56 protein-coding genes, 1 tRNA gene, 1 other RNA gene and 1 pseudogene (1 of these 59 only partly in view) are annotated in these 54,558 nt (G+C 66.1%); 22 read left to right on the forward strand and 37 right to left on the reverse strand.

Annotation, left to right across the window (positions count from 1 at the left end):
* Nucleotides 1-107: 107 nt before the first annotated feature.
* Together CKY51_RS12080 and CKY51_RS12085 are read right to left on the reverse strand one after the other, a co-directional pair.
* A non-coding RNA gene (locus tag CKY51_RS12080) (sX9 sRNA) lies at nt 108-184 on the reverse strand.
* A gap of 176 nt (nt 185-360) precedes the next feature.
* Nucleotides 361-1,317, reverse strand: a complete 957-nt coding sequence (locus tag CKY51_RS12085; protein WP_022972332.1) for a LysR family transcriptional regulator — start codon at nt 1,315-1,317, stop codon at nt 361-363.
* A 129-nt stretch (nt 1,318-1,446) separates the two neighbouring features.
* Here CKY51_RS12085 and CKY51_RS12090 point away from each other — a divergent pair, with 129 nt between their 5' ends.
* From CKY51_RS12090 to CKY51_RS12100, 3 genes are all read left to right on the forward strand, one after another.
* Nucleotides 1,447-1,845 carry a Rid family hydrolase gene (locus CKY51_RS12090; protein WP_022972333.1) on the forward strand — a complete coding sequence of 133 codons (399 nt, stop codon included), beginning with the start codon at nt 1,447-1,449 and terminating at the stop codon, nt 1,843-1,845.
* Between the two features lie 182 nt (nt 1,846-2,027).
* Entirely contained in the window at nt 2,028-2,489 is a 462-nt protein-coding gene (locus CKY51_RS12095; RefSeq protein WP_022972334.1) for a MarR family winged helix-turn-helix transcriptional regulator, read from the forward strand.
* A 41-nt stretch (nt 2,490-2,530) separates the two neighbouring features.
* The gene (locus CKY51_RS12100) at nt 2,531-3,727 is read left to right on the forward strand and encodes an FAD-dependent monooxygenase (protein WP_022972335.1); all 1,197 of its coding nucleotides are present in this window, start codon (nt 2,531-2,533) and stop codon (nt 3,725-3,727) included.
* 18 nt (nt 3,728-3,745) lie between these two features.
* Here CKY51_RS12100 and CKY51_RS12105 read toward each other — a convergent pair whose 3' ends face one another.
* The 3 genes from CKY51_RS12105 to CKY51_RS12115 all read right to left on the reverse strand — a co-directional run bounded on the left by CKY51_RS12105 (nt 3,746) and on the right by CKY51_RS12115 (nt 7,481).
* Nucleotides 3,746-5,539 carry a chloride channel protein gene (locus CKY51_RS12105; protein WP_022972336.1) on the reverse strand — a complete coding sequence of 598 codons (1,794 nt, stop codon included), beginning with the start codon at nt 5,537-5,539 and terminating at the stop codon, nt 3,746-3,748.
* A 267-nt stretch (nt 5,540-5,806) separates the two neighbouring features.
* On the reverse strand, nt 5,807-6,706 hold the full coding sequence (locus CKY51_RS12110) for an SDR family NAD(P)-dependent oxidoreductase (RefSeq protein ID WP_022972337.1): 900 nt from the start codon (nt 6,704-6,706) through the stop codon (nt 5,807-5,809).
* A 28-nt stretch (nt 6,707-6,734) separates the two neighbouring features.
* Nucleotides 6,735-7,481, reverse strand: coding sequence for an SDR family oxidoreductase (locus CKY51_RS12115; RefSeq protein WP_022972338.1), 747 nt, complete (start codon nt 7,479-7,481; stop codon nt 6,735-6,737).
* Nucleotides 7,482-7,584: 103 nt separating this feature from the next.
* Between CKY51_RS12115 and CKY51_RS12120 the strand changes: the two genes are divergently transcribed.
* Nucleotides 7,585-8,481 (forward strand): LysR family transcriptional regulator, encoded by an 897-nt coding sequence (locus CKY51_RS12120; protein ID WP_022972339.1) that lies wholly within the window; start codon nt 7,585-7,587, stop codon nt 8,479-8,481.
* 165 nt (nt 8,482-8,646) lie between these two features.
* On the opposite strand, the gene CKY51_RS12125 is transcribed toward CKY51_RS12120, so the two are convergent.
* From CKY51_RS12125 to CKY51_RS12155, 7 genes are read right to left on the reverse strand one after another with little or no spacing between them, the layout of a single operon-like run.
* Nucleotides 8,647-10,035, reverse strand: a complete 1,389-nt coding sequence (locus CKY51_RS12125; RefSeq protein ID WP_022972340.1) for a sensor histidine kinase — start codon at nt 10,033-10,035, stop codon at nt 8,647-8,649.
* The gene (locus CKY51_RS12130; protein WP_022972341.1) at nt 10,032-10,721 is read right to left on the reverse strand and encodes a response regulator; all 690 of its coding nucleotides are present in this window, start codon (nt 10,719-10,721) and stop codon (nt 10,032-10,034) included. Before CKY51_RS12130 ends, CKY51_RS12125 begins: the two co-directional genes overlap by 4 nt.
* A 22-nt stretch (nt 10,722-10,743) precedes the next feature.
* Entirely contained in the window at nt 10,744-11,415 is a 672-nt protein-coding gene (locus CKY51_RS12135) for a tetratricopeptide repeat protein (RefSeq protein ID WP_238319489.1), read from the reverse strand.
* Nucleotides 11,412-12,233, reverse strand: a complete 822-nt coding sequence (locus CKY51_RS12140; RefSeq protein ID WP_022972343.1) for an SDR family oxidoreductase — start codon at nt 12,231-12,233, stop codon at nt 11,412-11,414. Before CKY51_RS12140 ends, CKY51_RS12135 begins: the two co-directional genes overlap by 4 nt.
* Nucleotides 12,233-12,907: an iron-containing redox enzyme family protein gene (locus tag CKY51_RS12145; RefSeq protein WP_022972344.1), complete on the reverse strand. Its 675-nt coding sequence runs from the start codon at nt 12,905-12,907 to the stop codon at nt 12,233-12,235. Before CKY51_RS12145 ends, CKY51_RS12140 begins: the two co-directional genes overlap by 1 nt.
* Nucleotides 12,904-14,400 carry an AMP-binding protein gene (locus CKY51_RS12150; protein ID WP_022972345.1) on the reverse strand — a complete coding sequence of 499 codons (1,497 nt, stop codon included), beginning with the start codon at nt 14,398-14,400 and terminating at the stop codon, nt 12,904-12,906. The genes CKY51_RS12145 and CKY51_RS12150 overlap by 4 nt, the downstream gene beginning before the upstream one ends.
* Nucleotides 14,397-15,056, reverse strand: a complete 660-nt coding sequence (locus tag CKY51_RS12155) for a thermostable hemolysin (RefSeq protein ID WP_022972346.1) — start codon at nt 15,054-15,056, stop codon at nt 14,397-14,399. The genes CKY51_RS12150 and CKY51_RS12155 overlap by 4 nt, the downstream gene beginning before the upstream one ends.
* Nucleotides 15,057-15,435: 379 nt before the next feature.
* Here CKY51_RS12155 and CKY51_RS12160 point away from each other — a divergent pair.
* The 5 genes from CKY51_RS12160 to CKY51_RS12180 all read left to right on the forward strand — a co-directional run bounded on the left by CKY51_RS12160 (nt 15,436) and on the right by CKY51_RS12180 (nt 17,608).
* A tRNA-Ile gene (locus tag CKY51_RS12160) sits at nt 15,436-15,511 on the forward strand.
* A gap of 461 nt (nt 15,512-15,972) precedes the next feature.
* Complete coding sequence (locus CKY51_RS12165) at nt 15,973-16,383, forward strand: PAAR domain-containing protein (RefSeq protein WP_152249289.1); 411 nt, start codon at nt 15,973-15,975, stop codon at nt 16,381-16,383.
* A gap of 1 nt (nt 16,384) precedes the next feature.
* A complete protein-coding gene (locus CKY51_RS12170) occupies nt 16,385-16,843 on the forward strand; it encodes a DUF4123 domain-containing protein (RefSeq protein WP_152249290.1) in 459 nt (152 codons plus the stop codon).
* Nucleotides 16,836-17,195 (forward strand): hypothetical protein, encoded by a 360-nt coding sequence (locus CKY51_RS12175; protein ID WP_152249291.1) that lies wholly within the window; start codon nt 16,836-16,838, stop codon nt 17,193-17,195. Before CKY51_RS12170 ends, CKY51_RS12175 begins: the two co-directional genes overlap by 8 nt.
* Nucleotides 17,195-17,608 (forward strand): hypothetical protein, encoded by a 414-nt coding sequence (locus CKY51_RS12180; protein WP_152249292.1) that lies wholly within the window; start codon nt 17,195-17,197, stop codon nt 17,606-17,608. Before CKY51_RS12175 ends, CKY51_RS12180 begins: the two co-directional genes overlap by 1 nt.
* Here the strand turns inward: CKY51_RS12180 and CKY51_RS12185 are convergent.
* A protein-coding gene (locus CKY51_RS12185) for an IS3 family transposase (protein WP_152249293.1) occupies nt 17,582-18,738 on the reverse strand; the annotation gives its coding sequence in 2 pieces (ribosomal slippage) (nt 17,582-18,498 and nt 18,498-18,738; 1,158 coding nt in all). The genes CKY51_RS12180 and CKY51_RS12185 overlap by 27 nt on opposite strands.
* Before the next feature lie 230 nt (nt 18,739-18,968).
* On the opposite strand from CKY51_RS12185, the gene CKY51_RS22830 reads away from it, so the two are divergent.
* The gene (locus tag CKY51_RS22830; protein WP_280524701.1) at nt 18,969-19,091 is read left to right on the forward strand and encodes a hypothetical protein; all 123 of its coding nucleotides are present in this window, start codon (nt 18,969-18,971) and stop codon (nt 19,089-19,091) included.
* A gap of 504 nt (nt 19,092-19,595) precedes the next feature.
* On the opposite strand, the gene CKY51_RS12190 is transcribed toward CKY51_RS22830, so the two are convergent.
* The 5 genes from CKY51_RS12190 to CKY51_RS12220 all read right to left on the reverse strand — a co-directional run bounded on the left by CKY51_RS12190 (nt 19,596) and on the right by CKY51_RS12220 (nt 26,218).
* Complete coding sequence (locus CKY51_RS12190) at nt 19,596-20,012, reverse strand: SymE family type I addiction module toxin (RefSeq protein ID WP_022974328.1); 417 nt, start codon at nt 20,010-20,012, stop codon at nt 19,596-19,598.
* A 913-nt stretch (nt 20,013-20,925) separates the two neighbouring features.
* Nucleotides 20,926-21,573, reverse strand: a complete 648-nt coding sequence (locus CKY51_RS22460; RefSeq protein WP_155758287.1) for a hypothetical protein — start codon at nt 21,571-21,573, stop codon at nt 20,926-20,928.
* On the reverse strand, nt 21,570-22,268 hold the full coding sequence (locus CKY51_RS12210) for a hypothetical protein (protein WP_170292318.1): 699 nt from the start codon (nt 22,266-22,268) through the stop codon (nt 21,570-21,572). The genes CKY51_RS22460 and CKY51_RS12210 overlap by 4 nt, the downstream gene beginning before the upstream one ends.
* Before the next feature lie 634 nt (nt 22,269-22,902).
* Nucleotides 22,903-23,100 (reverse strand): hypothetical protein, encoded by a 198-nt coding sequence (locus CKY51_RS22710; protein ID WP_022972245.1) that lies wholly within the window; start codon nt 23,098-23,100, stop codon nt 22,903-22,905.
* A 19-nt stretch (nt 23,101-23,119) separates the two neighbouring features.
* The gene (locus CKY51_RS12220) at nt 23,120-26,218 is read right to left on the reverse strand and encodes a TonB-dependent receptor (RefSeq protein ID WP_022972244.1); all 3,099 of its coding nucleotides are present in this window, start codon (nt 26,216-26,218) and stop codon (nt 23,120-23,122) included.
* 496 nt (nt 26,219-26,714) lie between these two features.
* Here CKY51_RS12220 and CKY51_RS22465 point away from each other — a divergent pair, with 496 nt between their 5' ends.
* A complete protein-coding gene (locus CKY51_RS22465) occupies nt 26,715-26,873 on the forward strand; it encodes a hypothetical protein (protein WP_170292319.1) in 159 nt (52 codons plus the stop codon).
* A 43-nt stretch (nt 26,874-26,916) separates the two neighbouring features.
* On the opposite strand, the gene CKY51_RS12225 is transcribed toward CKY51_RS22465, so the two are convergent.
* From CKY51_RS12225 to CKY51_RS12235, 3 genes are all read right to left on the reverse strand, one after another.
* Nucleotides 26,917-27,573 (reverse strand): hypothetical protein, encoded by a 657-nt coding sequence (locus CKY51_RS12225; RefSeq protein ID WP_031339709.1) that lies wholly within the window; start codon nt 27,571-27,573, stop codon nt 26,917-26,919.
* Between the two features lie 20 nt (nt 27,574-27,593).
* On the reverse strand, nt 27,594-28,118 hold the full coding sequence (locus CKY51_RS12230; protein ID WP_022972242.1) for an RNA polymerase sigma factor: 525 nt from the start codon (nt 28,116-28,118) through the stop codon (nt 27,594-27,596).
* 520 nt (nt 28,119-28,638) lie between these two features.
* Nucleotides 28,639-29,388: an SDR family oxidoreductase gene (locus CKY51_RS12235; protein ID WP_022972240.1), complete on the reverse strand. Its 750-nt coding sequence runs from the start codon at nt 29,386-29,388 to the stop codon at nt 28,639-28,641.
* A gap of 96 nt (nt 29,389-29,484) precedes the next feature.
* On the opposite strand from CKY51_RS12235, the gene CKY51_RS12240 reads away from it, so the two are divergent.
* Nucleotides 29,485-30,435: an AraC family transcriptional regulator gene (locus CKY51_RS12240; protein WP_022972239.1), complete on the forward strand. Its 951-nt coding sequence runs from the start codon at nt 29,485-29,487 to the stop codon at nt 30,433-30,435.
* A gap of 214 nt (nt 30,436-30,649) precedes the next feature.
* Here the strand turns inward: CKY51_RS12240 and CKY51_RS12245 are convergent, their stop codons facing one another.
* Nucleotides 30,650-31,558 carry a LysR family transcriptional regulator gene (locus CKY51_RS12245; protein WP_022972238.1) on the reverse strand — a complete coding sequence of 303 codons (909 nt, stop codon included), beginning with the start codon at nt 31,556-31,558 and terminating at the stop codon, nt 30,650-30,652.
* Nucleotides 31,559-31,707: 149 nt separating this feature from the next.
* Here CKY51_RS12245 and CKY51_RS12250 point away from each other — a divergent pair, with 149 nt between their 5' ends.
* The 4 genes from CKY51_RS12250 (at nt 31,708) to CKY51_RS12265 (ending at nt 33,452) form a co-directional block, all read left to right on the forward strand.
* Entirely contained in the window at nt 31,708-32,010 is a 303-nt protein-coding gene (locus CKY51_RS12250; protein WP_238319485.1) for an SDR family oxidoreductase, read from the forward strand.
* A 135-nt stretch (nt 32,011-32,145) separates the two neighbouring features.
* Nucleotides 32,146-32,358 carry a hypothetical protein gene (locus CKY51_RS12255; RefSeq protein WP_152249297.1) on the forward strand — a complete coding sequence of 71 codons (213 nt, stop codon included), beginning with the start codon at nt 32,146-32,148 and terminating at the stop codon, nt 32,356-32,358.
* On the forward strand, nt 32,348-32,839 hold the full coding sequence (locus tag CKY51_RS12260) for a DUF1097 domain-containing protein (RefSeq protein ID WP_022972235.1): 492 nt from the start codon (nt 32,348-32,350) through the stop codon (nt 32,837-32,839). The genes CKY51_RS12255 and CKY51_RS12260 overlap by 11 nt, the downstream gene beginning before the upstream one ends.
* Before the next feature lie 109 nt (nt 32,840-32,948).
* Nucleotides 32,949-33,452, forward strand: a complete 504-nt coding sequence (locus tag CKY51_RS12265) for a DoxX family protein (protein ID WP_022972234.1) — start codon at nt 32,949-32,951, stop codon at nt 33,450-33,452.
* 64 nt (nt 33,453-33,516) lie between these two features.
* Here the strand turns inward: CKY51_RS12265 and CKY51_RS12270 are convergent, their stop codons facing one another.
* The 8 genes and pseudogenes from CKY51_RS12270 to dtd all read right to left on the reverse strand — a co-directional run bounded on the left by CKY51_RS12270 (nt 33,517) and on the right by dtd (nt 40,674).
* The gene (locus CKY51_RS12270; protein ID WP_022972233.1) at nt 33,517-34,062 is read right to left on the reverse strand and encodes a hypothetical protein; all 546 of its coding nucleotides are present in this window, start codon (nt 34,060-34,062) and stop codon (nt 33,517-33,519) included.
* Between the two features lie 403 nt (nt 34,063-34,465).
* Complete coding sequence (locus CKY51_RS12275) at nt 34,466-35,725, reverse strand: lipase family protein (protein WP_152249298.1); 1,260 nt, start codon at nt 35,723-35,725, stop codon at nt 34,466-34,468.
* A gap of 635 nt (nt 35,726-36,360) precedes the next feature.
* On the reverse strand, nt 36,361-37,095 hold the full coding sequence (locus tag CKY51_RS12280) for a hypothetical protein (RefSeq protein WP_031340035.1): 735 nt from the start codon (nt 37,093-37,095) through the stop codon (nt 36,361-36,363).
* 181 nt (nt 37,096-37,276) lie between these two features.
* A pseudogene (locus CKY51_RS22715) lies at nt 37,277-37,372 on the reverse strand (CPBP family intramembrane glutamic endopeptidase); the annotation flags it as partial.
* Nucleotides 37,369-37,602, reverse strand: a complete 234-nt coding sequence (locus CKY51_RS22720; RefSeq protein WP_022972858.1) for a hypothetical protein — start codon at nt 37,600-37,602, stop codon at nt 37,369-37,371. The gene CKY51_RS22720 and the pseudogene CKY51_RS22715, both read right to left, overlap by 4 nt.
* A 182-nt stretch (nt 37,603-37,784) precedes the next feature.
* Nucleotides 37,785-38,030, reverse strand: a complete 246-nt coding sequence (locus tag CKY51_RS12290) for a DUF6566 family protein (RefSeq protein WP_081641408.1) — start codon at nt 38,028-38,030, stop codon at nt 37,785-37,787.
* A gap of 221 nt (nt 38,031-38,251) precedes the next feature.
* Nucleotides 38,252-40,126, reverse strand: coding sequence for an RNA polymerase sigma factor RpoD (rpoD, locus tag CKY51_RS12295; RefSeq protein WP_152249299.1), 1,875 nt, complete (start codon nt 40,124-40,126; stop codon nt 38,252-38,254).
* A gap of 107 nt (nt 40,127-40,233) precedes the next feature.
* On the reverse strand, nt 40,234-40,674 hold the full coding sequence (dtd, locus tag CKY51_RS12300; RefSeq protein WP_022972856.1) for a D-aminoacyl-tRNA deacylase: 441 nt from the start codon (nt 40,672-40,674) through the stop codon (nt 40,234-40,236).
* Nucleotides 40,675-40,776: 102 nt separating this feature from the next.
* Between dtd and CKY51_RS12305 the strand changes: the two genes are divergently transcribed.
* On the forward strand, nt 40,777-41,691 hold the full coding sequence (locus CKY51_RS12305) for a lauroyl acyltransferase (protein ID WP_022972855.1): 915 nt from the start codon (nt 40,777-40,779) through the stop codon (nt 41,689-41,691).
* Nucleotides 41,692-41,720: 29 nt separating this feature from the next.
* Here the strand turns inward: CKY51_RS12305 and CKY51_RS12310 are convergent, their stop codons facing one another.
* Nucleotides 41,721-42,242 (reverse strand): GNAT family N-acetyltransferase, encoded by a 522-nt coding sequence (locus CKY51_RS12310; RefSeq protein WP_022972854.1) that lies wholly within the window; start codon nt 42,240-42,242, stop codon nt 41,721-41,723.
* Between the two features lie 242 nt (nt 42,243-42,484).
* Here CKY51_RS12310 and ribA point away from each other — a divergent pair, with 242 nt between their 5' ends.
* The 4 genes from ribA to CKY51_RS12330 all read left to right on the forward strand — a co-directional run bounded on the left by ribA (nt 42,485) and on the right by CKY51_RS12330 (nt 46,561).
* Nucleotides 42,485-43,618, forward strand: a complete 1,134-nt coding sequence (ribA, locus tag CKY51_RS12315; protein WP_022972853.1) for a GTP cyclohydrolase II RibA — start codon at nt 42,485-42,487, stop codon at nt 43,616-43,618.
* Nucleotides 43,619-43,729: 111 nt separating this feature from the next.
* On the forward strand, nt 43,730-44,209 hold the full coding sequence (locus tag CKY51_RS12320; protein ID WP_022972852.1) for a PH domain-containing protein: 480 nt from the start codon (nt 43,730-43,732) through the stop codon (nt 44,207-44,209).
* Complete coding sequence (locus CKY51_RS12325; RefSeq protein WP_022972851.1) at nt 44,206-45,714, forward strand: PH domain-containing protein; 1,509 nt, start codon at nt 44,206-44,208, stop codon at nt 45,712-45,714. The genes CKY51_RS12320 and CKY51_RS12325 overlap by 4 nt, the downstream gene beginning before the upstream one ends.
* A 25-nt stretch (nt 45,715-45,739) precedes the next feature.
* Nucleotides 45,740-46,561: a hypothetical protein gene (locus tag CKY51_RS12330; RefSeq protein ID WP_170292320.1), complete on the forward strand. Its 822-nt coding sequence runs from the start codon at nt 45,740-45,742 to the stop codon at nt 46,559-46,561.
* A 28-nt stretch (nt 46,562-46,589) separates the two neighbouring features.
* On the opposite strand, the gene CKY51_RS12335 is transcribed toward CKY51_RS12330, so the two are convergent.
* Nucleotides 46,590-47,651 carry a CDP-glycerol glycerophosphotransferase family protein gene (locus tag CKY51_RS12335; protein ID WP_031340029.1) on the reverse strand — a complete coding sequence of 354 codons (1,062 nt, stop codon included), beginning with the start codon at nt 47,649-47,651 and terminating at the stop codon, nt 46,590-46,592.
* Between CKY51_RS12335 and CKY51_RS12340 the strand changes: the two genes are divergently transcribed.
* On the forward strand, nt 47,652-48,485 hold the full coding sequence (locus tag CKY51_RS12340; RefSeq protein WP_022972848.1) for a glycosyltransferase family 2 protein: 834 nt from the start codon (nt 47,652-47,654) through the stop codon (nt 48,483-48,485).
* Here the strand turns inward: CKY51_RS12340 and CKY51_RS12345 are convergent.
* From CKY51_RS12345 to def, 5 genes are all read right to left on the reverse strand, one after another.
* Entirely contained in the window at nt 48,470-49,744 is a 1,275-nt protein-coding gene (locus CKY51_RS12345; RefSeq protein WP_022972847.1) for an O-antigen ligase family protein, read from the reverse strand. The genes CKY51_RS12340 and CKY51_RS12345 overlap by 16 nt on opposite strands.
* A 136-nt stretch (nt 49,745-49,880) precedes the next feature.
* Nucleotides 49,881-51,602, reverse strand: coding sequence for an ArnT family glycosyltransferase (locus CKY51_RS12350; RefSeq protein ID WP_022972846.1), 1,722 nt, complete (start codon nt 51,600-51,602; stop codon nt 49,881-49,883).
* Nucleotides 51,603-51,624: 22 nt separating this feature from the next.
* Nucleotides 51,625-52,932, reverse strand: coding sequence for a 16S rRNA (cytosine(967)-C(5))-methyltransferase RsmB (rsmB, locus tag CKY51_RS12355; protein WP_152249300.1), 1,308 nt, complete (start codon nt 52,930-52,932; stop codon nt 51,625-51,627).
* The gene (gene fmt / locus CKY51_RS12360; RefSeq protein WP_031340026.1) at nt 52,929-53,855 is read right to left on the reverse strand and encodes a methionyl-tRNA formyltransferase; all 927 of its coding nucleotides are present in this window, start codon (nt 53,853-53,855) and stop codon (nt 52,929-52,931) included. Before fmt ends, rsmB begins: the two co-directional genes overlap by 4 nt.
* Nucleotides 53,856-54,155: 300 nt before the next feature.
* On the reverse strand, nt 54,156-54,558 hold the 3' portion of the coding sequence (gene def, locus CKY51_RS12365) for a peptide deformylase (RefSeq protein ID WP_022972843.1). 110 nt of this gene lie beyond the right edge of the window; the window shows 403 of its 513 coding nt (coding positions 111-513); the start codon falls outside the window, past its right edge; it ends in the stop codon at nt 54,156-54,158.

Consider the following 54,558-nt stretch of genomic DNA (forward strand, 5'->3'; position numbering starts at 1 on the left):
CCTCGTGGGCTCGGAGATGCTTATAAGAGACAGCAGCACGGCTCATGCCCCTGCAGGGAAGCGGACATCGGATGCCTCCCGTCCTCGGTCAACTCATGCCTTAGAGCGGCTAACACTACGTAGCGAGCAAGCCGTCAGGTGGGCGCGGACGGCGCGCAGGAACCGCAGTGTACGCGTGGTACATGAGGATTCCGAGCACCGGCCGCGTCCGCCTGGCGGCTGCGCAGTCGTTTTATTGGCTGCTCTAAGCAGGCACCGCGCTGCCATGCAAGGCCGTCGCACGGTCAGTGCCGTGCGATGGCCAACGCGCTTGGCCTACACCGCGTCGGTGTGCCGCCCACCACACGCCGACGATGCGCATCAGACGCCGTCAGCAACGCCTGGCCGGCCCGCATGCAGCCCTGGGCGCGTGGTCACCGGTGCGTGCTCGCTCATCAATCCCGTCACCCAATCGATAAAGACCCGCAGCTTGGCACTGACATGCCGGTTGGCAGGGAACGCGATGAACATCGGCATCGGCGCCAACGCCCAGTCGTCCAGTACCGGCACCAGCGTCCCCCGGGCCAGGTCAGCGGCGGCGATGTACTGCGGCAGCCAGAGCACGCCCATGCCGGCCAGACCCGCAGCCAGATAGGCATTGCCATCGTCGGTCGCCACCACATGGCGCCCCCGCAACTGCACCGTTTCCTCGCCACGCCGCAATCGATGAGCCAACACGTGGCCATCGCCGCGCAGATAGCCCACGCAATGATGCGGCGCCTGCGCGAGGGCACCGGGATCGGCCGGCATGCCGTGCCGTGCGAGATACGCCGGCGCCGCATATAGGCCGGCCTGCAGATCGCCGATATGCCGTGCACTCAGCGATTGCTCGGCAATGGCGCCGCCGCGCACGACGCAATCCACGTTCTCGCCGATCACATCCACGTTGCGGTCGCTCACGCCCATGTGCAACTGAATCTCCGGATAGCGCGCGTGAAACGCCGGCAACGCCGGCATCAGCACCAGCCGCGCCAGCGGGCTGGGCACGTCCACGCGCAGCCGCCCACGCGGCACGGCGGCCGCCGCGGACAGACTGCTTTCGGCATCTTCCAGCTCGGCCAACAGACGCAGCGTGCGGGCGTAGAACGCAGCGCCGTCGGCGGTGACCTGCACCTTGCGCGTGGTGCGATGGAGCAACTTCACACGCAGGCGCGTTTCCAGTTGCTGCACCAACTGGGTCACGCTGGCCCGGCCGAGCTGCAGGGTTTCTGCCGCCTTGGTGAAGCTTCCGGTCTCCACCACACGGGCGAACGCCAGCATTGCATCGAACCGATCCATCGCACGCTCCTGTCAGATTGTTTGGATTTTACAAACAGTGCTGTGGTCGGCGGCCGATTTATCCGCTGCACCGACGCGCGTACGGTGCGTGCTTTCGAGAGGCGGCATTGGCCGCAACGGAGCTCATCCATGGCAACACGTGACGTGGTTTTCCCGCAGGACCGGCAGGACCTGTACGCGCGCAATCGCTATTCGCCCGCCGTCCGCAGCGACGGCTTGTTGTTCGTCTCCGGCCAGGTCGGCAGCGGCGAAGACGGCTCGCCCGCACCAGGACTGGAGAACGAGATCGCACGCGCATTCGCCAACCTCGATGCGATCCTGCAGGCGGCCGGCTGCAGCCGCGATGATGTGGTCGATGTCACCCTGTTCCTGGTCGAGCCCCAGGCCATCCTCAACACCGTGCTGCAGGCGTGGGCGGACTACTGGGGCGCAGCGCCTTATCCCACCCTGACCGCGGTGGGGGTGACCTGGCTGTATGGCTTTCAGTTCGAGATCAAGGCAATCGTGCGCCAACCCAGCGCCGCGTAGCCCCCGGCCGAGGCAGGTGGCCGCGCGTCGATCCGCGAGCGGGCAGGTCTGGGCCTGCTCGCAGGGCCGGCGCGCGCCTGCATGCCGGTCCCTGACCGACGTGCCTGCAGTGTATGCCACGGCTGCAGAGCCGCGCCCGCCTTGGGTAGGATGCACGCTTCGTTCGCTGCGGAAACCGTGTCATGAGGGACGAGGAGGCCGAGGACTGCGCCGAGGCGCAGGTCGCACCCGGCTATCTGGCCAACCACGCCAGCCGCCTGTTCAATCGCCAGGTGGATGCGCTGTTGCGCCCCAAGGGTCTATCGCTGGCCTTGCTGGGGCCGTTGCTGCTGCTGCAACGCCATGGCGCGATGCTGCAGAAGGATCTGGTACGCGGCTCGCCGGTCGGCCAGCCAGCGATGGTCGCCCTGCTGGACAAGTTGCAGGCCCACGCATGGATCACCCGCACGCCGGATCAACACGATCGCCGCGCCGCTCACGTCCGGCTGACGCCGCGTGGACGCAGCATGGCCGCGTTCGGTGCCAAGGTGCTTGGCGAGGTCAACCAGTCCTGCCTGCACGGCATGAGCGCGAGCGAGCGCATCCAGCTGACGCAGCTCCTGCATCGCTTGATCGCCAATCTGGAAGGCGACGGGTTGCAATAAAACATCACTCGTGATGTTATTGGGCGCATGGAGGTTCCACCATGACCCGTCGCATTCTCATCACCGGCGCCAGCATCGCCGGCAATACCGCTGCCTGGTGGCTGGCCCAACACGGTTTCGCTGTCGATGTGGTGGAGCGCGCGCCAGCGTTCCGCGGCGGCGGCCAAAACGTGGACGTGCGCGGCGAAGGGCGCCAGGTGCTACGACGCATGGGCCTGGAAGCCGCCGCACTGGCGCGCGCCACCGGCGAGCAAGGCACCGATTGGGTGGATGCGCAGGACCGGGTGATCGCCCGTTTCGCCGTCGCCGACCTGGGCGACGGCCCGACCGCCGAGCTGGAAATCCTGCGCGGCGACCTGGCCGAACTGATCCATGCCCCGACCAGCGAACGGGTGACGCATCGCTTCGGCGACCACATCACCGCGATCGCCCAGGACGCCGACGCGGCGACGGTCACGTTCGCCAGTGGCCAGCAGGCGCGCTATGCACTGGTGATCGTTGCCGAAGGCGTGGGCTCCAGTACCCGCGAGCTGCTGTTTCCCGGCGAAAACCAACCGCGCTGGCTGGATATCACCCTGGCCTATTTCTCGCTGCCAGCCGTCCCCGGCGACGGCACCTTCGCGCGCCAATACAACACCACCGGCGGCCGTGGCGCGTCGCTGAAGCCGGGGCCGGACAACAAAGTGCATGCCTACATCGGCGTACAGAAAAAGCCTGGCGATGAGCTGGAGTGGAACACTGCGCAACAACGGCGCTTCCTGCGCGAGACGTTCGCCGACTGTGCGTGGCAGTTCCCTCGATTGCTGGCCGGCATGGAGACGACCGAGGATTTCTACTTCGAAGTGCTACGGCAGGTGCGGATGCCGCGCTGGTCGCAAGGACGGGTGGTGTTGACCGGCGATGCCGCCTGGTGCGCCACTCCGATGTCCGGCATCGGCACCACCTTGGCCGTGGTCGGCGCCTACGTGCTGGCCGGCGAAATCGCCAGCCATGCCGATCATCGCGATGCCTTTGCCGCCTATGAGCGCCGCATGCGGCCGTTCGTGCGCGAAGGCCAGGGCGTTCCGAAGTTTCTCCCGCGGCTGCTGTGGCCGCATTCGCGCGCGGGTCTGGCCTTGTTGCGCGGAGCGATGCGCGTGGCCGGCACGCCGTTGGTGCGCAAGAGCTTCAGCACTTTCTTCCTGCGCGACTCCAGCAAGATCCAGTTGCCGGACTATCCGCTGCCTGCCACTGGCTAGAGCGTGCGCACCGGCCTCTCACTCTTCGCCGGTGCGTTCGCCCATCAGCTCGCGCTCGCGCCGCTCCAGTTCTTCGGCATAGCGCTTGCGCACGAAGCTCTCCGACAGCACGCCCAATACCTGCCGCTGTGGGTCGACCACCGCCAGTTCGTCGGCCTGGGTGGCATCGAAGACCTTCATCACCGAGACGATGTCGGCATCGGCCGGCAACGCCGCGTCCAGGTGCTGGGCGTATTGCGCCACCGGCGCATCGACCTGCACCTTGTCGGCGTACAGCGCCGCCAACGGCACCACGCCGGCATAGCATCCGCTGTCGTCCTCCAGCACCACGCGCTGGGTCGAACCGAGCGGGAAGCGCCGGCGGAACTCGGCCACACTGAGCGTGGCCGGGGTGTGGTTGGCATCCTTGCGCATCATCTTGCCGGCCGATAGATGCCGCACCCAGCCGACATCGCGCGCACTGCGGATGCTCTCTCCACGCAGGTGCAGGCGCCAGGTCGAGAACGAATAGCCGAACACCTGCCGCACCAAGGTATTGGCCACCAGCACCGCCACCATGACCGCACTGGCCAACACGAAGTCGTGCGTGCCTTCCAGGATCAGCATGGCCATGGTCATCGGTGCACCGACGATGGCCGCCGCCAGTGCCGCCATGCCGACCAGGGCGGCGCTGGTGCTATCCACCACCGGCGCGTCGACCAGCAAGTTGATGCCTGCGGCGAACAACCCGCCCACCAGCGAGCCCATGAACAACGAGGCGAAGAACAATCCACCGCGGAATCCGAACCCCAAGGAAATGCCCGAGGCAATGCACTTGAGCACCAACAACCCGGCCAACAGTTGCAAGGTGTTGCTGCCGGTCAAATCCAGATGCAGGGCGCCGTGCCCGGAGGACAGTACCTGCGGCGAATACCAGGCCAGCGGAATCAGCAACAGCCCGCCCACCACCGGCCGCCCCCAGACCGGCAGGTTGATCCGCCCCACGCTGCGCTCGATGCCGGCCACCAGCCGCATCACCGCGATGCCGACCAGGGCACAGGTCAGGCCCAAGGCGATGTAGACCGCGTAGTCGCGTGGTTGCAACTGGTAGGCGGTGGCCGCCGGCAGCGAATACGGCGCAGCGCCGAGCGCATTGGCCAGGAACGCGCCGGCCAGCGCCGCAGCAGCGACCGGCGCCAGTGCGGCCGGCGTATAGGCGCCAATGACGATCTCGAAGGCATAGAAGGCCCCGGCCAAGGGCGCGCCGAAGGCCGCCGCGATCGCACCGGCCGCGCCGGCGCCGACCAAGGTGCGCATATCGGCGCGGCGCACCCGCAGCACCCGGCCCAGCTGCGAGCCGGCACCGGCCCCCATCTGGGTATACGCCGCCTCCAGCCCCACCGAGGCACCGAAGCCGTTGGACAACAGCGTCTGCAACGACACGATCAGATTGTCGCGCATCGACATGCGGCCGCCGTGCAACGCGTTGGCCTCCACCGCATCGACCAGCGGGCGTTGCCGCCGCCGCGCGGCCAGCGTCACCAAGCCCACCAGCAGTCCGCCCAGCGGCAGCACCAACAGTTGCTGGACGGTGATCGACGTGCTGGTGCTGAGGCGATCGCCCGGCGCCAGCGCGTACAACCAGGATTGCAGACCATGCGCGATCCAGGCCTGCACCAGCATCATGCCCCCCGCCAGCCCGCCGACCAACGCGGCCAATGCGATAAACCAAAGTGCGTTGGCGCGAAACTGCCGCCGCAAGGCCTGCAGGCCGGCGCGTAGCCGATCGATGGCAGGCTGGAAGACCGGCAGGCGGGAAGAGACGGCGGACATGCGGGACCAGGCGGCGCACGCCCGAACCGGGCGCGCAGTGGAAGCGACGGGAGCCTGCATTGTGCAGCAGCCCGCTTGAACTCCACACCACTATCGCAGCGGCATTGCATGCCGACCGCCCCAAGCTGCTGCCACGCCTTGCAGCGCGGCCACGGGGTCCGGGCCGCCGCGTGTGCGCGGCCGGCCTTCGCGCATGGCGGACCGTGACGTGCACAGCTTGCCCGCCGTCACACCGCGCAGCCGGGCCGCGCGGTGGTGCTGCCTGGTTCAGGCCGGCACGCGCGGCCGCAACAGGTCTTCCAGTCCCAGATTGCGATAGAACTCGCGCCGCACACGGTCGCCGACCGCGTTGACGACCTCGGCGCCGTCCTGCGACGGATCCACGTGCACCCGGAACGGCCGCTGCCCGTGCGGCAGATCGACCACGCGGGCGATGGCCGCGGCCACCTCCGCCACGTCGGCATCGGCGGGCTCCATCGCTGCCAGACCCTGTTGGATCTGCTCCGGCAAGCCGGCGTACGGCCCCTGCGCGTACTCGTCGGCGCGCGCGCGATCGGCGGGCTGGCCGGCATGCAGGAAGTGGTTGGTCCCGGAGGTATAGGCCCCGGGCAGCACGATGGTGCTCTCGATCCCCCACCGCGCCAGTTCGCTGGCATAGGACACCGCCACCGCGTCCATGGCCGCCTTGGCAGCGAAATACGGCGCCAGATAGGGCGGCGTGCCCCCGCGCGTGCTGCTCGACCCGACCCAGACCAGCAGGCCTGTCCCGCGCGCGCGCAGGTGCGGCAACACCGCGCGATTGACCCGCTGGGTGCCGACCACGTTGACCTCGTACAGCTCGACGAACTGCTCCGGGGTGAAGGCTTCGGTCGGGCCGAGCACCATATGGCCAGCGTTGTGCACGAGCACATCGAGGCCGCCGTCGCTGGCCACGATCTGCGCCACCGCGGCATCGACCGAGGGCTGCGACAGCACGTCCAGCTCCACGCAGCGCAAGTCCACGCCATGCGTGCGCGCATAGTCGGCGGCGGCGTCCACCTGCGCTGCGTTGCGGCCGGTGGTGTCGCGCATGCTCGCGTAGACGGTATGCCCGGCCTGCGCCAACTGGCGCGCGGTCAGCGCGCCGAATCCGGATGACGCGCCGGTGACCAGAATGCGTTGTTTCATGCTGTTTCTCCGCAATGAGGAAGATCGCTCAGACCATGCCGCCGTTGGCGCGCAGCACCTGGCCATTGACCCAGCCGCCTTGCGGACCGACCAGGAACGACACCACCGCGGCGATGTCTTCCGGCGTGCCCAGGCGCTCGAGGGGATTCATCTTGGCCATGCGGTCGACCACCTCCTGCGGCTTGCCATCGAGGAACAACGCCGTCGCGGTGGGACCGGGCGCGACCGCATTGACGGTGATGGAACGGCCGCGCAGTTCGCGCGAGAGCACGCTGGTCAAGGCTTCCACTGCGGCCTTTGTGGCGCTGTAGGCGCCGTACTGCTCCAGTCGCAGGCCGATCACGCTGGAAGAAAAATTGACAATGCGTCCGCCCTCGCGCAAGCGCCGCGCAGCCTCGCGCATCGCGTTGAAGCTGCCTTTGAGGTTGATGGCGATCTGGCGGTCGAAGTCGTCATCGGCGAACGCGACCACCGGCGCCAGCGTCATCACACCCGCGTTGTTGACCAGCACATCGATCCCGCCGAAGCGCTCCTGCGCGGCATCGAACAGCCGCTGTACCGCAGCGGGATCGGCCACATCGCCCTGCACCGCGATCGCCTCGCCACCGTGCTCGACCAGCCGCGCGACCAGGGCCTGGGCCTGCTGATGGCTGCCGGCATAGTTGATCACCACCGCATGGCCCTCGCCAGCCAGGCGCTCGCAGATGGCCGCGCCGATGCCGCGCGAACCACCGGTGACGATCGTGACGGGACGGGAACGGTTGGGGGTGTTCATCGCTGCACTCTCCTAGGAGGGGATCAGGGTCTGCACACCTTATTGCGGCGCGCGCGTCGGATAATCAGGACGAATCCGCCAACACCATTCGAGCTGCCGAACAATGGATCGCTTCGACACCATGCGCGTGTACACCCGGATCGTGGAGCGTCGCAGTTTTACCCGTGCCGCCGAAGACCTGAACCTGCCACGCGCCACGGTGACCGATGCCATCAAGGCGCTGGAAGAGCGCGTCGGTGTCCGCCTGTTGCTACGCACGACCCGCCAGGTCACGCCGACCCTGGAAGGAGAAGCCTTCTACGCACGTTGCCTGAGCTTGATTGCCGATCTGGAAGACGCCGAAGGCGCCTTCCGCTCGAGTCCGCAGGGCCCACTGCGCATCGATGTGCACGGCACGATGGCGCGCCGGTTGTTGTTTCCACGCCTGCCCGAGTTTCTCGCGCGTTATCCCGGGGTCGCACTGGATGTCAGCGAAGGCGACCGCTACGTCGATCTGGTGCGCGAAGGGGTGGACTGCGCGATCCGCGCCGGCGAATTGCGCGACAGCGACCTGATGGCGCGTCGCCTGACCTTGCTGGACGAAGCCACGGTGGCCTCGCCCGACTATTGCGCCCGGCACGGCGATCCACGCAGCGTGGACACCTTGGCGCACGACGGCCATGTGATGGTGGGATTCCATTCCACCGCCAGCGCCGCCGTGCTGCCGCTGGAATTTCTGGTGGACGGCCAGCGGCGTGAGCTGCAGTTGCCCTACCGGGTGCGGGTCCGCGGCGCCGAATCCTATCTGGGCGCTGCACTCGCCGGCTGTGGCCTGATCCAGGCACCGCGTTATCGGCTGGCGCGCCATCTCGCCGTCGGCAACCTGGTCGCGGTGCTGCCCCACTGCCCGCCCTCACCCACGCCGGTCAATATCGTCTACGCGCGCACCCGGCTCCCGTCGCCGCGCCTGCGTGTCTTTATCGATTGGGCCTGCGAGGCGTTTCCAGCAACCACCTACTGATCGCGGCATGCGATGTGGCGGCGACCGCGCGCGCACTGCCGTTGCGACTTCCACCCAGCCGCCTGCACCCAGCAAGCGATCTCGGCAAGACGCGGGCGGCGCAGCCGCTCGCATCGGCAGTCGACCGCGTAACGCAGACATCCTGCGGTCCGGCGGTACGACGCCTCACGCCTGCGTCGGCAACACGACCCGCACCTCCAGCCCGCCGAGTTCACGCGACTGCTCCAGCACGATCCTGCCGCCATGCGCACTTGCCACTTCCTTGGCGATCGCCAGGCCGAGCCCACTGCCCTCCACGCCGCTGCCCAGCTCCCGATGGAAGCGCAGGAACACCCGCTCGCGCGCTTCTTCGGGAATGCCGGTCCCGGAATCGGCGATGACGATCTCGACCGCGTCGGCGCTGGCGTGGGTGGACACGGCGATCCGGCCAGCGCGTGGCGTGTAATACACCGCGTTTTCCAACAGGCTACGAATCAGCAGCGCCAGCGCGTGCTCGTCACCACGCACCTGCGCGCCTGCCAGCGTGGTCGTGAGGGTTTGCTGGCGGGCGTGGCTCAGTGGGCGCAGCTCTTCCACCTCCACCCGCACCAGCGCATCCAGGTCCAGCGGCAGCGCCGGCACCACGCGCAAGCTCTGGTCGGCACGACTCAAGGCCAGCAACTGCGCCACCAACCGTTCTACCCGGCTGACGCTGCCGTCCAGATGCTGCTGCGATTCGCTGCGCTCTTGGTCACCGCGCGCCTGGCGCAGATTGGCCGCATGCACCTTCAACGCACTGATCGGCGTGCGCAATTCGTGCGCAGCGTCGGCGATGAAGCGGCGCTCGCGCGCGAGTGCGGCATCGAGCCGCTGCAACAGGCCGTTCACCGCGCGCACCAGTCCGTGCACCTCGGCCGGCAGATTGGCGAACTCCAATGGCGACATGCGCTCGGGATCGCGCTGGCCGATCTGGTCGGACACCCGCACCAACGAGCGGGTGGCCCAACTGACCACCAGCCAGATCAGCACCGCCATCAGCGGCAAGGCCAGCAACAAGGGCAGCAGGGTGCCCATGGCGATGTCTTCGGCCAGTTCGGCGCGGATATCCGAGCGCTCGGCCGACTGGAACCAGCGCCCCTGCGTCGAGCGCAGCGTGAACACCCGCCAGGTCATGCCGTCGACCGTGGCATCGGTATAGCCCGCGCGCAACGGCGCCAGCCGCGCCAGCGGCGCACTGTCCGAGCGCAGCAGCAGCTGGCCCTTCGGGCTCCACACCTGGAACGCCAGCTTGGTTTCGTAGGCGTGCCCATCGGTAAACGCCAATGCCTCGCCGACACCTTCGGCCCGCCCATGCCAGCCATGCAGCACGATGGGATCGCCTGGGTGTTCGCTCAGATCGCCTAAGGGATCGTCGACCAGGCTCAACAACACGCGCGCCGACTGCACCAGACGCGCATCGAACATCTCGCCGGCTTCCTGCAAGCCGGCGTGGTAGCTGAAGAGCGCCGCTAGCGCGATCAGCAGCGAGAGCACGCCGGTCAGCGACAACAAGAGCGCGCGGCGGATCGAACTCATCCGGAGGCCTCGCCTGCACGCGCCGCTGCGGCTTCGTCCAGTGCGTAGCCAATTCCGCGCACGGTGCGGATCAACGAGGGATGCAGCTTGCGGCGCAGCTGATGCACATGCACATCCACTGCGTTGCTGGCCACGTCCTCGTCCCAGCCATACAGATGCTGCTGGATCGTCTCCCGGCCCAGCGGTCGGCCACGCTGCTCCATCAGCATCCGCAACAAGGCGAACTCGCGACGGGTCAGGTCCAGCCCGCGCCCATGCCAGGTCACCGTCAACCGCTGCGGATCCAGCCGCAGGCCGCCGGCGTCGAGCATGGGTTGCGCGCGCCCGGCACTGCGACGCAGCAGGGCACGTACCCGCGCCTGCAGCTCGGCGGTGTCGAAGGGCTTGCCCAGATAATCGTCGGCGCCGACATCGAGCCCAAGCGTCCGGTCGGCGGCGCGCTCGCGCGCACTCAGCACCAGGATGGGCACCTGATCGCCACGTGCGCGGACCTGGCGAATGACCTCGATGCCATCCACGCGCGGCAGGCCCAGATCCAGGATCACCAGATCGATCTCGCCGTCGCCGATGGCGATCAACGCACCGGCCCCATCGCGCACCCAATCCACTGCGAAAGCGGCCCGGCGCAGCGCCGTGCAGATTCCTTCGCCGAGGGATGCGTCGTCTTCAACCAGGAGGATGCGCATGCCGGCAGTGTCGCCCGCGTACTCAGTGGCTGGCAAGATGTGCCTGCACCTCTCGCAGTTTGGCCTGCGCTTCCTGCCGTCGACCGGCATCGGCGACCTCGCGCCCCGGGCGTGGCGGCGCGCTCAAGACTTTGCGAAACGCCTCTGCCGCGCCCTGCCAATCCTTCTGGTCGCGCAGGAAATCGCCATAGAAGTAATTCGCATCGATGCCAGTGGGATCGATCTCCAACCCCTTGCGCAACAAGGTTCGCGCCCGGTCGTCGTCACCAAAGCCCAGCGGCCAACCCGGCACCTGATAGTAGAGCGCGCCCAGACTGGTATAGGCCGCGCCGCCCAACGCCGCGGGATCGTGCTGGATGGCCGCATCGAAGTCGGCGCGTGCACGCTTGACCAAGGCCAATGCGCCCATGCCGCCCTTCTCTCCTGCCAGGCTCGACAACACGATGCCTTCCCAGATCAGTGCAGCGGTCTCGGTGGGCCGCGCCTGCCGTGCCTGCGCGGCCTGCTGCGCCAACGCTTCGAAGGCAGCCTGGCGCTGCGGCTTGGGCAACTGGTAGGAGATCTGCGCCCAGCGGTCGCGCACCTGCGTCACCGCCGCGGACGCTGCCTGATCGGCCGCGGTGGCAGCGCCGCACAACAATAGCAGGCACAGCGCGGACACGCGCATAGGGGTGGAACGACGCAGCGTGCTCATGGCAGCCTCGTACTGGAGTGGGGGGCGGCAGCGGTCGCATGCCGCCGAATGATCGACAGTTGCCCGCGCAGGCTGCGATCCACCAGCGACGGCACTGCCCCGTTGAGGCGAACGAACAATTTTTCCGGCCATCCGAGCTGACGGCGCAGATCGCCGCGCTCGATGGCGCGCACCAGTTGCGCGGCGACCAGATCCGGCGCATCGCAATGGGTTCCCAGCGCATGGTTGAGCGCATCCACCGCCTGCGTATTGAAGGCAGTGCGGGTGGCGCGCGGGGCCAGATACTGGAACCGTACCGAGGTATCGGCGTGCTCGCGTGCGAGCGCTTCGAACAAACCACGCAAGCCGAACTTGCTGGCGCTGTAGCCGGCAAAACCGGCAAAACCAATACTGCCGAAGGTCGAGCCGATGCCGACCACCGCCGCCTGCGGCCGCCGACGCAACAGCGGCAGCAACGCATGGACCAGCAACGCCGGTGCCACCAGATTGGCATGCAGCACCTCTTCCAGCTGTTCGGCATGCTGTTGCTCGAACAAGCCAAAACCGCTTTGCGCATGCGCCAGCACCAGCACCGAGGGCGGTGTCGACGCAGCCTCGGCGGCCGCCACCAGCGCGCTGCGACCGTTGGCGGTGGAAAGATCGGCCACCACCGGAATGACCCTGTCCGCCGCCGCGCCTGCGCGCAATGGCTGCAGGCGCTGCGCATTGCGGCCGACCGCCAGCACGCTGGCGCCTGCCTCGAGCAAGGCCGCGCACAGGGCCGAGCCGATACCGCCACTGGCACCGGTGAGGATCACGCACTGTCCTTGCAGTTGCATCACGCAGCCTCCGCCAGACGCACGCCATCCGCACGCAGGGTGCGGAACACATCGCCATACAGCACATAGAAGCGGCGCGCGGCATGCACCACTGCCTGCCGGTCTTCCTCCACGTCCAGACGGTTCATCAACCCCTCGAAGAAGCCGGCGTGCTCCACATCCAGATCGCCATGCGACAGCAGATAGCTGAAGGCGTTGCGCGGCAGCCGCAGGGTCGATTCGATGGTGGTCGCTGCGCGCGTGGCCAGCGCCACGCTGGTGCCTTCCAGCACCAGCACCATGCCGAAGAAGCCGACCGGATTGCCGCGCGCGATGGTGTCGTAGGCGTAGCTGACCATCAGCTCGGTGGCTAACGACGGCGAGGATCCGGCCGCCACCGCGCGATCGACGCCGCAGGCTACCAGGTCGTCCAGGATCCACTCCTGGTGCCCCATCTCCTCTTCGATGTATTCGCCGATCGCCACCCGCAACCATTCCAGCCGTGCCGGCAGGCGCGCACCGCAGGCCATCAACAATGGCACGGTGTGGCGCACGTGGTGATAGGCCTGGGTCAGGAAGGCGGTGTAGTCCGCGCGCGTGATCGCCCCACCCAGTGCGGACTGGATGATGGGCACCGATACCAATTGCGCCCGTTCGTGCGCCGTCAGGGCCAGCAGTTCGTCATGAAACGTCATTGCACAACTCCGGAAACAGAAAGGGTCGCAGGGCGGCGGTAGCACGCGTCCACTGCAGTCTGGTAATGGAACAGGATCGCCTCGCGGCGCGGCCGGCCATTGGCCGTCAGCAGGCCATCGGCGGCGGTGAATGGACGATCGGCGCGCACGATGCGGGCCACGCGCGCATAGTCGGGCAGCCCGGCATTGACCTCGGCCACCGCCTGCGCGATTGCGGCATCGGCCATCTCGGCGCGCCGCGGCCACAGCACCGCGACGTTATCGGCCTGGCCTTCGCCCCACACCACCGCCTGCGCCACGCTGCTGTGCTGCAGTAGCTCGCTTTCCACCCATTCGGGCGACACGTTGCGGCCGTAGGCGGTGATGAAGACGTTCTTGCGCCGCCCGGTGACATGCACGAAGCCATCCTGATCGATCTCGCCCAGATCGCCGGTGCGGATCGGGCCGGCGGGCAGCCGCTCGCCGCCCAGAAATCCCATCGCACGTACGCCGTCGACCACGATCTCGCCATCGTCGATGCGCACCGTGGCATGCGCCAGCGGGCGCCCCACGCTGCCGGCGCGCTGCGCATCCGGACGATTGAGACACACCACCGACGCGCACTCGGTCAACCCATAGCCTTCGAACACCGGCAGCCCCAGCGCCTGCGCACGTGCCAGCAAGGAGGGACCGATGCGCCCGCCGCCGACGGCGAGATAGCGCAACGATGCCGGCGGCGGGCTGCCCTGCTCGGCCGCCATCACCAGTGCCAGCAACAACTGCGGTACCAGGATCACGCTCTCGGGCTGGTAGCGATGTAGGCAACGCAGCAGCGTCGGCACATCCAGCCCCGACGCGCCGGTGTAGCCGATTTCCGCCAGGCTGGGCAGCACGATTTGCGCGTCGGCCAACAGCGTGGCGTACAGACCGGCCACGTTCTCCAGCAAGGTGGACAGCGGCATCAGACAGAGATGGCGGCGTGGCGCCAGCGTCGCCGAGGCATCGACCAACGAGCCGGCCACCTGCAGCAGATCCGCGGCCGCCAGGCACACGCCCTTGGGGCGACCGGTGGTCCCGGAGGTATAGGTGATGCAGCCGATGCCCTCGGCCAGCACCACCGGCGCCGGCGGCAAGCGCCAACCGCTGAGCGCCATCTCCGACAGTCGCCGCGGCAATGCCTCGCGCCCCGCCGGCAACGGTGTCCCGGCGGCGACGATCACCGCCTGCGCACCACTGGACGCCAGTGCATGCTCGACCTGCTCGCCGGAAAAGAACGTCGGCAGCGGCACATGCACCCCGCCGATCGCGCGGATCGCCAGATCGAGCACCAACCACTGCACACCGTTGTCCAGGCGACTGGCGATGCAGCGCAGCTGCGCTGCCTCCAACGCCTGCGCAAGTCCGGCGACCTGGGCCTGCAGCGCCTGGTCGGACACCGAACCCGCGCTGGTGATGACGCGCGCCGCATGGCCATGCAGCGCCTCCAACAAACGATTCGACATGGCGGCGTTCATTGCGCCACCGCCATGCACAGCGCCGTTTCCATCTGCACCTCCCCGAGTGCCTGTTGCATCAAATAGGCGTGGCCGGCCGCCACGTCGCCGCACATCACCCGCGGCTGGGTGTCGTAGTAGCGCCCCCAAGCGCCCACGTCCCCCTCCAGCCGCGCCGCGCTGGCCTCGGCCAGCGCCACCGGCGCCAATTGCAGCCGATGGCAGGCATTGCGCAATTGCCGGGTCGCCACGAACAACACCCAACGCACCTGCGCCGCCTGCAGCAGGCAGGTCAGCTGCATGATCAACTCGCGCGCCACGCCCGGCGTCACCGCCGCAAAGTTGCCCACCTCCGCCAGCTGGCCGCGCCCCACGGTGTCGACCCGCAGCTCCAGCGCCACCGACGCCTCGGCCGCCACGTCCAGGTACTGCTCCACGAACAAGCCCCCTTCCCCGCCAAGCTTCAGCCCCACCGCGGCCAGCAGATGCCCATTGGCATCCCGGTAGGCCAGCAGATGCGGCAGGAAGCTCTGCAACCGCGCCCCGTAGCGCGACAGATAGACATCGGCGATAAACCCTTCGATCGACGCCCGCTGCGGATGGTCGACCCCGACCAGTTCGCCATGCGCAAAGCGCCCCGGCAGGGACACGAGAGAAGTGAGAGGGATCCAGGACATGGCGCCATCCTTGGCCCGCTGGATTAAGACAAAATTATTCAGTTGTTAAGCAGTTCTTCGTTTTGCGATCACGCAGCGTTAGAGGGCCGAGCGGCCCAGCCCGGCGCGCGATGGCGAGATAGCCCCGGAAGCCCGGACGGGACGCGGCGCATGCGCGCGGCGGCAACCGGACGCGACCACGAAGAACCGACCTGCCGCCCAATCCAGGCGAGCGCCATCCCGCGCCCGAGGCCGGAAACGTGCAGACCACCGCCCTCGTCGCAGGGCATCCCTCCAGGATGAGGCCGGTCGGAGACAGCCAGCGGGCAGCCGGGTACACTTTGCGCCCCGCACAAGGACGCCGTGCCCCGGCCCAGCGCAGTGCGGCCTTGCCACGCAAGGGCCTATAGCTCAACGGTTAGAGCAGAGGACTCATAATCCTTTGGTTCCAGGTTCGAATCCTGGTGGGCCCACCAAGCGGTCTATGTCGCGCGTGGCGAGCGACTGCTCGCACTAACTAAACCTGCTGAGTTGCTGCACCTTCTGCAGGCCGGCATCAAAATCTCAGCACCGCGCCGACATTTCGCAAGAGCATATGGCTACGCATTGAACCTAAGCCAGTACTGCTAACATCACAGTGTGATGCGCGTTGGGAAAATGCCTAGCGGACTGATCCATGATCAGCATCCCCCCGGCAGGAGGATCGCGGTATGGAACAGTGCCCGGATCAGCCTTCTTGGTTCGCGTATGACAGGTAAAACATGGAGGGCCTCGGCCTTTCCGCCCCTGGCATCCATGGCTGCGTCACCAGCTTGATTTCGGCACTGGGCAGTATGGTGGCTCTGGCTGATTACGCGGTATCAAAGGCTCAGGAAACTCGCCGCCTGGAGGATGCTTGTGGCGAGCAGTGAGCGCATCGACCAGGAGCACGGTTGGGATGCCAAAGAATTTCATCGTCGTGGGTGATCCGACAAGCAGTGGCGGACATGTGATCTCTGGATCACCGGTCACTGACATCGACGGAAAGCCCCTCGCGCGCGTGGGCGACCGCGCCCTATGCCGAAAGCACAATGGCAACTTCGCCATTGTGGGCGGCAACCTAACGATCATGATGGACGGCCAAGCCGTCGCGCTTCACGGCGATTACTTGGCCTGCGGCTGCCAGGTGCTTTCCAGCAAGCAATCCCGCGTGTTTCTCGATGAGGGCCCAGGGGCAGCTGGGGCCGGCGCTGCGACCGAAGTCCTCCCGGGAGCTGCGCTTCTTGAAGCGATCGCTCAGAAACCGCCCGTGTGTAAAGAGTGCTTGCTGGCCGGCAGCCAGTCGGGCGCTGCCGTCATGAGGCGCTGACATGGACTACGCGTTGATCGATGCCGCCGCGAGTGCCGATGCGTGCCCCGCTTTGCAGCCCTACATGGAGTCCGGCCTGGCGCGCTCCCTGTTCGAGCGCCAGCCCGAGTCTTCGTTGGCCGAGGCCGGACCCTGGCTGGTTGTTTTGGACGGCCATGCGGGGCTTCGGCATCTGCTCCATGTCATGGACCGCCATCCGGGCGCGGTGGCGGGGCTAGTCGCCGATGTCGGCTTTGAAGCCCTGTTTGATCACTTGGAGGGCTGTCTGGATCTGCGCATGGCCGACGGAAGTCTGGCCATGTTCCGGTTCTGGGATGGCCGAGCCCTCTATCGGGTTTGGCGGGTTCTAACGCCTGCGCAGCGCAAGGCGTTTTTTGGCCAAGTCTCGCGCTGGTCGGTGCGCCTGCAGGATCGGGTATGGGAGCTGGACCGATCTCAGTTGGAGGCCTCGGATGCTTGAGCTAGATGCCCGGCAAGAGGCGCTGCTGCGCCTGCCCGATCCGTTTGAGTTCTTGCCCCGGCTCGCGGCAGAGATTCGCCGCGACATGCCGCAATTGGTGAGCGGCATGAGCGATCAAGAACTCTTGGCCGAGACCGATCGCTGCTACTTTTACGCATCCCATGAGCTGGGGATCACCCGTTTGCCGATCCTAGTCCGATGGACAAAAGCCGATGTCGGGAGCGGTGGAGAACTTCACCGCAACCCCGACATCGATCTCGCCATGCGTCATGCGGCCGATCCCAATCTCAAAGCCGCAGACATTCTTGGGGCGCTAAGCTCCATGCATCGCTGGCCGAAGGAGACGCCTTGATGGTCGCCATTCCGATTCGATGGGGGCTCAAAGAGCTGGCCGAGCGGGCGGCAGCGGCAATGGCAGCTGCCGCGGCAGCAAACGCCGCCAAGGATGCGACCAAGCCTGATGTCAAAGCGCGCGAGGCCGACTGCTCGCAGACCCCCGACGCGACCCAGTGCAATCAATGCAAGCTGACCAACGGCCGCGTAGGGCAGCCGCCCACGCCTCGTTACATCACCAAGAGCAACCGCATCAACTACGACTACCAGCTCCAGATCGCGAACATGTTTGCCGGTCCTGAGCGGTTCGGTTACGTGGAGCGAGGCGACGCCTCCGACACGATCGTCAACATCGAGTTGAACGCCATCAAGGACTTCTTCGGGGGCGGCGGCAAGTATGGGGTTCTACCCCGATATCACGGACGGTTGTAAAAGAGCTGCAACCTTCTGATCCTGCTTGGCCGCCCTTCGCCGCATCCTTGGGTTGTGGCGTCGCTCGATGTAGTCAAACACATCCGCTCTTGCTCCATCCAGTGTGGCGTAGCTCGTTCGATAGATCCGCTCACGCTTGAGTAGTCCAGAAAAGCCTTCGCAGGCCGCGTTGTCGCCGCAATGCCCCACAGCGCTCATTGAGCAGATCAGCTCGTTAGCCGCGAGATACCGCTGGTAGTCACCGCTGCGGAACTGACTGCCACGATCCGAATGCACAATCACCTCATCGCTTCCTTGCCGCTGCCAGACCGCCATCTGCACAGCCCGGATCACCATCTGACGGTCCTGCCGAGCGTGCATTGACCAGCCAACAATGCGCTGGTCGTACAGATCCAAGACGATGCACAGATACAGCTTGCCTTGCTGGGTCTTGATCTCGGTGATGTCGGTCACCCACTTGGTTTCCGGCTCCAGCGCGAGAAAATCACGTTCAAGCAGGTTGACCACGCCCGGCGGCGTCACGGCCGGACCTGCACGCTGCCCGCGGCGCTTGCGCCGGGGCCAGCCCTGCAGGCCGCTGGCTGCCATCAGGCGTGCTACCCGGTTCAGGCTGGCGGTCTCGCCCTCCTCAGCCAGGTCTTCGCGCATGCGGCCAGCCCCCAACGTACCGCGGCTGTCTTCGTGTAGTTCTCGCATCCGTACGACCAGGCGCTCATTGTCGAGCTGCCGGGCGCTCGCAGGACGCTTACTCCACTCGTAGTAGCCGCTGGCCGATACCTTCAGGCACCGGCACATCAGCCGAATCGGAAACTCATCGCGGCAACGTTCGATCACCTGATACCTCAGGGGGATCCCTTTGCGAAGAACGTCGCCGCTTCTCGCAAAAAATCCCGTTCCTTCTTCACCCGCGCCAACTCGCGCTTGAGTCGAGCCAGCTCCTCGTCCCGAGGCGTGCCACTGCCGACGAATGCGGCCGTCCCCGGGGTCTGCGCCTCGCGCTTCCAGCGGGTCAGCAGGGTGTCGCGAATCCCCAGCTCCCGGGCCACCTGGGCACAGCTGACGCCGGGCTGGCTGGCCTGCTCAACCGCGCCACGCTTGAACTCGGCACTGAACTTCCTACGCTTTGACATGAACACTCCTCATGGCCTGAATCGGCCTTCTTGTAAGTGTCCGTGAAAACGGGGGTGAACCCGGCCGTTGTCGTTTCACTACCAGCCTCGCTGCCGATCTATGTCGCTACGCGCGCAGGCATGGGCGCGATGGTTTCGCGACGGCCAGGCTGCCATGGAAGTGAACCTGGAACCGTTATTTGCAGCAAGTTCCGAATGCTGTGCAGCTTGAACGGCTGAGGAATGGCACCTTGATCCTGTCTACTCCGCTGCTTGACTTGTCTGATCCCCACGCCATCAAGCAAGCCAATCAAGTGGAGATGAGCCTGGTAGATCTGGACTTGCTTCCGGTCATTGACCCCGAACTGATGTAGGGCAATGCCAACTTTTTGAAGGCCGTTTGCATACCTCAGGGACGGCGTAGAAAAGCGCCAACAACTGCACGGTGCGGCGCTAGGCGTTGTGTTCATGACATCGCCGGGAGAGCTCTTTCAGATGGTCGGGATTGGGGTGGCTCTTCTCTGATGCCGGCTGCGTACGCTGAAAGGTCCAGGCGGCTGCATGACCTGGGCAACTCCACTTGGCTGTGAAGTCGCTCAGGTCAGGTCGTCCGGACCACTTCAAACCCTTTGATGTTGCGATCCAGAGTTGAAGCCGCCGACCCACCCATGCGCGAAGACGAATCGGGCAGCTAGTTGCACCTCAAGTCCGACACCTCGTCCACACCCGGCAGGCCGCGTGACGGTATGGGCGCGATTGTCTGGCGACGGCTGGGCTGCAATGGAAATGAACCTGGAACCGTTATTTCTCTGGTGTGGCTGCGACCCTATTGGCATCCGGCACCGAGGTCAATCGCAAGGCTTATGGCAGCTGCCGCATCATCGCCGCACGCTACGCGCCCTGGCCGGCGCCTCCGTCGGCGGCAACGCCTCCATCAGCAGTTGCCCTTCGCTGGCGGTGATGCGCAGTTTGGTGCCGATGGCAAAGCCCAGTTGTTCCAGCCATAGGCCGCTGAGGCGGACGTGGGGCACGTGCTGGTCGCCAGCGTGATCGTGGGCGCCGGGGTACTGGGTGTAGCTAACGGTGCATTGGCGCGGGCGGCGGGCGCGGCGGGGTGCGCGTAGCGTGCCGGGGCCTTGCGGGGAGGCGTCCGGGTCGGGCGGCAGCATCGGTGGCAGCGTGGTGCGGTCGGGTTCCACAACAACCCACTGCACCCGCTTGGGCGGCGCGGGGCGCGTACGCGTGCGGGTGGGCCGTGCGCTGGCAGATACCGTGGGTGGGCGGCGGCGTGTCATGGCGCCTCCGGGTGATAGTTGGTGGATGCGGCGACACGCTGCTGCAGCGCCACGGCCCTGCGTGCAAACGAGCGGCGCGAGGTGTGCGGTAACACACCGAGCTGGCAACTCAGCGGATGCGCGGGATGCTTGCCCGCCTGCTCAACAGCTGCGCGTGCAGCGAGCCGGTGCAGCACATCACCCACATCCCACCGCAGGCGGTGAGCGGGGGCTGGCAACAGATCAACCGGCACAGATGCCGGCATGGATGGTGCGGTAGACATGGCAACGCCCTCCTGGAACAACCCAAGAACCGCCGCCAACGGCGACGGGATGTCGGGAGGTTCGAAACCGCTAAGAGCCGGCGGGCGTATTCCCCTTGCGGGTGTTGTATTAGCCGCCCTCCCGACACAGGCATTGCGTCGGCTTGTACCTGCAGGATGCAGGCACAAAAAACCCACCGGTTTGACGGAGGTGGGTACCGCTCTTAGAGGAGTTTCGACGCTCCTTGGGCCTAGATTGCAAGTACACGGTCTGGCGTGTCAATACACGCTGGCGGGTCTCGCGCGGCTGTGTGCGCCGCTGGGGTAGTTCCATACGGGCCACGCGAGCCGAGCGCCGTCGCCTGATAAGTGCACCTGACCCCATCACGGCATCGTCGTCGCCCCGTTGCGCCTGTGCGATTGCCGCCGGATCGGGGGAGTTGTTCAGAGTTTCCCTAATAGCTTGCAAGCAAACTTGTTGCCTGGCGAAAAATGTTCGACTAGTACTACCTGCCAACACTAATGCCAGAAAAAGTGAGTCTGACCACGTTACCCCTGGCACCATCATGGTCGCCGCAGAATTAGAGGGCTATTGCTGCACTGGTGCTGAAATGACCGAACACTATGCTGACGTCATCAGTACTCGCATTTTCCCAGTCTATAAGGTCTACCTAGCCGCCCTCCGGGGCGGCGCTACTCTGCTGAAATATCGGCGTCCATTGCCGCTGCTCAATTTCTTGCTGTTTTTTCAAAATTTTTGGCATTTTTTCTTTAATAATTCCAGCGTAATCAAGTCTACCTTCAGGACTCGCAGGTAGATCTGCTTGTGCACGTAGTGCAGTGACGACATCGAGCGCTTTTTCGGCGAGAGCTCCATATTCGATTTGCCTTACCAATATTGGGTAAGAGTTGAACTCTGCTTCCCACGCAAGTCGATCCTGGACTAAAAGTTGAGCATTCGGAATGGCGAAGATTCGCTCGAGAAGTGTGGCAGGTATAGAACGCCAATTCACATCTAGCGATCCAAGGTCCAATCGAGGAGAAGAGGTCCTTGGCTCTATCTCTCCGCTCGGAACCTCCATACCCTCGTCGTACATAACATCAATACATCCGCCAATATACTGATCGAATACTGCACCAACAGTTACCGCCAAATATCCTATGTCTGCATCTCGTTGCTGCCGATGAAACCACCATGTAAGTGTGGTTGGTATTCCCGCTCCAAGCAACGAACCCACAAGGGAGGCTGCTGCCGCGATTACACCGACCGCCAGTGCCGCTGCTGCGGCTAGAACACCGACAAGTATTGGTTCGCTCATGGTGTCGTCAGTCCAGAGGGTTCGCCTGAGTAGGGTCGCGTCCATCTACGCTGAAGTAGCTTGACGGAATCAGCCAATCTTTCAACAGCTATCTTCATCTCGTCGATTGGATAAAGGTCTTGGCTATGTTGTAGGCCTGCACATACCAATAGAATTGTGTTCGCGGATATACGATGTAGATTGAGAGTGATCGCGTGCTTATTAACGCGGGATTTGATTTCCGTGCCGCTGTCGAGTGCATCCACGAGTGACGCACCTCCATGCACAAAGCCATGCCACTCATCGACCTCATCGGCAATCACATCTAGTATCCCCCGATCGTCTGGAACTAGAAGAGGGCCGACTAGACGGGCCATGATCCGTATTGAGATATTGATCTTTTTTTTGCCATCAAGCGTTGCTCGCTGCGGAACTTTATCGGCGAATCGAAATTCTGACACTTCCTCATCGGAAGCTTCCAAGGCAAAAAAGATAGCCCGCAGCCACATTTCTAGAAACGAACGCCAAAGTGTCAACGTGACTATGTGCGTGCGCTCCGGCTCAGTTTTCAACAGATGGCATATCGCCCAACCGATATCGAGCACCGCTACTGAGAGAGCAAGAACGACAATGCGACGGTCAGTGCGTTTGCCGCCCCCGTAGTTAGAAAGCACGTCCCGTGCTTGCTCGACAATCGACATGACCTCGCTAGCCATCGCAGGCACTCCTCCAGCCGGCGCTCGTCCGGCTACACGCATGTCTCCTAGCGACTGCTGTATAGCCGCCTGAAGCAGGTCCATCTGTTAGCCTCGTTTTCGCGATGATGCTTGTAAAGATCACCTGAGTACGGTCAGCATGCAAGTTAGGCATCGCGAAATAACGGTTCCAGGTTCACTTCTTTCAGCGAGCTCTGAGTCAAGCGCAGCATCGCCAACCAGTTCAGTTCGATTGAAGAAGGTATCGTTGTAGGTGTAGTCGAACTGCACACCGAGACCAAATGGCAACGTGTGCTGCGCGTAGAGCTCCACACCCTGCGAGACCGCGTCCTGGCCGCCGGCCTGGGTGCCATAGTTCTGAAACCTGAGGGTCAGGTCGACTTCCTTGAGTGAATCTGAGCCCGTTCTTTTGAGTGACCGCTTAGGGTCGGGAGCTGCCCTACCCCCGATAAACATCCCTAATTCTAATATTGGATAGCAGTTCCCCTACCCTACCGACAAGCCCCGTAGCGGAGCGTCGATCGGCCCACCGAGCGCTAGCAGACGCTCCATTGCGTGGTCGTCGCCGGTACGGCGCGAACCAGCATCCGATCGGCAAGGGCCCGGACGGGGCGATGCCGCCCGGGCAGTGGCGTTATCTGCTGGTCTGCGAGAAGTTCTGAGCTCCGCGCGTCGTTCGCCACTGGATCCACGCGATCGCGGCGACGAAGAAGACGCTGCACAGGTAACTGCCTTCCGGCCCTTCCGCAAATAACGGTTCCAGGTTCACTTCCACCGCAACCCGGCCGTCGCCCAACCATCGCGCCCATACCGTCCGCCATGCGGCAAGCATGGGCGCGATCCACCGGAACCTAGAACTTGTAAGTCAGCCCCAAGTACGCCAGCCGGCCCGCGTAGCCGCCGGTGTAGAAGCGGGCGCGGGTGTCGTCGCCCAGGTGCTGGCGCGACTCCTGCTTGGTCAGGTTCAGCACCGAGGCGGTGAGGCTGAGCGCGGGGGTGATGTTGTAGGCCGCGTTCACATCGATCTGGTAGTACGGCTCCTCGTAGACGTTCAGCCCGTTGACCAGGCCTTGCACGAGTTCCCCGCGGCGGTTGTACGAGGCGCGCAGCAGCAGGCGATCGGTTTCGTAGAACACGGTGAGGTTGGTCTGGTTCTTGGCGCTGCCCGGCATGGAGGTCTTGCCGACCTCGGTGCCATCTTCCAGCCGGACCGCCGCCTTGCTGGCATCGTTGTAGGTGTAGTTGAACTGCACGCCGAGGCCGGACGGCAGCGTGTGCTGCGCGTAGAGCTCCACACCTTGCGAGACCGCGTCCTGGCCGCCGGCCTGGGTGCTGTAGTTCTGCACGGTGACCTGTTGCCCGTCGATCATCATGTTGACGTCGCTGATCACGTCGACCGCGAAGTTCTCCACGTTCTTGCGGAACAGTCCCACACCGGCAACCGAGCCGGGCTGGAAATACCATTCCAGCCCCAGGTCGAACTGGGTGGCCTTGTACGGCTCCAGGTTCTTGTTGCTGCCCGAGCCGTACCAGCCCTGCTCGCTGGCACCGCCGGTCAGGCGTCGGTCGGCCACGTACTCGGGACTGTAGTACTCCAGGCTGCCGGGCGCGGCGATGTCGTTGTAGCTGGGGCGTGCGATCACCTTCGACGCTGCCGCGCGCAGCAGCAGGTTCTCGCTCAGGTCGTAGGCCAGGTTGAAACTCGGCAACACGTCGGTGTAGGTGCGGTCCAGTCCGCTGACCACGAACGACTCGGTGCGTTGCACGCTGTCGGACAAACGCCAGTAGCCTTCGGTCCCGCAATAGGTGTCGGCCGGGGCGCCGCTGGGCATGGCGGCGCCCTGCTGGCAGGCCAGCGGATTGCCGTCGGCGCCGTCGAAGAAGTAGTCGTTGTAGGCGGTCACCTTGTCGGTGGAGTCGGCATGCTGGCCGGTGCGCGCCACCCGCACGCCAACGTTGCCCCGCAGCCGCTCGGCGTGGAAGTTGAGTTGCAGGTAGGTGGAATAGATCTTCTCGTCGACGTTGTAAACGAAGTTGTCTTCGCTGCGGGTCTGCATCGCGCCGTAGGTTTGGTTCAAGTAGCCGATGTAGCCCGGGAAGTTGATCGCCGGGAATGCGCTGGCATTGACGCCGCCGGCCAGGTTACCCACTGACGACAGCAGATCCGGCGAGAACTGGGTGGCGATGGCATTGCAGCGCCCGTTCCAGTAGCGGTTGTCGTAGTCGCTCGGGTCGGTGCCCGGGCACACCCAGTAGTTGTTGCCGGTATTGCGGTGGATGCCGCCATCGCGACGCTTGAGGCCGAACTGCAGCGAGTCGAAGAAGTCGCCGTCGATATGCCAGGTGGTGTCGATCTGCGCGTACTGCTGCTGGTTGGTGTTGCGGGTCCAGGACGAGCCGGTCGAGCCCAGATCGACCTGCAGGATGCCGTCGCGCAGGTTCTGCATCAGCTCCGGCGAGAAGGTCATGGTCGGCGTGCCGGTCAGGTCCCAGGCGCTGGCGAAGTTGCCGTTGCTCCAGCTGCCGTCGGCATTCTGGCGACGCGGCTTGATCGGCAGGGAGAACTGCAGCTCCGGCCCGCCCTTGGCCCAGGTGCGGCCGGCCTTGAACGCCACGTCCACCTGCTCGCCGCGCCATTCGCCGCCCACGTCCACCGTCTGCGACTGCGATTTCTCGATGTTGTAGCTGCCGGTGATCTGCGGCGTCGGCACCGTGCAGTCGTCCGAGCCCCAGCCGCCCGGCGGCAGGCCGGCCGCGGCGGCCTGGGCCTCGCTGCAGTAGTAGGTCTTGCCCGGATGCAGGCTGTAGGCGGCGCCGGTGACGATGGTGCCACTGGGATCGAGCTGCAACCCATCGAGCAGGCGGCCGCCGCGCCAGTTGCCATCGCCGTAATAGCGCGCGATGTTCCACTCGGGAATCTTGATGGTATTGGTCTGCGAGTCCTGCGACAGGTCGAAGCGGAAATAGTTCGCGGTCAGGGTCAGGTCGTCGGTCGGCTTGAACTGCAAGGTCAGTTGCCCGCCCTTGCGCTCGCGCTCCTCTTGCTTGACGTCCAGGCTGACCGCGGTCGGCATCATGAAGCGGGTGTAGTACCTGCCGTTCTGGTCCCAGAAGCCGGTGCCACCCCACCAGTTGGCGTTGAAGTCCGAGGGATTGCCGTTGACGTCGACCGCCGGGCCGCCTTCGTCGCGGCCGTACCACTGCCAGCTCTCGGTACTGGAGTTCAACGTGCGCGCGGTGCGCTTCTGCTGCGTGTAGCCGACGAACACGCCGAAGCGGTCGTCCTGGTCGTGCCACGAGTACGAGCCGGAGAACTGGCCATCGGTCTTCTTGCTGGTATCGGACCACACACCCTCGGCGGAGACGAAGCCCGAATTGGGCTCCAGCTCGAGCGGGCGCCGCGTGTGCAGGATCACCGTGCCGCCGATGCCGCCTTCGTCGATGCGCGCTTCCGGGGTCTTGTACAGCTCGGCGCTGCCGAGCAGATTGGATGGCAGCAGCGTGTAGTTGAACGAGCGCGTCGGGTCGCCGTTGGACTCGGCGGTGGCGATGTAGTTGCCGTTCAATTCGGTCAGCACCAGCTCCGAGGACAGGCCGCGCACGCTGACGTTCTTGCCTTCGCCGCCGTCGCGGCTGATGACCACGCCGGGCACGCGCTGCAGCGCATCGGCCACGTTCTTGTCGGGGAACTTGCCGACGTCCTCGGCGGTGATCACATCGACCACGGCGTTGGCGTTGCGCTTCTGCTCCAGGCTCTTCTCGATCGCGTAGCGGTAGCCGGTGACCGTCACCGCGTCCAGGTCCGTGGCCTGCACCTGGGCCTGGCCCGTGGGCGCCGGCGTGCCGTCGGCCTGCTGGGCCGCGGCGGTGGAAGCGGCGCTGGCGAGCAAGGCGACGGCGATACCGGCGGATAGTCGGCTACGGTTGCGTCCGAATGGCATGCAGTTCATTTCAATCATCCTCTCCTAAAGATTGATCGGCGACGCGAGCGCGACCGCAGCGCGATCCAACGATCGAGCAGCCTTTGCGTCGCTATGAAGAGCTTCCGGCGCCATTGCGGCGAGCCGGTGTTGGTTCCCCCTCTGTCCTGCAAACTTCGAATTTAGATCGTTCTAATGCATCGGCAAGCTTAACTAGCACAGCACACCTCGCAACGCATGCTGCCGCGCAACAGGTCGCGTCCATGGGGTGTTGTCTGCAGCGCTCGCAACAACGCGTACAGGCTGCATTGCTGCGGGCTTGCGGCACGGGTTGCCGCGTTGCTGGTTGCAGCAGTTCGATCGTGGCCAACGAAACATGTCCGCCCGTGTCCAAACGCACACGGCCTGCGCTGTAGGCACCAGGCTCGGCGACGTGCAATAGCGTTTCCAGCCCGGCGATGTGGCTAGGCGAAGCATCTTGGGTGCGGCAGAACGACTCCGCGCCGGGTCGCCAGGACATGCCGGCATGCACGACCGCACCGAACAGCAGGGCGATGCGATGCATGGCACCCGAACCGTGCAGGCGTTTACGGGTGTGTGGGAGAAAGGGCTTTGCAGGGAAGCCCCGTTCTTCGGTAGCCGCGGTGCCGCGCCGCGGGCCGCTGCCTGTGGTGCGGCACGCTGAGCGTTTGAAGGGCCGGCGTTGCCGGCCGACGGGACGCGCGCGCTCAGTCGCGCTCGAAGCGCTGGAGTTCGTCCAGTTGCGCCAGCGCCTTGCGCAGGCTGCCGCCGCTCAAGGAAGCGTCCATCGTCTTGCCGAGCTCGGCGCGTTGCGGGCGGCGTGCCCAGCGATGGAACCACCCGGTCGCCAGCAGGCCCGCGATGCCGATGCCGTAGCCGCTCCACACCAGTGCCGGCGCCTTGGCCAGCAGATCGACATCGCCCAGGCCAGCCAGGGCTTGCAAGATCGCGACCCACAGGAACCACCACGGCAGGCCGGCGACCATGCCGCTGCCGATGTACAGCGTGCGTGCGCGCAGCAACTGCTTCTGGATGCCGAGCACCGGCTGCGAGTAGTCGATGTTGCCGATCTGTCCCAATACCAAGCCCGCGGCGACGATCGTCACTACGCCATACGCCTGCACCAGCACGCCGGCAACGATGGACGAAGCGTGCGCCGGATGGCTCATCCACAGCAGCGATGCGAGCAGGATGAAGGCAAGACCGAACAGGATCTGCACCACCTGACCCCAGAACAGCGGGCGCAGGCTGCCGCGCGTCTTGTCGAGCTTGCGCTCGCGCAGTGCGTGCAGCTGCAACATCGTGTCCAGTTGCAGTCGGCGGTCCAGCGATTGCCAGGCGGATTTGAAGTCGTCGAGTTCCATCATGGTCTCCCTGTCGCGTCTTAGCGGAATTCGTCGCGGATGCGCTGTTTCAGGCGTCCGATCTTGGTGGAGACATTGCTTTCGGTGATGCCGAGGATCTCGGCGATCTCGCGTTGTGGTCGCTCCTCGAGATAGAGCAGCAGCAAGGCGCGATCCAGCGCCGGCTGGCGGGCGATGAATCCTTGCAGCAGGCGCAGGCGTTGTTGCTGTTCGGGATCGGCGGCGTTGCCGTCGGCCAGATCGTGCAGGGCATGGTCCAGCGACACCGCGTCGTGGCGACGCCGTAGCTGCAGATGGCGCAAGTGGCTGATCGCCACGTTCAGCGCAATCCGGTACATCCAGGTGCTGAAGCTGCGCGTCGGGTCGTAATTTGGGTACGCATGCCATAGCTGCGCGGCGATCTCCTGCGCAAGGTCGGCGCGGTCGTCGCCACCGCCTGCATAGCTATTGGCGACTTTGAAGACGATGCCGGAATGCCGCTGCAGCAGCATGTCGAAGGTGTTCCGGGCGTCGGGTATGGTCATGGTGGCGGCGATGATATCCATTGGGTCCTTGGCGAGGTCTACGCGCCCCTCAAGCCCATGATTCGCACCGGCGCGCGGAATCTCACATCCGCGCCAGCAGGAACGTCCAGGCGAATGCCGGCTGCATGGCCCTCGGTGTCGCCATGCTCCAGGAGGTGGCCGGGCACCGGATAGGTCATGTATTTGCAAACGATCGTTGCAGTAACGTCACTACATGACAATGCAACGTTTCTGATGTCGAGCCCACGGGGGCTCCCATGGTCAATGCGTGGGAGCGGTCGCCATGATGGCACTGGAAGGCGCCGGCTACGAAAGGAAACGACGGCTAGAGGTTCCCTGCCCCGTTGATTTGGTCGTAGACCGACACCGTGCGGCATCGGTAGGCAGGCTGGCATTGGCACGCAGCGTCACGGTGACCAACGGCACCTTGCCGGTGAATGCGTCGCCGACGCCGGCCGCACCTCGGCGACACCACCCTAGGTTCCCTACAGCAGCGAAGGCGGCAGGTCCGTCGTGCGACTCGCACGCGGCGATCATCGGCTCAGCCCGCCTCCGCCGCCCACTGCAGCGCATCCGCTCCGGCCGGGAGATACAGCGGTGCCGACGCATCGGTCGCCGCGCGCCAGACGGCTTCGGCGACGTCCTGCAGACGCGTCCCGGGGCCGGTGGATGCGGCCATCCGCGCGATGGTGTGGCGCATGAAGTCGCCGTAGACGGCATCGTCCATGCCGCGCAGGCGGGTGCGGGCGGTGTCGCGAAAGCGGGTCTCGCCCGAGGAGCCCGGCAGCACGATGCGCACACGCACGCCGAACGGTTCGACTTCGCTTGCCAGCGATTCGCTGAAGGCATTCACCGCCGCCTTGGCCGCACGGTAGACGCCGACCAGCGGCAACGGCTTGTAGGTGACGCTGGAGGTGACGTTCACCACGATGCCGGCGCCGCGCGCGCGCATCTGCGGCAACACCGCCTGCGTCATCGCCATGGTGCCGAAGGTATTGGTGTCGAACAGGGCACGCAGCGTGTCCATGTCCATCAATTCGAGCGGCGCGGGCGCACCAAAGCCGGCGTTGTTGACCAGCACGTCGATCGGGCCGGCCGCGGCGATGGCTGCGCGGATGCTCTGGGCATCGGTGACGTCCAACGGCAGCACACGCAGCTGTGGCGACGGCGGCAGCAGGTCCTCGCGCGGGGTGCGCATGGTGGCAAGCACCCGCCAATCGCGGGCGAGGAAGTAGCGTGCGGTTTCCAGGCCGAAGCCGGAGGAACAGCCGGTGATCAGAACGGTCTTCAAGGGAATTCCTTGCGCGTGGACGAGTCGCCACGATAGATAGCCGCCTCCGTACTTGCTACGATCCAGCGTCCTTGATTCGTTTGCGAGCGTCCAGCGATGGTGGATCCTCTTGCCGAGGTGGTGACACTGCTGCAGCCCACCGCCCGGTTCTCCAAGCATGTGGTAGGTGCCGGTTCCTGGCGCATCCGGCGGTCCGACGCCGGGCAGCCCTTCTATTGCGCGGTGCTGGAAGGCGGATGCTCCATGACGCTGGACGGTGGCGCGCCGACCCTGCTGCAAACGGGTGATTTCGTGCTGGTGCCTGCGGCGTACAGCGTCACGATGTCCAGCCTTGCGCCGCACGACGGCGTGGCCGAGAGCCTGCCGACCGCACTGGGCAACGGCGTGTTCCGGATCGGTGTGCAGCAAGGCCCGACCGACGTGCGCATCCTGGCCGGCCACTGCAGCTTCGGCTCGCCGGATGCGGCGCTGCTGGTCTCGTTGCTGCCGCAACGGGTCTGTGTGCACGGCGAGCAGCGGCTCGCCACGCTGGTGCAGTTGGTCAGCGAGGAGACGCGCGAGGCGCGGCCCGCCCGCGAGGTGGTGCTCGCGCGCCTGCTGGAAGTGCTGCTGATCGAAGCGCTGCGCTCGGCCGCCGGCACGGCGGCGTCGCCGGGCCTGGCACGCGGGCTGGCCGATGCGCGCCTGGCAACGGCGATCCGCGCGCTGCACGCGCAGCCCACGCGCGCATGGACGGTAGCCGCCTTGGCAAAGGAAGCGGCCTTGTCGCGTTCGGCGTTCTTCGAACGCTTCGGACGCACAGTCGGCATGGCGCCGATGGAATACCTGCTCGCCTGGCGCATGGCCCTGGCCAAGGACCTGCTGGGCCGCAGTGAGTTCGGCATCGCCGATATCGCCGAGCGCGTCGGCTACAGCTCCGCGAGCACCTTCAGCGTTGCCTTCGCCCGCCACGTCGGACAGCCGCCCACACAGTACGCACGCGCCCGTCGCCGCGGTGCGGCGCGCGGCGACGCGCCGCTCTCGATGCAGGTCGGTGACATGGAGTAGGCCCTCGCCGCGGCTGACTGTTCCTGCGCGCGCGCCCTCGGTGGATGCAATGCGAGCTGCGCGATACGTTCGCGGTCACGCGTTCGAACCGGTGCGCGGAGCGCTGGGCATGCGATGGCGACTCGCCCAACCAGGCCAGCGCCGCGATCGGATCGGGCAGCAGGTGTCCGTCATTGCGCGGGACCAACATACAACGCGTGACGCACGATGGCGATTACGCTGTCTTGCCGAACGCCTCCTGGTACACCGACGTCAACCAGTCGACGAAGACCCTCACGCGCGGCGACAGCTGGCGATGTTGCGGATACATCGCCGAGACCGGCAATCCCGTGCTCTGCCAATCGCCCAACACCTCGACCAGACGGCCATCGCGCAACTCGCTCTCCACATGGAAGCGTGGCAATTGGATCAGGCCGCAGCCGCGTAGCGCGCAGATGACGTAGTTCTCCGCGTCGCTGACGGACATCCAGCTGCCGAGTTCGTATTCGCGCGCCTGTCCGTCGACGATCAGTTCGAACGGGTAGTTGATGCTGCGGTCGCTGGCGAAGAAGCCGACCGCCTGGTGGGAAGACAACGCGTCCGGATGGTGTGGAATGCCGAACTCGGCCAGGTAGTCGGGACTGGCGCAGATCACCTCGGGCATCACCGCCAATCGCCGCGCCACCAGCGAGGAATCCGGGGGATTGCCGGCGCGGACCACGCAATCGATGCCGTCCCGCACGAGGTCGACCAGACGATCGCCGCTGCTGATGACGAAATCGATGCTCGGATAGCGACTGCGAAACGCGTCGATGCGCGGCAGCACGATGCGGGTGGCATGGGTGCCGTGCAGATCAACGCGCAATGTCCCGCTCGGGTTGGAGGCCACATGCTGCAACGAGGCCTCGGCATCGTCGAGATCGCCGAGCACCTGCACGCAGCGCTGGTAGAACGCCTGTCCATCCAGGGTTGGACGCACTTGGCGCGTGGTCCGGTCGAGCAGGCGCACGCCCAATCGCGCTTCCAGTTGCTGGATGGCATGGGTGGCGGTTGCCCGGGGCAGTTCCAGCGCATCGGCGGCACGGCTGAAGCTGCCAAGCTCGACAATGCGGGTGAACAAGCGCAGGGCGTCGAGGCGGTCCATTGTTCGATTATTGATCGAGATTGAATTGTCTTGCCAACCTCCGAGTATTTATTCGTTCCGCACCACTCCTGACACTGGGCTCCAGCCGACGCTTTCGAGGAGCCAGCGTATGTCCACCCTCCCCGTTAGAACGGGTTATGCACGTTGAGATGAGATGCGTCGGCCGTCAGCGGTGCGCAGCGGGCGGTACCGCGGAAGCAGTGCGCGGCGGTGTCGGCAATCGCGACAACGTCGCCGAGTTGTTCGGCCGCACGATCACGGCATTCGGCCGCCTCGATGCGGTGATCCACAACGCCGGCGTGATGCCGGTGGTGCCGATCGCCGACGGCACCCGGGCCGAGTTCGAACGTACGATCGCGACCAACCTGCGCAGCATCTTCCTGCTGATGGCGCAGGCCGCGAGCCATCTGGGTGACGACGGACGCTTCATCGCGCTGTCCTCAGCGTGCTGACCAAGAACTTTCCCGACTGCAGCCGTCGCCTTCCTCGCCGGGCCGGACGGTGCCTGGGTCACTCGCAGGTGCTTCGCGTCAACGGCGGCTTCGCCTGAACCGCCACTCCGCAACGCCATACAAGAGGAAACATCCATGTGCCAACGCATTCTTTTCATGGTGGGCGCGCCCTTTGGCCAGTGTTCGTTCTGCGCCCACGCCGATTCGTCAGACCATGCACGCGGCGTGGCGACGGCGATTTCCGATCCCATTGATGGCGAGTCCCTGCCATGCATCGGCCTGAAGGCCATGCTCATGCAGCGCGACAACACCGCCCGCGGGCGGCAGGCGGTGGCCCATGGCGCGTAATGCAATCAGCACGCAACTGAAGATCGTGCTCGGCGAGTCGGCGGTGGCCTCTTCGGCCGCCACGCTCAGCGCCTTGGCGCTGGAGGTGCCGGTGTGGGCGATGTTCGTCGGCTGGATCGCGTTCTTCACCCGCGGCTTGACCCTGCGCCAGGGCGCCATCAATCTGGCCTGCGTGTTGATCGGGCTGGGATTGGGCATCGGCGCGGCGCATGCGTTGACTGCGCTGGGCCCGCACCTGGGTGCCTATGCGATCAGTGCCGTGGTGTTCGCCATCACCGTGATCGCACTCTCGCTGGCGAAGGTTCCGGTGTTCGACAATCTGCTCGGCTTCTTTCTCGGCTTGGTCGCGTACTTCGCCTCGCACCTGCCGCCCACGTTGCCGTCGTTCGCGCAGTTGGCATTGGCCGCTGCCGTGGGCACGATCGCCGCCCTCCTCGCCCATGGCTTGCAGCACCGTCTGCGGCGTCGTGCCGACGCCTGACCTGGAAGCGCTTCATGCCGCTGATTTGGCCCGTCCACGTCACTCAGTAAGCCACGCGCTGCCGCGACGGCGATCCAATTCCTCACTTGCCACTGACGGAGCACTCGCGATGACCCACACCCGCCAGATCGATACACAGACCGCCCGCTCACACCGCCTGACATCGGTACGTCAGGCAGTGAGCCGCCTGTCCGCGCCGGCCACGCCCATCAGCTATGCGGCGTTGCGGGTGATGTTCGGCGCCGTGTTGGTGACCCACGGCTTGCCTAAACTGCTAGGTACCTCGCATGGGTCGATGGCGGATCCGATGGCTGGATCGATCCACCTGATCGAGAACGTCATGCAGCTACCGGCCGCCCCGTTGCTGGCGATGCTGGTCACGCTGTTGGAAACCATCGGCGGCGTGCTGCTTGCCGCCGGCGTGGGCACACGCCTGATCGCGCTCGCCGTGGCGGTGGAGATGCTCGGCATCAGCTATGCGCTGGGACCGACCTGGCCGTGGATCGATCGCGGCATCGAGTATCCGGTCCTGATGCTGTTCCTAGCCGCGTACATCGCCGCCCACGGTGGAGGACGCTGGTCGTTGGATCGTTTGATCTGGCGTGCGTTGTGATACCCGGCGATTCGATCGCTTGCCAGTGCGGCGCAGCCGATGATCAAACAGGGCCATGCAGCTGTCAGTCAACAGAAGCACGCCTGGAGGCGTCAGGCTGTCGCGGAATCAGCGGGGTGGTGTTGGTCTGCAGGAGCAGGTGCACGGCGGTGTCGACACTGATGAAACGGTGGCGTTGCAGCAGATAGGCCCCGCCCAGAAGAGCCGCGAACATCAGCGTGGCGCCTGGCCTGATGACGGCCGCCGGAACCAGGATGCCAACCACCATGTACACAACAGTCCAGTTGCAGAAACCGGTAATGATGATTTCGCGTTGCCGACGGTCGATCGCGATGCGCCCGCGCATGATCATCGGATAGACGCCGCCGACGAACAGAAAGGTTTCGCGGAAGGCATAGACCTGTTCGGACACGCGATGGAACCGCAGGTCCGGCCAGCGCGATCGCTCGACGGCATTTTCCACCTGCGCCAGCGAAAAACAGGCCAGCGCATCGCGGGTGACCGCAATGCGCCTTGTAAATATCGGCAGGCCCCAGTTGAAATAGGGACGGCTCCAGGCGATCAGCAGGACGCCCTCGACGACAACCAAGCCCAGCAGCAGGTAGAGCATCGCGCGTTCCTTGTTCGCGTGATCGAACTATCGCATGCGCTGGGTCTGAAGCTTGCGCAGCCTGCCGAGGCCGATGCTGACGCTCGAACCTGCGCCGCTGCAATCACTTGGGCGGGCCGGCGGCGCGTTCATGACCGCGGCAGATGACGCAGATCAGCGGCGTTCAAGCGAACCAGACGCTACCGCGGGTGCCGGCGCTGTCGGCCTGCTGATCCAGCGATCGCTGGTCCCATCCGGCGAGTGGCCCACAGCGCGCCTGCAGTGCGCGTCATGGCTGGGCAACGCCGCCGGCCGTTGGACGACGTTCGCAGAAATTCAGAAGCTGCCGCACCGATCAGGCACGGCAGCGGTGACGCGCGGAAGATCGCAAGGGCGCGACGCCCTTGCGATCGTCGCCGCTGGCTCAGCGGTAGTTATCGAAGAAGCCCTTGCGCACGGCGATGGCGCATTCGTCTTCGGTCACCAGATGCTCGAGCGCGCTATTGTCCTTCGGATCGCCGGAGCCCAGGTCCAGCACCGACACCTGGTTGCTGCCGTGCGCCTTGAACGCGGCGATGGCGGTCTTGGCGTTCTTCAACGGCACGGTCGCGTCGTTGTCCGAGCCACATAGCAGGGTCGGGGTACGCGGTGCCCAGTTGAGCAGGTTGTTGCGGTTCAAGTCACGCAGGAACGGGCTATCGGTGTTCCTGGCGAAATCGTTGTAGAAGCTGGGCTGGAAATAGCTACGGATCTTGTCGACACCTGGCAGCACACCGCTGCTGAACAGGTCGATCTCTTCGTACTTGCCGGGGAACAGCGACTCGACCTTGTTGGCCCACGGATCCTGGAACACTTGCGACGGGCTGCTGTACAGGTTGTGATAGGTGTGTTGCATGCCGATGATGGCGTAGCTGGCCAGCAGGATACCGAAGGTGCTCTCGCCCACCGCGTTGCTGCCGCTCCAGCTGTCGATGAAGGTCTGGCTGAGTGCATACGGGCCGGAAATGGGCGCGCTGGCAACCAGGTTGAACTCGTTCGACAAGTGCGCTTCGATCTCGCGCTGCGTGGCCATTGCCGCATGGCCGCCCTGCGAGAAGCCGGTCAGCATGACCTTGCCCGACAGCGGCGTGTTGAACTTCTGCAGCACCTGGCGTGCGGCGCGCATCGCATCGATGGTAGCGCTAGCTTCCGAACCCGCGTGCAGATACGGATGGAACGCATAATTGGACTGGCCGATGCCCAGGTAATCGGTACTGACGACCACGTAACCCTGGGTGGCGAGATGGGTCACCATGGTGTCGTCGCCCTTGTCAGCGACAATTTCCTTGGCCTGTTCGGCGGAGCGCTTGGTCTCGGTGCCCTGGTCGTAGCTCACCAGCGGGAAAGGACCGGTGCACTGGTTGCCGCCGGGGATCAGCAGCGCTGCAGACGCGGTGGCCGGCTCGCCATCGACGCCGATCGTGGCATAGGTAAACTCGGCAACGCGCACATCGCACTTGGCCTTGTCGTTGGTCTGGCCATTGGCCAGCACGGCGGCGATCGCATCGCTGCTATAGTTGGCCAGGACCGCACTCTTGAGCACAGTGCCGCGCGCCGGAGATGCCGATGCGGCCATGGGCGCCAGTGCTCCGGCAATCATCACGGACAGCGCACTCAGTAGCAGACGGTTTTGTAGCTTAGCCATTCAAACATCCTCGCGGTTGAAACCCCCTATGACCGGGGGCGGTGGCTGGCGAAGCTACTATGCAGACATGCGGATTTATAAGGCAGTTCATTCGTATGTTTATTCGCCGTATTGCCTCAATCGTGGTGTTTTTCAAGGCAATTAAACACAAATAAAATAAAAGCATCGGCACGTGTTTGACGGACACGTTCGCTATCCGACGATGAACATCGCAACGCTTGGATAATCGTTGCTGCCAATGCTTAGTTTCTTCTATTTCGTCAAAGGCGCGTGATTGCCAAGACAGAGCGCTTTTCCAACTCAAAACTCGGATCGGGCCTTTGACGTTCTGCGGAATGATGTCTTCGGCCAGTTACGGTCTGTCCTGCGGAAACTCCGAATTCCAGCCCGCTCTTCTGCCGTTCCTCTCTTTCCTCGCGAATCGGCAGCACGTTCCAGGCTTGTACCTTCCCCGTCCATCCGCACAGATACGCCGCATGGCGCGCAACGAATGGGCGGGAAACGAATCCAATGATTTGACTCACTGAGTTATACGCATAGGCGACGACGGCCGTGAGCCCAGGCACGACCGAGGGTGCAATCACCCTGTCGTCTGCGGGCGCATCCCTGCGCTCAGCGACCCAGGCATCTCACGCTCAGCGCTTGGCCGCCTCGCAGAGCTTGCGGTTGAACCAGGTGGACTTGGCGATGGGCAGGTAGGCCTCCCAGTCGCTGGGCGGAAGCATCGTGCTCTGCTGTTCCAGCGCTGCCTGGAACGAGGCTTCGTCGTGACTGCGACCGGCCATGGTGCTGTCCAGTGCCGCCAGGCATTCCTGCGGACGGTTGAGACGCAACAAGGCGATGGCACGGTCGTTGGCGAAGCGGTCGCGATCGAGCCAGTTGAGGAAGTCGCCGCATTCGCCCGCGAATGACTGCATGCCAGCCAGCGCCTCGGCATAGTGCTTGCCACGATAGTCCCGCAAGTACGCCTCGCGTCGTCGACTGCTGGCCGCGGAGGTGCAGCCGGGCGGCAACTGCAGATAGTCGCCTTCGAAATCCGCGCGCATGCCGCAGTAGTCGCGGCAGCTGTCCTGGGTCAGCGCGGCAATGTTGAAGCCGCCCGCCACTGGCTTGAACGCTAGCTTGCAGGGTGTCTCGCCCACATCGCTGACGTCCGCCTTGTCGCCGTGCAGGGTGCCCGACAGCGAACAGGTGTGGCCGTTGGCACCCACGGTGAGGATGTCGAAGTGGCGCGCCGCGCCCTTGTCGCGGACCTGCAGGCTGCCCCAGCCTTGTTTGGTGCTGTACTCGCCAGGCGTCGGCCCGGCCGCCGCTGCGCCGAAGGCCAGCAGCCACACCAGTATCCCGCTCCATCCATATCGCCGTGCCATCGCCTCGTCCTGTCTTCGAGCAGAGCGGCAAGTGTGCGACATCGCGCCGATGCCAGGCGAGTGCCGTGTGTATGCCGCATGGCGTGTTTCCTGCGCGTCCGGTGTAGATCATCAACCCCGGCAGATCCAGCGCGCCGTGTGCCAGGATCGCCGGCCACAGCCGCCCGCGTTTGGCCAGCCACCAGCGCAGGATCAGGCCGACCACCAGGATGCTGATGGCAGCTATCGGGCCCTGGTCCAGGTGATACGAGGTGCCGATCGCCACGCCCACATTCACTGCGAACGCCCGGCCATGGCGGCGGCTCCAGCGCCGTAGACATAGCCGCAGACGAACACTTCCTCGAAGATTGGATTGATCAGCGAGATTGCCAGCACCGACGCGATCGACAGCTGGCCGGCGAGCAGCGCATCGGTCGGATTCGGATCGCCGCCCACACGTCCGTTCAACAGCGTCAGCGGATAGGTGGAACGCCAGCACGCACATCGCCGCTGCGAGAGATCTTTCAATGGTTGCTCCCCAAACGCCCTAGCAGGCGATAGCCGGGGGCCATGCGTTCTTCAAGCAGCGCGTTGGATATGTCCATCGGCTGTGCCGCTAGGGGTCCAAAGGCGCCGGTCTCACGGAAGATGCGGATGGGCACGCGCGCAGCGCGTGTCATCGGATGACGCTTTCGCGCTCCCTGCTTCGCTCAGGCCAGCACCCGCGTCGTCCGCGTATCGACCAGTTGCCTGCCCGCCCGGAACCCCTGGCTGATCGCCTCCTGGCACGTCTCCCAGCCAGGCCCCGGCACTGCGACACGCGGCAAGCGGGTCTTGCCGTTGACGTACACATCGACCCAGACATGCCAGTGCGCGCCGACGTCGGCCTGTTCGGCACGCACGCGGATTTCGCTATCGCGATAGATCGCGGTCTCGAAGCGCCCTTGTCTGCTCATGGAGGTGCCTGTCTGCAACGGTTCGTCCGCACGGTAGGCAGCGGCGGTGGAATATCGCGTGATCCAGACAGAAACGAAGGATTAATGTTGCGAAAAAGTGGGGGTTCGTCGCGATTCTGTGAACGTCGTCGCCATGCCGCCATTACGGCTTGCCAAACGCAACAGCCCCGCAATGCGGGGCTGTTGGAGAACACACTTGCCGAGGCGCTCGGTCGAGCGGATCAGTCGATGTCCAGGAACGAGCGCAGTTGCTCCGAACGGCTCGGATGACGCAGCTTGCGCAGCGCCTTGGCCTCTATCTGGCGAATGCGCTCGCGGGTGACGTCGAACTGCTTGCCGACTTCTTCCAGCGTGTGATCGGTGTTCATGTCGATACCGAAACGCATACGCAACACCTTGGCCTCCCTCGGGGTGAGGCCGGCCAGCACGTCGCGCACGGTCTCGGAGAGGTTGATGTTGGTGGTGTTGTCGATCGGGGACTCCACGTTGGTGTCCTCGATGAAGTCGCCCAGATGCGAATCCTCGTCGTCGCCGATCGGGGTTTCCATCGAGATCGGCTCCTTGGCGATCTTCATCACCTTGCGGATCTTGTCCTCGGGCATGTCCATTTCCTTGGCCAGCTCCTCCGGCGTGGCCTCGCGGCCGAACTGCTGGAGCATCTGGCGGGAAATGCGGTTCAACTTGTTGATCGTCTCGATCATGTGCACCGGAATACGGATGGTGCGCGCCTGGTCGGCGATCGAACGGGTGATCGCCTGGCGAATCCACCAGGTGGCGTAGGTCGAGAACTTGTAGCCGCGGCGGTACTCGAACTTGTCCACGGCCTTCATCAGGCCGATGTTGCCTTCCTGGATCAGGTCGAGGAACTGCAGGCCGCGGTTGGTGTACTTCTTGGCGATGGAGATCACCAGGCGCAGGTTGGCCTCGACCATTTCCTTCTTGGCCTTGCGCGCCTTGGCTTCGCCATAGGCCATCGCCCGGCTGATTTCCTTGATCTCGGCCAGGGTCAGGTAGCTGGTCTTCTCCATCTCGATGGAGGCCTGCTGCTCGGCGATGATCTGGTCCTTGACGTCACGCAGGGCCGAGGACCACTTCTGCTTGCGCTTGAGCGCGTCTTCCACCCACTCCAGGTTGGTCTGGTTGCCTTCCCAGGAGCGGATGAAGTCCTTGCGCGGCATGCGTGCAATGGTGGTCGCCAGGTGCAGCACCTTGCGCTCGTGATCCTTGATGCCGTTGACGACTTCGCGCAGCTGGGTGACCAGTGCATCGGTCAGCGGCAGCGGCAGCTTGAGCGTGGTGAAGATGGCGGCCATGTCCTCGCGCGCCTTGACCACGTTCTTGTGCTCGGCGCCGTACTTGACGTAGGCCTTCTTGAACTTGGCGTACTCGTTGGCCAGGTTCTCCATGCGGGTCGCCACTTCGACCGGGTCCGGGCCGGTCGGGCCGGCATCCTCTTCGCTGCTGGCCTCGTCGTCGCCGTCTTCGTCGTCATCGACGTCGTCGCCGTCCACGGCGGCGGTCTCGCCGGCCTCGGCCAGCGCGGCAGCCGCCGCATCAGCCTCTTCGATCAGGTCGTTGAAGCCGACCACGATCTCGGCCAGACGCTTCTTGCCGTCCTTGTGCGCTTCATAGTCGGCCAGCAGCATTTCGGTGGACAGCGGGAAGATGCCCAGCGCGGCCTGGACCTGGCCCAGGCCTTCTTCGATGCGCTTGGCGATGGCGATTTCGCCTTCGCGGGTCAGCAGCTCGACGGTGCCCATTTCGCGCATGTACATGCGCACCGGGTCGGTGGTGCGGCCACCCTCGGTATCCAGCGCGGTCAGCGCTGCGGCGGCTTCTTCGGCCGCGGTGTCGTCGACTTCGCGGTTGCCGGTGTTGCCATCGTTGAGCAACAGGGTTTCGGCATCGGGCGCCACTTCATGGACATCGATGCCCATGCCGTTGATCATGCCGATGATGTCTTCGATCTGCTCCGGATCGACCAGGTCGTCGGGCAGGTGGTCATTGACTTCGGCGTAGGTCAGATAGCCCTGTTCCAGGCCCTTGCTGATCAGTTGCTTGATGTCGGATTGCTGGGCAGGACGTTCGTTGGCCATGAGTGCTCGCGCCACCGGCTTAGAGATTGAGAAGAGAACCTAGCATTATACCAGCGTGAAGCCCGGTCTGCCGGAATCAAGACGGACAGCTGGTGGAGAACGGCTGGCTAGGGTCTGAGGAGGAAGGTCACCGGGCCGTCGTTGACCAGGTCGACAACCATATGGGCGCCAAACCGCCCCGTTTCCACCCCGCCGGCATGTTTTTCGCGGCAGATCGTCACCAATTGATTGAACGCGCGTTCAGCCTCCTGCGGTGGCGCGGCGGTGCTGAAGCCGGGGCGAGTGCCGCTGCGGGTGTCCGCGGCAAGGGTGAATTGGCTGACCAGCAGCAAACCGCCGCCGGTGTCGGAGAGTGAGCGATTCATTTTGCCGTCTGCATCGGCGAACACCCGGTAGCCCAACAGCCGCTCGGCCAGCCGGCGGATCTGCGCATCGCGATCGCCCGGCTCGACCCCGACCAGCGCCAGCAGGCCGTGGCCGATCTGCCCCACGACCTCCCCCTCGACAGTGACGGCGGCGCGGGTGACACGTTGGATCAGCGCAAGCATGCGGCTTCCCGAGCAGAGAGGGGTGCCGGGCAGCATGCCCAGCCGCCGCCGCGCTGTCACCCACGGGCCTTTCGGGGGGGCGCGCTGTTTAGAATCGACGCGATGACCGTCAATGTCCGTGCCCGTCTGCTGTATGCCGTCGCCGCCACCGTGGGCCGCGTCCCCTGGCCCGTGCTCAAGCGCGCCGCCGATCTGCTGGCCTGGGGCTGGCGCACCCTGGATGCCCGCGAGAGCCGGGTGGCGCGCCGCAATCTCGAATTGGCCTACCCCGCGCTGGACGCTGCCGAGCGCGCCCGGCTACATGCGCGCATCCTGCGCTCGACCGCCCGCCAGACCCTGGAGGTGATCCGCACCTGGACCCGGCCGGCTGGCGAGAACCTGGCGCGACTGCAGCGCAACGGCCAGGCGCTGTACGACGCCGCGCTGGCGTCCGGGCGCGGGGTGATCGTGGCCGCGCCGCATTTCGGCAACTGGGAGCTGCTGAACCAGTGGCTGTCCGAGCGCGGGCCGATCGCGATCGTCTACCGCCCGCCCGCGTCGGAGGCGGTGGATGGCTTCCTGCAGCTGGCGCGTGGGGCCGACAACGTCCGCCAGGTCCGTGCCGAGGGGCCGGCGGTGCGGCAATTGTTCAAGGTGCTCAAGGAGGGCGGCGCGGTCGGCATCCTGCCGGATCAGCAACCCAAGATGGGCGATGGCGTGTTCGCGCCGTTCTTCGGTGTCCCGGCGCTGACCATGACCCTGGTCAACCGCCTGGCCGAGCGCACCGGCGCCACCGTGCTGTACGGCTGGTGCGAGCGCACCGGCGAGGACCTGCAGTTCGCGCTGCAGGTGGAACCGGCCGCACCGGCGGTGGCCTCGGCCGACCCGGTCGAGGCAGCCACCGCGCTCAATGCCGGCATCGAGCGCATCGCCCGCCGCGACCCGAGCCAGTACCAATGGACCTACAAGCGCTACACGCTACGCCCGCCGGGCAGTGGCGAGGCCAACCCCTACGCCACCGAGCGGCATCCGCACTAGCCGCCGGTCGCGGCCGACGCTTGTGCGGATCAGTCGTCGTGCGGATCGCTGGGCGTGGCGAGGATGCGTTGGTAGAACGCCAGGTCGAGCCAACGCCCGAACTTGAAGCCGGCCTCGCGCACGGTGCCGGCATGGACGAAGCCGAACTGCTCGTGCAGCGCGATGCTGGCCTGGTTGCTGGCATCGATGCCGCCCACCAGCACATGCACGCCGCGCGCCTGCGCCACCTCGATCAGTTGCTGCAACAGCAACCGACCCAGGCCCTTGCCGCGGTGGTCGCGGTGCACGTAGATCGAATGCTCGACGCTGTACTTGAACGCCGGCCAGGCGCGGAACGTGCCGTAGCTGGCGAAGCCCATCAGGCGGCCATCGGTATCTTCGACCCCGATCACCGGGAAGTTGCCGGCCTGTTTGCTGGCGAACCAGCCCTGCATGCTCTCCAAAGGGCGCGGCCGATAGTCGTACAGCGCCGTCGAATGCACGATGGCATCGTTGAAGATGTCCAGGATCGCGCCGGCGTGGCGCGCGTGGCTGCAATCGACGATGACCATGGAGCGCGGGCCGCGAGAAAGGATGCCGGATTAGAAAGCATTGCCGCAGCGGCGACAACGCACGTGGCGATGCAACCTAACTGGGCTTGCCTGCCCACTCATGCGCGCGGCCGTGGACGCAGCGTTCCAGCGACCCGAGGCGACGCCCCGACGTGCGGCACGCGACAATGGCTGCGCGGCCCCGGACGCGCCGGCCGGGTCCGCCTTGAAGCGGTCGTGGCAGTCCCCATTTGGAGTCGTGCATGAGCAGTCCCGTCCCCTCCCCCTGCGCCCACGCCTTCGGCGACCCGGCAGCGATCCGCTGCGAACGGGCCGCCTCGGAGCTACGCGCCGGTCGCCCTGTCCTGCTGACCGGTGCGCCTGGACCGGCGCGCGCGCTGCTGGCCCTGGACAGCAGTACGGCGCAGTCGTACGCGGCCTTCGCACGCGCGGCCCAGCACCAGCATTACCTGTTCGTGACACCGACCCGTGCGCGCGTGCTGGGGCTGGAGGCACCGGCCGGTGCGCGTGTCGCGTTGGCCAGCCACGATTACGATCGGCTGGCCGCGCTCGCCTATCTGCGCGACACCCCCGTGCCCGCCCAATGGGCGGCAGGCGATGCGCTGGATGCCGGCGCCGTGGAGATCGCCCGGCTCGGCCTGCTGCTGCCGGCGATCCTGGCGGTGGAGCTGCAGGATGCCGATGCCCAGGCCGCCTTTGCCGGCTGCCAGTCGCTGTCGTTGGACGACTTGAGCCAGGGCTATGCCAAGGCGGCCGCAGCGGGCTACGAGCTGGTCACCCGCACGGCCGTGCCGCTGCGCGGCCTGGGCATGAGCGAATTCGTGGTGTTCCGCGGCGGCGTGGCGCAGCGCGACCAGGTCGCCATCGTGGTGGGTCAGCCGGACCTGTCGGCGGCGGTGCCGGTACGCGTGCATTCGTCCTGCCTCACCGGCGATTTGTTCGGCTCGCTCAAGTGCGACTGCGGCGACCAGCTGCGTGGCGGCCTGGCGACCTTGAAGTCGCTCGGTGGCGGCGTGCTGCTGTACCTGGACCAGGAAGGCCGCGGCACCGGCATTGCCGCCAAGATGCGCGCCTACGGCTATCAACATGCCGGGCTGGACACCATCGATGCCGACGCGCAGCTGGGCTTTGGTCCGGACGAGCGCCGCTACGGCGGCGCGGTGGCGATGCTGCGCGGCCTGGGCATCGCCCGCGTGCGCCTGCTGACCAACAATCCCAGCAAGGTCGAGCGGCTGCGCGCGGCCGGCATCGCGGTCGACGATCGCATCCCGGTCACCGGCGAGATCACTGCCGAGAACGAGCAGTACCTGCGCACCAAGGCCAGCCGCGCCGGCCACGCGCTGGATGTGGATGCACTGATCCTGGCCGCGCAGTAAGCCGCGACGCGGTTGCGGTCGCAGCGATGCCGCTATGCTGGCGGACCGCTTCCGCCGGACCCGCGCGTGCACGACGTCCCGTCTCCTGAGAACCCGTCCGCTGCCGACGCCATGACCTCCCCGGCGTCCTGGCAGCCGTTGCCGCGGCGCGGCGCCTACCTGGCCGCGCTCAACGGTGCACTCGGCGGTGGCCTGGCCGGGCTGCTGATCGCCAGCAGTGCCATCGCCGTATTGCAGGCCTGGCACGACTGGCCGCTGATCCCGGTGCTGACGCTGACCATCGCCGCCGTCAGCAGCTGGCTGGCGGTCAAGCGTCAGCGCCTGACCCGCTGGAAGTTGGACGCCCAAGGCCTGGCGCTGCAACGGGGCAATCTCTGGCAGCGCCAGACCCACGTGCCCCTCACCCGCGTGCAGCACCTGGATCTGCGCCGCGGGCCGATCGAGCGTGCGGCGCGCCTGACCACCCTGGTCGTCCATACCGCCGGCAGCCGTCTCAATGCCGTGGCCTTGTCCGGGCTGGACGAGCACGACGCCGAGCGTCTGCGCGAGCGCCTGGCGCACCAGCTCGACCACGACGACGACGCGCTGTGAGCCAGCCGTTGGCGGAGATCGGCCCCGAGCAGCGACTGCATCCGCTGTCGTGGCTGTTCGTGTTGTTGGAGCAAGTGCGCCAGTTCCTGCTGCCATTGGCCGCGTTGGTCCTGTTCGGCAGCCGCGATGGCAGCCGCGATCTCGGCGACCATCTGCTCACGCTGGCAGTGGTGGGCGGCCTGGTGGCGGTCGCGGTGCTGCGCTACTTCACCTACCGCTATCGCATCGGCGCCGACGGCGTCAGCATCCGCAGCGGCCTGTTGCAGCGCAGCCGTCGCGACATCCCGTTCGCGCGTATCCACAATGTCGTGCTCCACCAATCGCTGCTGCATCGCTGGGCCGGCGTGGCCGAAGTGCGACTGGAATCGGCCGGCGGCCATCGCCCGGAAGCGCAGATGCGCGTGCTGCGCCTGCAACAGGCGCGTGCGCTGGAAGATCTGATCCGCCGCCGCAGCGAGGGCGTCGAACGGCCCGCAGACGCCGCGCCGCACGCCCCCGACCCGGAGCTGCTGCTGCGATTGTCGATGGCCGAGGTGGTGCGGCTGGGACTGATCTCCAACCGCGGCATGGTGGTGATGGCCGCCGCCTTCGGTGTGCTCTACCAACTGTTTCCGCGCCGTAGCGTGGCGAATTTTGTCGAACAGAATGGCGTGCTGGCCTACCAGTACGTTCGCCAGCTGCATCCCGGCATGAGTACCGGTGTGCTGGTGCTGCTGGCAGGCGTGGCAGCGCTGGTCCTGATGCGCCTGCTGTCGATCGCGCTGGCGATGTCGCGCTACCACGGCTTCCAACTCAGCCAAGCCGATCGGCGCCTGACGGTCGAACGTGGATTGCTGACCCGCATCCGCAGCAGCGTGGCGCCACGGCGCATCCAATCCTGGACGGTGTACGAAAGCTGGCTGCACCGCGTGTTTGGCCGCCGCCAAGTGCGCGTGGACACCGCCGTGGCCGGCCCTGCCGACGGCGAACGCGGGCATTTGAAGGAACTGGCACCGCTGATCGATACGCAAGCGTGCGACCGCTTGCTGCAGCACCTGCTGCCTGGCATCGCCTGGCCGCCGGCGCAATGGCAGCCGGTGGCGCAGCACTGCTGGTGGCGCCTGAGCCTGCCCGCCCTGATCGTGCTGCCGCCGCTGGTGATGGGTTTGATCTGGCAGTTCGGCCCACTGGCCGGATGGCTGTTGCTATGGCTGCCGTGGAGCCTGTTCAAGGCGCGACGCCAGGTGCAACGCATGGCTTATGCCCTGGATGCACGTTATGTCGCCGTGCGCGGCGGCTGGTGGAAGCGCTGGTGGCGGCTGGCCGAACTGGACAAGCTGCAGGCGCTGCAACTGCAGCGCACCCCGCTGGACCGGCTGACTGGCACCGCGACGCTGTGGCTGGATACCGCCGGCGCCAGCGCCGCCGGCCCGGCCCTGCGCCTGCGGTTTTTGCCGCTGGCGCAGGCGCAGGCGTTGCAAACCCAGTTGGTCGCCGCACTGGCGCGTCGCAAGCTGCAATGGTGACTCGCCGGCCGCAAACCGCGCTTTGATGCGCGTGGATTGCACGCACTGCAAGCAGAGCGTCGTCACGACGCAAGAGCAGCAACAACGCGGCAGCGCAGCCGCCAGGCGGATGCACCTGGTCTCGGGGTCCTGTGGTTCCCCGTACACTTTCGCGACCTCTGTTCGCACACCAGTGAAGGCATCGATGGGATTGAGACAACTGCAGCTCAGTGCGCTGGATCATGGCGTGGGTCACGTTGGTGGCGGCGCGTGGCTGGACGATGTGTCGCTTTGGCCCACCGCCCCCGACACGGGCGCACTGATGCGACCGCTGCTGAGCGTGACACCCCGCTTCCTGAGCACGCCCTTCATTGCCGAACACATGGCGCTCACCGTCTTCGTCGCAGTTCAGCCCACGCCCGACGGATTCGAGCAGGTCGCGTTGAAACACTTGACCGTCCATCAACAGACAGACCTGGCTGGCTTGCGTGCGGGATACAGCCGCGTCATCGTCCATCGCAAGGCCGCCAGCGAATTGATGCCCGAGGCGCTGCAGGATGGCATCGCACGGCATTACCTCCGGCTTGAGGATTTCAGCCAGGCCGATCTCGCCGCGGAGCTCGAAGACCAAGACAACGGTGCCGGGATCAGCAAGGTGCTGGGCAGGCCTTGCTGGTTGCAGGATCCTATCTACGAATCGCCGCGCTATTTCTTCCTGGCGCAGATTCAGGAGGCGGATCTGCGTGCAGCCAGCCCGCAGTACGCAGGCTTGTTTGGAAACGGGACCGGCTATCTGTTCGTGGACAATCGTGCGAAGAAGCTGACCGACACCGCCGAGGCCGGGTACTTCTTCGTCCAATCGACCTGAGCACCTGGCGCTCGAGCGGCGAGCGCGGTCAACGCTGGGCCGGGCCCCAATACCCCAGCTCGCGACGGATTTGCAGCGCCCGCCAGGTGGCGCCCAACGGCTTGCGCCGCAGCGCGCCCAGTTCGCCGGCAACAAAGCGCTCGGTCGCGGCAATCACGCGCTCGGACGAGCGCCCGTCCCGGTACGGATGGATGGCATCGGCATACTCGGCCAGTGCCCGCCGCAGCTCGGCATCCGGCGCCAATGCGCGTGCCAGCCACTGCGGCAGTTGATCGGGCTGCTGGAAATCCAGCATATGCGGCTGCGGCACCCGGTTGCGGAAGGTCACGACCGGTTTGTGTTGCACCACGAACTCGGAGACGATCGAGGAGGTATCGGACACCAGCACGTCGGCGGCGCGCTGCGCGGCCATGACCTGCTCGGGCTCGACGAAACGCGCATGCGCACCTGCCAGCGCACGGTAGCGCTCGAACAACTCCGGCGCGCATTTGGGATGCAAGGTCAGCAGCCAATAGCGCTGCCCGCGCGCGATATCGGCGGCGATCTGATCGTAGAGCACCGGTGCGGCGCTGAGCCGCTCGGTGAAGGTCGAACCGAACAGGATGACCGGGCGCCCCTGCGCCGCGGCGCGCAGCGCGGCGCTCTGCCCACCCTCGTCCTGGCCGAACAGCGGGTCGAGCTTGGGCCAGCCGGTTTCCACCACCGTAAAGTGTCCCTCGGCGGCGGCCAGTGCGCGGAACGGTGCGGTGGTGGCCGGCCCCTGGGTGCAATACAGGTCGAACAGGCCGCGCACGCGGAAATGGCCGCGCTGGTCTTCGCGCTTTTGCACGTTGAAACCATGGAACAACTGCACCTTGGCGCCGCTCAAGAAGGGCGGTACCCAGTTGGCGGCAGAAAACACCGCCTGCGGACGCAGCGCCAGCGACTCGCGCAAGCCGATGCTGGGCACCCCGGGCAACGCGCCGCCGCGCGCACCGGCCTCGAACCACGCCGAGACCGCATGCCCTTGGGCCTGTAATGCCCGCGCCAATGGCGCCAGAATAGGCAGCGCGTAACGCTCCGTTGCGAACAGCAGGTATTCGGCCATCACATGTCCTCTCTGACCGCACCCAACGAACGGCCTCGCCTTTCTGCCTGCATTATCGCGTTCAACGAAGCCGATCGCCTACGCGATTGCCTGACCTCGCTGGCTTTCTGCGACGAGATCGTGGTGGTGGATTCCGGCTCCAGCGACGCCACCGCTGCGATCGCGCAGGCGCAGGGCGCGCGCGTACTGCAGCGTGCCTTCGATGGCTATCGCAGCCAGAAAGCCTATTGCGTGGCCCAGGCCAGCCACGACTGGGTGCTCTGCCTGGATGCAGACGAACGCGTGAGCGATGCGCTACGCAGCGCAATTCTGGCCGCACGCGATGGCGGGTTTGGCAATGCAGCTGGCTACCGCTTCGCGCGCCTATCGGACTATTTCGGCCGCTTCCTGCGTCATGGCAATGCCTATCCGGACCGGGTGCTGCGGCTGTTCGATCGACGGCGCGGTGGCTGGCGCGGAAAGCGGGAGATCCACGAAGCGGCCAGCGTCGACGGCCCGGTGTTGACCCTGCCGGGCGACCTGATCCACTACCCCTACCGGTCACTGAGCCAGCAGTTGGCCAAGACCCAACGCTACGCCCAGATGATGGCCGAGCACGACTACGCTCGCGGCAAACGCGCGACCTGGAGCAAGCTGGTGCTGGCGCCGGCCTGGCGCTTCTGGCGCGGCTATCTGTTGCGCGGCGGCTTCCGCGATGGCTGGCATGGGCTGGTCTATGCCTATGTCCGCGCCAACTACGTCCGTCAGAAGACCATCATGCTGTGGTTGCTGCAGCAGGGCCAGCCGGTCCAGGATCCACCCGTTGCGCGCGATTCGAACGATCAGGATGCGGTTTGAGCGCCACGCGCCACGGACGCTTCACGCGCGGCCAGGCCCATCAGAACGCCGACGATGGCGCTGTAGAAGCTCGCAGACACTTGATGGGCGAACATCGACTGGGTCAATCCGCACAGCGCATAGCTGGTGACCACCATGATGCCGGCAGCGGCCGGGCCATAGAAACGGGTGCGCCCGCTGCGCCGGTACAGCTGCGCGAACATCCACAGCGGCAGCCCGTACACGGCCAGCAGCAACAGCAGGCCGGGCACGCCCTGGGTGGCGCCCCACTCGGCCAGATCGTTGTGCGCATGGCCCAGGTGGCAGCGCAGTAAGTCATTGGGCTTGGCGCACGCTGGCAACTCGCGCATGGCGTCGTCGAAACGGCCCGCGCCGACCCCCGTCAGCGGATGCGCAAGCAAGGTATCCCAGCCCACGTGCAGACGCTCGATGCGGGCCCCCGCCGAGGAATCGACATCGCCGACCTCGTAACGCTGCAGATCGTTGCGCAACTCGCCCAGGCGCATCTGATCGGTCAGCGCCGGGACGCTCAGCACCACCCCCAGTCCCAGCACCGCCGCACCGACAAACACGGTCAGCCGCACACGCGCACTCTGCCAGGGGGCGCCCCAGGCAAGCACGCCCAGCGCCGCCAGCAGGGCCAGCCAGACGCCCCGACTACCGCTGAGGACGATCAACAGCACGGCAGCAATGGCGGCCGGAACCAGCCATTGCAACTGCCGCGGCGGGCGACTGAACAGCGCCAGCACCAGCAGCATCGCGGCGATATCGGCAAAGATGATCGCATTGGTCCAGCCCTCGGCGCGTTCGGCGCCGTTGAGCACTTGCGTGATCGCGATCGCAGTGGCCGCAAAGAGGCCGACCAGTGCGCCGCGCCACAACCACCGCATCCTGGGCTGCAGCGCGTAGGCCCACAGCGCCGCCCAAGGCAGCACCAGGAACCGTGAACGGTTGTCGACGTCTTTCCAGCTGGGCTCGAACAAGACGTTCGACAACACCCCCATCGCGATGGCCGCGACGGCCAGCCAGAACAGCGCACGCACCGGCCAGGCCTGCGGTGCACCGACGCTGCGCAGGCTGCGCCAGCCCAGCACCGATCCCAGCAACAGGCAGAGCCCGAACACCGCCAGGCCACTGGGGATGCTGATCACCAACGCGGCGAGCGCGAACACGCCCAGGTCGCCGATGCCGATGCTGGCCCGCATCGCCAGCGGCGCGGACGGGATCAATGGCGGCGGTTCGGTCGGCAAGGAATTCATCGAGGGTCGCTGGAGAAAGGAACGGCGTGCGGTTGGGACCTTGGGCGCCAAGCTAACGGCCGCCGGCATGAACCCATGCTAGACGGCTGCACTGTGCAGCGGCTGCATGCAGTGGTCGAGGCGCCAGTGGGCCGGCTCATTCGGTGTCCAGGTTGCCCTGCTCCCGCTGCTCGGCCACCTTCTCGCTGGAGCTGGCCACGCAGGTGGACACCACCGCCGTGGCCGGGACCAGCCACCAGCGCCGTCGATTGGCCACCCCGACCAGCTGGCTGCGACCGCGATCCACACAGCCCAGCAAGGCCGGTTCCTGCACCAGCAACCAGCGCTGCGCCGGCTGCTGCGCCTGCCAGGCCACTGCCTGCTGCAGCTGCTGCTCCCACGGCACCTTGAAGCCGAAGGTCTGCGCCGGCCGGTCGGCCATCAGCAGGTTCTGTTCCTTCCAGGCCACCAGCCCGAGCTGGGCCTGTGGACCGATCCGCCGCCCCGCCTCGCGCATCACCGCGCCGGAGGAACTGGACTCGTTGAATATCGGATAACACACCAGCCCGAAGGCGACCCACCAGGCCCCCAGCAGCGCGACCACTGCCAGCGCCGCGTGGCGGATCCGCGCCAGCAGCAGGCTGCCTACGCCCCAGGCGCCCAGCGCCAGCAACAGCCAGCCCAGCGGATCGGTGGCCTCGGTACCGACGCCGCGGCTGTCCATGATGTTCTGCTCGAAGCGGGGATGGCCGATCAGCATGGCCGAGCCACCGGCCGCGAAGGCCAGCGTCAGCACCAGCGCAAACCCGAACAGGCTGCGTTGCACGCCACGGCGTCGCAGCAGGCCGGGCAGCAATGGCGCCAGCGCCAGGCAGAACATCGGCAGGGCCGGCAGGATGTAGACGTCGCGCTTGCCGCTGGGAAGGGTGAAGAACACCACCACCAGCAGCCACCAGGCCAGGGGCAACAGGTAGCGTGGGTCGCGGCGGCGCAGCCGGCGCCGCCAGGCCGGGATCGCCCAAGGCAACAGCAGGATGCTCGGCAGCCACATCGTGGCCATGCTTTGCAGGTGGTACCACACCGGCTGGGCGTGGTCCCAGGAGTTGGCGTAGCGCTTCGCGGTCTGGCGCAGCAGCAGATCGTTGAGATACACCCGGTATTCGGGCTCCCCGGCGGTGAGCGCGGTGACGACCATCGGCACGAACCACAGCAGGATGGCCAGCAGGAAACACACCGGCCCCAGCCAGAAGCGGCGATCGCGCACATGCACGCGCACGCCGGGCCACCCGCGCAGCGACGCGATGCCGGCCGGCAGCAGCATCAACAGCGCAATGATGCCCACGCCTTTGGTGATCACCCCCAGGCCGGCGGCGAACCAGCCCAGCGTCCACCAGCGCCACGCCGGCCCGCCCAGCAGATGGCGCAACAACCCGTAGTTGGCCAGGGTGATCCAGAACACCACCAGCGGATCGATCTGCGCCTTCTTGGATTGGAAGGTGAAGTGCAGCGTGAACAGCAACAGCCAGCCGGCCAAAGCGCCGACCCGCGGCGTCCACAGCCGACGCCCGAGATCGTAGACGCAGGCCAGCGTGGCCAGCGCAGCCAGCAGCGACGGCAGCAAGAACGCGACCCGCCAGTTGCCCAGCACGGTGTAGAACAACGCCTGCACCCACATCAGCATCGGCGGCTTGTCCGAGTACAACTCGTTGCCGCGATGTGGGAACAGCCAATCGCCGCTGAGCACCATCTGCTTGGCGACCAACGCAAAACGCGGCTCGTCCGAGGGCCAGGGATCGCGCAGGCCCAGGCCAGCACCTAGGACCAGTAGGGCGACGATGGCCAGCAGCCAGACATCCTTGGAAGCGCGGGTCTTGAACATGAGGAGGGAGCCGGCCACGGTGTCAGCAGGCTTTCAGCAAAAGCGCGTAGAAAAACCCGTCGCAATCCTGCTCGCCGGGGAACCGTTGGCGGCCGACGCCAGCCGCATGGCCGAAGCGCGCATCCAGCGGCTGCGGCCGTGCATCGGCGGTGCGTGCCAGGAAGGCGTCGACCTGGGCCTGGTTCTCCTGCGCCAGCAGGGAGCAGGTGGTGTACAGCAATTGCCCGCCCGGGCGCAGCGTCTGCCAGCAGGCATCCAGCAGGCGCGCCTGCAGCGCACATAGCGCCTGGATGTCCTCGGCACGGCGATGCAACAGCACGTCCGGCTGCCGGCGCACCACCCCGGTGGCCGAGCACGGCGCATCCAGCAGCACCGCATCGTAAGGCTGCCGGTCCCACCAGGCGTCCGCTTCGGCAGCGTCGGCCGCCTGCAGCACGACCTGGGCCTGCGGAACGGTGCGCTGCAGGGTCTGTTGCACCCGCTCCAACCGGCGCGCATCCACGTCCAACGCAGTCAGGCGTAGCCCGGGATGACGTTCGAGCAGATGGGCCGCCTTGCCGCCGGGCGCGGCGCAGGCATCCAGCACCCGCGCCTGGTCGCCAAGCAGCAAGGCATCGGCGACCTGCTGGGCCGACCCATCCTGCACCGAGACCCGTCCCTGCGCGAAGCCAGGCAACTGCCCCACCGGCAGCGCCATCTGCAGGCAGACCGCATCCGGCAGCACAGCATCGGTGCGGGCGGCGATACCGAGTTCGGCCAACTGCGCCACATACCCGGCCGGATCGCCGTGCCCGCGATGGACCCGCAACCACATCGGCGCCATCTGTGCGCTGGCCTCGAAGATCGCTTCGGCTTGCGCGCCCCAGTCGGCACGCAACTGCTTGCGCAGCCAGCTCGGCCAGCCGCTATCGGCAGCGACGGCCGGAAAGCCTTCGCGCTGGGCACGCCGCAGCACTGCGTTGACCAGGCCCGCCTGACGCGGCCGGCCCAGCGCACGGCAGGCCTCGACCGTGGCCGACAAGGCCGCGTGCGCCGGCAGTTGCAGTGCGTCGAGTTGCGCGAAACCGGCCATCAGCAGCGCTTTCAAATCGGCATCGCGCGGCGGCAACGGGCGTTCCAGCCATTGCCGCAGTGCGAGTTCGTAGGCTGGACGCTGGCGCAGCACGGCAAAGCAGATCGCCTCCACCAGCGCGCGGTCGCGCGGGTCGTCCACCGCCGGCAGCGCGGCCGCCAATTCGGCCTTGAGCGAACGCCCCTGGTGCAGGACCGCTTGCAGGACGCGCGCGGCCGCCACGCGCGAGACCGTACCGGCCACGGCCGCCGTGCTCATCCGCCCAACGCCGGCAGATCGCGACGGGCGTTCAAGTAATCGGCGGCCGTGATCGCCTTGCCACCCTCGCGTTGCAGCACGCGGATCCGCAGCGCGCCCTCGCCGCAGGCCACATCGATGCCCTGCTTGCTCGCCGCCAGCAGCGTGCCCGGCCGCTGCCGATGGGCCAGCTCCAGCGCGACGGCGCCATGCAGACGCACGCGCTCGCCGGCCAAGGTCGCCTCAGCCACCGGCCAGGGGTTGAAGGCACGCACCTGGCGCGCCAGCACCGCCGCCGACTGCGCCCAGTCCAATCGCGCCTGCGCCTTGTCCAGCTTGTGCGCATAGGTCACGCCCTCGGCCGGCTGCGGCTGCGGCACCGGGCGGATGCCGGCGCGCAGCAGGCCCAGGCCATCGGCCAGCACCTGCGCGCCGAGCGCGGCCAGGCGGTCATGCAATTGCCCGCCGGTCTCCTGCTCGCCGATCGCCAGTCGCTGGGACAGCAGCACCGGGCCGGTATCCAGGCCCGCCTCCATCAGCATCAGGCACACACCGGTCTCGGCGTCGCCGGCCTCGATCGCGCGCTGGATCGGCGCGGCGCCACGCCAGCGCGGCAGCAGCGACGCATGCACGTTCCAGCAGCCGTGGGTCGGAATCGCCAGCACAGCCTTGGGCAGGATCAGGCCGTAGGCGACCACCACCATCAGATCCGGCTGCAGCGCGCGCAGGGCGGCCAGCGACTCGGGAGCGCGCAAGGTCGGCGGCTGCAGCACCGGGATGCCGCGCGCGATCGCCTCCAGCTTCACCGGCGAGGGGGTCAGCCCGCGGCCACGGCCGGCCGGCCTGTCCGGCTGGGTATACACCGCCACCACTTCGTGGCGCTGCGCGGCGGCGCGTAGCGACGGGACGGCAAAATCCGGCGTACCGGCAAACACAATTCTCATAAGGCGTGGATTCGGGAGTCGGGATAGGAGATTGGCGCCGGCCTACGCAGCCACCGGAGGCGGGGCCGGCAGGCGGATGCAGTCGGGAGACGGCAAAGAGGGTCAGCCACCAAACGCGCCAAGCCGCGACGGCAACGCCGGCGCAGCTGACGACGGATGCCCAGGCCGGACGACCCGGCCGCATGAGCGGCGCTGCGCCAGATGCGCGTGTCGCAGCGCGCGAAGCGCAAGAATCCAACGATCGGATTCAGCCGCAGAGCGGCACTCGCCGTCGCCCATCCCCACCCCGACGCCCCGCCCTCAAGCCACGTGCTTGCGCTGCTTGGCCAGCTTCTTGCGCACCATTTCGCGCTTCAGCGGCGACAGATAGTCGACGAACAACTTGCCGTCCAGGTGATCCATTTCGTGCTGGACGCACACCGCCAGCAGGCCATCGGCGTGCAACTCCTGCGCCTGCCCCTGGCGGTCGAGATAGCGCACGGTGATCGCGTCGGCGCGCGTCACGTCGGCAAAGATGCCCGGCACCGACAGGCAGCCTTCCTGGTAGACCTGCTCGCCCTGGCGCTCGAAGATCTCCGGGTTGACGAACACCATCGGGGCGTTCTTCTCCTCGCTGACGTCGATGACCATGAACCGCTGGTGCACGTCGACCTGACTGGCGGCCAAGCCAATGCCCGGCGCCTCGTACATGGTCTGGAACATG

Origin of the sequence: Xanthomonas maliensis, from assembly GCF_009192945.1 — a bacterium.
Taxonomy (GTDB): domain Bacteria; phylum Pseudomonadota; class Gammaproteobacteria; order Xanthomonadales; family Xanthomonadaceae; genus Xanthomonas; species Xanthomonas maliensis.

Excerpts from the sequence above, each read along its gene's own strand:
- CKY51_RS12085 (WP_022972332.1), bottom strand. The coding sequence starts at position 1,317 with ATGGATCGGTTCGATGCAATGCTGGCGTTCGCCCGTGTGGTGGAGACC.
- CKY51_RS12155 (WP_022972346.1), bottom strand. The coding sequence starts at position 15,056 with ATGTCCTGGATCCCTCTCACTTCTCTCGTGTCCCTGCCGGGGCGCTTT.
- rpoD (WP_152249299.1), bottom strand. The coding sequence starts at position 40,126 with ATGGCCAACGAACGTCCTGCCCAGCAATCCGACATCAAGCAACTGATC.
- rsmB (WP_152249300.1), bottom strand. The coding sequence starts at position 52,932 with ATGAGCACGGCGGCCGTGGCCGGTACGGTCTCGCGCGTGGCGGCCGCG.
- CKY51_RS12110 (WP_022972337.1), bottom strand. The coding sequence starts at position 6,706 with ATGAAACAACGCATTCTGGTCACCGGCGCGTCATCCGGATTCGGCGCG.
- CKY51_RS12280 (WP_031340035.1), bottom strand. The coding sequence starts at position 37,095 with ATGGCACGGCGATATGGATGGAGCGGGATACTGGTGTGGCTGCTGGCC.
- CKY51_RS12345 (WP_022972847.1), bottom strand. The coding sequence starts at position 49,744 with ATGAATTCCTTGCCGACCGAACCGCCGCCATTGATCCCGTCCGCGCCG.
- CKY51_RS12115 (WP_022972338.1), bottom strand. The coding sequence starts at position 7,481 with ATGAACACCCCCAACCGTTCCCGTCCCGTCACGATCGTCACCGGTGGT.
- CKY51_RS12330 (WP_170292320.1), top strand. The coding sequence starts at position 45,740 with ATGCGCGTGGATTGCACGCACTGCAAGCAGAGCGTCGTCACGACGCAA.
- CKY51_RS12175 (WP_152249291.1), top strand. The coding sequence starts at position 16,836 with ATGCTTGAGCTAGATGCCCGGCAAGAGGCGCTGCTGCGCCTGCCCGAT.
- CKY51_RS12275 (WP_152249298.1), bottom strand. The coding sequence starts at position 35,725 with ATGGCTAAGCTACAAAACCGTCTGCTACTGAGTGCGCTGTCCGTGATG.
- CKY51_RS12120 (WP_022972339.1), top strand. The coding sequence starts at position 7,585 with ATGGATCGCTTCGACACCATGCGCGTGTACACCCGGATCGTGGAGCGT.
- CKY51_RS12250 (WP_238319485.1), top strand. The coding sequence starts at position 31,708 with ATGAGATGCGTCGGCCGTCAGCGGTGCGCAGCGGGCGGTACCGCGGAA.
- CKY51_RS12290 (WP_081641408.1), bottom strand. The coding sequence starts at position 38,030 with ATGAGCAGACAAGGGCGCTTCGAGACCGCGATCTATCGCGATAGCGAA.
- CKY51_RS12305 (WP_022972855.1), top strand. The coding sequence starts at position 40,777 with ATGACCGTCAATGTCCGTGCCCGTCTGCTGTATGCCGTCGCCGCCACC.
- CKY51_RS12130 (WP_022972341.1), bottom strand. The coding sequence starts at position 10,721 with ATGCGCATCCTCCTGGTTGAAGACGACGCATCCCTCGGCGAAGGAATC.
- CKY51_RS12140 (WP_022972343.1), bottom strand. The coding sequence starts at position 12,233 with ATGCAACTGCAAGGACAGTGCGTGATCCTCACCGGTGCCAGTGGCGGT.
- CKY51_RS12245 (WP_022972238.1), bottom strand. The coding sequence starts at position 31,558 with ATGGACCGCCTCGACGCCCTGCGCTTGTTCACCCGCATTGTCGAGCTT.
- CKY51_RS12220 (WP_022972244.1), bottom strand. The coding sequence starts at position 26,218 with ATGAACTGCATGCCATTCGGACGCAACCGTAGCCGACTATCCGCCGGT.
- CKY51_RS12210 (WP_170292318.1), bottom strand. The coding sequence starts at position 22,268 with ATGGCTAGCGAGGTCATGTCGATTGTCGAGCAAGCACGGGACGTGCTT.
- CKY51_RS12180 (WP_152249292.1), top strand. The coding sequence starts at position 17,195 with ATGGTCGCCATTCCGATTCGATGGGGGCTCAAAGAGCTGGCCGAGCGG.
- CKY51_RS22465 (WP_170292319.1), top strand. The coding sequence starts at position 26,715 with ATGCACGACCGCACCGAACAGCAGGGCGATGCGATGCATGGCACCCGA.
- CKY51_RS12125 (WP_022972340.1), bottom strand. The coding sequence starts at position 10,035 with ATGAGTTCGATCCGCCGCGCGCTCTTGTTGTCGCTGACCGGCGTGCTC.
- fmt (WP_031340026.1), bottom strand. The coding sequence starts at position 53,855 with ATGAGAATTGTGTTTGCCGGTACGCCGGATTTTGCCGTCCCGTCGCTA.
- CKY51_RS12340 (WP_022972848.1), top strand. The coding sequence starts at position 47,652 with ATGTCCTCTCTGACCGCACCCAACGAACGGCCTCGCCTTTCTGCCTGC.
- CKY51_RS12145 (WP_022972344.1), bottom strand. The coding sequence starts at position 12,907 with ATGACGTTTCATGACGAACTGCTGGCCCTGACGGCGCACGAACGGGCG.
- CKY51_RS12350 (WP_022972846.1), bottom strand. The coding sequence starts at position 51,602 with ATGTTCAAGACCCGCGCTTCCAAGGATGTCTGGCTGCTGGCCATCGTC.
- CKY51_RS12240 (WP_022972239.1), top strand. The coding sequence starts at position 29,485 with ATGGTGGATCCTCTTGCCGAGGTGGTGACACTGCTGCAGCCCACCGCC.
- CKY51_RS12230 (WP_022972242.1), bottom strand. The coding sequence starts at position 28,118 with ATGGATATCATCGCCGCCACCATGACCATACCCGACGCCCGGAACACC.
- CKY51_RS12255 (WP_152249297.1), top strand. The coding sequence starts at position 32,146 with ATGTGCCAACGCATTCTTTTCATGGTGGGCGCGCCCTTTGGCCAGTGT.
- CKY51_RS12105 (WP_022972336.1), bottom strand. The coding sequence starts at position 5,539 with ATGTCCGCCGTCTCTTCCCGCCTGCCGGTCTTCCAGCCTGCCATCGAT.
- CKY51_RS12310 (WP_022972854.1), bottom strand. The coding sequence starts at position 42,242 with ATGGTCATCGTCGATTGCAGCCACGCGCGCCACGCCGGCGCGATCCTG.
- CKY51_RS12150 (WP_022972345.1), bottom strand. The coding sequence starts at position 14,400 with ATGAACGCCGCCATGTCGAATCGTTTGTTGGAGGCGCTGCATGGCCAT.
- CKY51_RS12260 (WP_022972235.1), top strand. The coding sequence starts at position 32,348 with ATGGCGCGTAATGCAATCAGCACGCAACTGAAGATCGTGCTCGGCGAG.
- CKY51_RS12090 (WP_022972333.1), top strand. The coding sequence starts at position 1,447 with ATGGCAACACGTGACGTGGTTTTCCCGCAGGACCGGCAGGACCTGTAC.
- CKY51_RS12265 (WP_022972234.1), top strand. The coding sequence starts at position 32,949 with ATGACCCACACCCGCCAGATCGATACACAGACCGCCCGCTCACACCGC.
- CKY51_RS12135 (WP_238319489.1), bottom strand. The coding sequence starts at position 11,415 with ATGAGCACGCTGCGTCGTTCCACCCCTATGCGCGTGTCCGCGCTGTGC.
- CKY51_RS12320 (WP_022972852.1), top strand. The coding sequence starts at position 43,730 with ATGACCTCCCCGGCGTCCTGGCAGCCGTTGCCGCGGCGCGGCGCCTAC.
- CKY51_RS12270 (WP_022972233.1), bottom strand. The coding sequence starts at position 34,062 with ATGCTCTACCTGCTGCTGGGCTTGGTTGTCGTCGAGGGCGTCCTGCTG.
- CKY51_RS22460 (WP_155758287.1), bottom strand. The coding sequence starts at position 21,573 with ATGAGCGAACCAATACTTGTCGGTGTTCTAGCCGCAGCAGCGGCACTG.
- CKY51_RS12095 (WP_022972334.1), top strand. The coding sequence starts at position 2,028 with ATGAGGGACGAGGAGGCCGAGGACTGCGCCGAGGCGCAGGTCGCACCC.
- CKY51_RS12225 (WP_031339709.1), bottom strand. The coding sequence starts at position 27,573 with ATGGAACTCGACGACTTCAAATCCGCCTGGCAATCGCTGGACCGCCGA.
- dtd (WP_022972856.1), bottom strand. The coding sequence starts at position 40,674 with ATGCTTGCGCTGATCCAACGTGTCACCCGCGCCGCCGTCACTGTCGAG.
- CKY51_RS22710 (WP_022972245.1), bottom strand. The coding sequence starts at position 23,100 with ATGCTTGCCGCATGGCGGACGGTATGGGCGCGATGGTTGGGCGACGGC.
- CKY51_RS12100 (WP_022972335.1), top strand. The coding sequence starts at position 2,531 with ATGACCCGTCGCATTCTCATCACCGGCGCCAGCATCGCCGGCAATACC.
- ribA (WP_022972853.1), top strand. The coding sequence starts at position 42,485 with ATGAGCAGTCCCGTCCCCTCCCCCTGCGCCCACGCCTTCGGCGACCCG.
- CKY51_RS12165 (WP_152249289.1), top strand. The coding sequence starts at position 15,973 with ATGCCAAAGAATTTCATCGTCGTGGGTGATCCGACAAGCAGTGGCGGA.
- CKY51_RS12190 (WP_022974328.1), bottom strand. The coding sequence starts at position 20,012 with ATGACACGCCGCCGCCCACCCACGGTATCTGCCAGCGCACGGCCCACC.
- CKY51_RS12170 (WP_152249290.1), top strand. The coding sequence starts at position 16,385 with ATGGACTACGCGTTGATCGATGCCGCCGCGAGTGCCGATGCGTGCCCC.